32 protein-coding genes and 1 pseudogene (2 of these 33 running past the window's edge) are annotated in these 57,671 nt (G+C 69.1%); 20 read left to right on the top strand and 13 right to left on the bottom strand.

Annotated elements, in window-relative coordinates; translation table 11 throughout:
• The 3 genes in view from KRR26_RS15200 to fabD are tightly spaced (at most 4 nt apart) and all read left to right on the top strand, a layout consistent with a single transcriptional unit that may run on beyond the window.
• Nucleotides 1–4,134, top strand: partial view of a non-ribosomal peptide synthetase gene (locus KRR26_RS15200; protein ID WP_217080172.1) — the 3' end only. It extends 18,930 nt beyond the left edge of the window; 4,134 of the gene's 23,064 nt are visible here — the last part of the coding sequence; its start codon lies beyond the left edge, outside the window; the stop codon is at nt 4,132–4,134.
• On the top strand, nt 4,131–15,779 hold the full coding sequence (locus tag KRR26_RS15195) for an SDR family NAD(P)-dependent oxidoreductase (protein WP_217080171.1): 11,649 nt from the start codon (nt 4,131–4,133) through the stop codon (nt 15,777–15,779). The genes KRR26_RS15200 and KRR26_RS15195 overlap by 4 nt, the downstream gene beginning before the upstream one ends.
• Before the next feature lie 4 nt (nt 15,780–15,783).
• Nucleotides 15,784–16,644, top strand: coding sequence for an ACP S-malonyltransferase (fabD, locus tag KRR26_RS15190; protein WP_217080170.1), 861 nt, complete (start codon nt 15,784–15,786; stop codon nt 16,642–16,644).
• A 12-nt stretch (nt 16,645–16,656) separates the two neighbouring features.
• Here the strand turns inward: fabD and KRR26_RS15185 are convergent, their stop codons facing one another.
• Entirely contained in the window at nt 16,657–17,640 is a 984-nt protein-coding gene (locus tag KRR26_RS15185; RefSeq protein WP_158611502.1) for an acyltransferase domain-containing protein, read from the bottom strand.
• Nucleotides 17,637–19,451: an ABC1 kinase family protein gene (locus tag KRR26_RS15180; RefSeq protein WP_120207057.1), complete on the bottom strand. Its 1,815-nt coding sequence runs from the start codon at nt 19,449–19,451 to the stop codon at nt 17,637–17,639. Before KRR26_RS15180 ends, KRR26_RS15185 begins: the two co-directional genes overlap by 4 nt.
• A gap of 169 nt (nt 19,452–19,620) precedes the next feature.
• On the opposite strand from KRR26_RS15180, the gene KRR26_RS15175 reads away from it, so the two are divergent.
• Complete coding sequence (locus tag KRR26_RS15175; protein ID WP_217080169.1) at nt 19,621–20,286, top strand: cyclase family protein; 666 nt, start codon at nt 19,621–19,623, stop codon at nt 20,284–20,286.
• A 25-nt stretch (nt 20,287–20,311) separates the two neighbouring features.
• On the opposite strand, the gene KRR26_RS15170 is transcribed toward KRR26_RS15175, so the two are convergent.
• Nucleotides 20,312–21,013: a phospholipase D-like domain-containing protein gene (locus KRR26_RS15170; protein ID WP_217080168.1), complete on the bottom strand. Its 702-nt coding sequence runs from the start codon at nt 21,011–21,013 to the stop codon at nt 20,312–20,314.
• Between the two features lie 263 nt (nt 21,014–21,276).
• Here KRR26_RS15170 and agmC point away from each other — a divergent pair.
• From agmC to KRR26_RS15160, 3 genes and pseudogenes are all read left to right on the top strand, one after another.
• Nucleotides 21,277–22,548: pseudogene (agmC, locus tag KRR26_RS37835) on the top strand (adventurous gliding motility protein AgmC); the annotation flags it as partial.
• 129 nt (nt 22,549–22,677) lie between these two features.
• Nucleotides 22,678–25,800, top strand: coding sequence for an Ig-like domain-containing protein (locus KRR26_RS15165; protein WP_217080167.1), 3,123 nt, complete (start codon nt 22,678–22,680; stop codon nt 25,798–25,800).
• A gap of 157 nt (nt 25,801–25,957) precedes the next feature.
• The gene (locus tag KRR26_RS15160; RefSeq protein ID WP_217080166.1) at nt 25,958–27,406 is read left to right on the top strand and encodes a hypothetical protein; all 1,449 of its coding nucleotides are present in this window, start codon (nt 25,958–25,960) and stop codon (nt 27,404–27,406) included.
• A gap of 82 nt (nt 27,407–27,488) precedes the next feature.
• Here KRR26_RS15160 and KRR26_RS15155 read toward each other — a convergent pair whose 3' ends face one another.
• Nucleotides 27,489–27,773 carry a hypothetical protein gene (locus tag KRR26_RS15155; RefSeq protein ID WP_120207046.1) on the bottom strand — a complete coding sequence of 95 codons (285 nt, stop codon included), beginning with the start codon at nt 27,771–27,773 and terminating at the stop codon, nt 27,489–27,491.
• Nucleotides 27,774–28,000: 227 nt separating this feature from the next.
• Here KRR26_RS15155 and KRR26_RS15150 point away from each other — a divergent pair, with 227 nt between their 5' ends.
• Nucleotides 28,001–29,194: a hypothetical protein gene (locus KRR26_RS15150; RefSeq protein ID WP_217080165.1), complete on the top strand. Its 1,194-nt coding sequence runs from the start codon at nt 28,001–28,003 to the stop codon at nt 29,192–29,194.
• On the opposite strand, the gene KRR26_RS15145 is transcribed toward KRR26_RS15150, so the two are convergent.
• The 3 genes from KRR26_RS15145 to KRR26_RS15135 all read right to left on the bottom strand — a co-directional run bounded on the left by KRR26_RS15145 (nt 29,148) and on the right by KRR26_RS15135 (nt 33,231).
• Nucleotides 29,148–31,007 (bottom strand): serine hydrolase domain-containing protein, encoded by a 1,860-nt coding sequence (locus KRR26_RS15145; protein ID WP_217080164.1) that lies wholly within the window; start codon nt 31,005–31,007, stop codon nt 29,148–29,150. The two genes, KRR26_RS15150 and KRR26_RS15145, sit on opposite strands and share 47 nt — an antisense overlap.
• Before the next feature lie 90 nt (nt 31,008–31,097).
• Entirely contained in the window at nt 31,098–32,507 is a 1,410-nt protein-coding gene (locus tag KRR26_RS15140) for an ATP-binding protein (protein ID WP_217080163.1), read from the bottom strand.
• Between the two features lie 7 nt (nt 32,508–32,514).
• Nucleotides 32,515–33,231 carry a response regulator transcription factor gene (locus KRR26_RS15135; RefSeq protein ID WP_120207038.1) on the bottom strand — a complete coding sequence of 239 codons (717 nt, stop codon included), beginning with the start codon at nt 33,229–33,231 and terminating at the stop codon, nt 32,515–32,517.
• A 134-nt stretch (nt 33,232–33,365) separates the two neighbouring features.
• Between KRR26_RS15135 and KRR26_RS15130 the strand changes: the two genes are divergently transcribed.
• The 6 genes from KRR26_RS15130 to KRR26_RS15105 all read left to right on the top strand — a co-directional run bounded on the left by KRR26_RS15130 (nt 33,366) and on the right by KRR26_RS15105 (nt 39,507).
• On the top strand, nt 33,366–34,001 hold the full coding sequence (locus KRR26_RS15130) for an NAD(P)-dependent oxidoreductase (protein WP_120207035.1): 636 nt from the start codon (nt 33,366–33,368) through the stop codon (nt 33,999–34,001).
• 206 nt (nt 34,002–34,207) lie between these two features.
• Entirely contained in the window at nt 34,208–34,807 is a 600-nt protein-coding gene (locus KRR26_RS15125) for a TetR/AcrR family transcriptional regulator (protein ID WP_120207033.1), read from the top strand.
• Between the two features lie 15 nt (nt 34,808–34,822).
• Nucleotides 34,823–36,058: an acetyl-CoA C-acetyltransferase gene (locus KRR26_RS15120; RefSeq protein WP_217080162.1), complete on the top strand. Its 1,236-nt coding sequence runs from the start codon at nt 34,823–34,825 to the stop codon at nt 36,056–36,058.
• Between the two features lie 135 nt (nt 36,059–36,193).
• A complete protein-coding gene (locus KRR26_RS15115) occupies nt 36,194–38,080 on the top strand; it encodes an OPT family oligopeptide transporter (protein ID WP_217080161.1) in 1,887 nt (628 codons plus the stop codon).
• 80 nt (nt 38,081–38,160) lie between these two features.
• A complete protein-coding gene (locus KRR26_RS15110) occupies nt 38,161–39,072 on the top strand; it encodes a pirin family protein (RefSeq protein ID WP_120207027.1) in 912 nt (303 codons plus the stop codon).
• A gap of 12 nt (nt 39,073–39,084) precedes the next feature.
• Nucleotides 39,085–39,507 (top strand): OsmC family protein, encoded by a 423-nt coding sequence (locus tag KRR26_RS15105; protein ID WP_120207025.1) that lies wholly within the window; start codon nt 39,085–39,087, stop codon nt 39,505–39,507.
• An 18-nt stretch (nt 39,508–39,525) separates the two neighbouring features.
• On the opposite strand, the gene KRR26_RS15100 is transcribed toward KRR26_RS15105, so the two are convergent.
• A complete protein-coding gene (locus KRR26_RS15100) occupies nt 39,526–40,680 on the bottom strand; it encodes a hypothetical protein (protein WP_217080160.1) in 1,155 nt (384 codons plus the stop codon).
• A 108-nt stretch (nt 40,681–40,788) separates the two neighbouring features.
• Between KRR26_RS15100 and KRR26_RS15095 the strand changes: the two genes are divergently transcribed.
• Nucleotides 40,789–41,529 (top strand): hypothetical protein, encoded by a 741-nt coding sequence (locus KRR26_RS15095; RefSeq protein ID WP_217080159.1) that lies wholly within the window; start codon nt 40,789–40,791, stop codon nt 41,527–41,529.
• 12 nt (nt 41,530–41,541) lie between these two features.
• Here KRR26_RS15095 and KRR26_RS15090 read toward each other — a convergent pair whose 3' ends face one another.
• Entirely contained in the window at nt 41,542–42,888 is a 1,347-nt protein-coding gene (locus tag KRR26_RS15090) for an RING finger protein (protein ID WP_217080158.1), read from the bottom strand.
• A 120-nt stretch (nt 42,889–43,008) separates the two neighbouring features.
• Between KRR26_RS15090 and KRR26_RS15085 the strand changes: the two genes are divergently transcribed.
• On the top strand, nt 43,009–44,337 hold the full coding sequence (locus KRR26_RS15085; protein WP_120207016.1) for a hypothetical protein: 1,329 nt from the start codon (nt 43,009–43,011) through the stop codon (nt 44,335–44,337).
• A 104-nt stretch (nt 44,338–44,441) separates the two neighbouring features.
• Nucleotides 44,442–47,522 (top strand): alpha-amylase family glycosyl hydrolase, encoded by a 3,081-nt coding sequence (locus tag KRR26_RS15080; protein WP_217080157.1) that lies wholly within the window; start codon nt 44,442–44,444, stop codon nt 47,520–47,522.
• A 3-nt stretch (nt 47,523–47,525) separates the two neighbouring features.
• Here the strand turns inward: KRR26_RS15080 and KRR26_RS15075 are convergent, their stop codons facing one another.
• Both KRR26_RS15075 and KRR26_RS15070 read right to left on the bottom strand, forming a co-directional pair.
• The gene (locus KRR26_RS15075) at nt 47,526–48,950 is read right to left on the bottom strand and encodes a sugar porter family MFS transporter (protein WP_120207012.1); all 1,425 of its coding nucleotides are present in this window, start codon (nt 48,948–48,950) and stop codon (nt 47,526–47,528) included.
• A gap of 171 nt (nt 48,951–49,121) precedes the next feature.
• Nucleotides 49,122–50,126, bottom strand: coding sequence for a fatty acid desaturase family protein (locus KRR26_RS15070; protein ID WP_217080156.1), 1,005 nt, complete (start codon nt 50,124–50,126; stop codon nt 49,122–49,124).
• A gap of 524 nt (nt 50,127–50,650) precedes the next feature.
• Between KRR26_RS15070 and KRR26_RS15065 the strand changes: the two genes are divergently transcribed.
• Together KRR26_RS15065 and KRR26_RS15060 are read left to right on the top strand one after the other, a co-directional pair.
• Complete coding sequence (locus KRR26_RS15065; protein WP_217080155.1) at nt 50,651–50,929, top strand: hypothetical protein; 279 nt, start codon at nt 50,651–50,653, stop codon at nt 50,927–50,929.
• 122 nt (nt 50,930–51,051) lie between these two features.
• Nucleotides 51,052–52,779, top strand: coding sequence for a hypothetical protein (locus tag KRR26_RS15060; protein WP_217080154.1), 1,728 nt, complete (start codon nt 51,052–51,054; stop codon nt 52,777–52,779).
• Between the two features lie 33 nt (nt 52,780–52,812).
• Here the strand turns inward: KRR26_RS15060 and KRR26_RS15055 are convergent, their stop codons facing one another.
• Entirely contained in the window at nt 52,813–54,177 is a 1,365-nt protein-coding gene (locus tag KRR26_RS15055; protein WP_217080153.1) for a glutathionylspermidine synthase family protein, read from the bottom strand.
• A gap of 70 nt (nt 54,178–54,247) precedes the next feature.
• Nucleotides 54,248–57,196 (bottom strand): DEAD/DEAH box helicase, encoded by a 2,949-nt coding sequence (locus KRR26_RS15050; RefSeq protein WP_120207002.1) that lies wholly within the window; start codon nt 57,194–57,196, stop codon nt 54,248–54,250.
• Nucleotides 57,197–57,411: 215 nt separating this feature from the next.
• Between KRR26_RS15050 and KRR26_RS15045 the strand changes: the two genes are divergently transcribed.
• Nucleotides 57,412–57,671: the start of a putative Ig domain-containing protein gene (locus KRR26_RS15045; RefSeq protein ID WP_217080152.1), read on the top strand. It continues 2,554 nt past the right edge of the window; only the first 260 of its 2,814 coding nucleotides appear in the window; its start codon is at nt 57,412–57,414; its stop codon lies off the right edge, out of view.

The following is a 57,671-nucleotide window of genomic DNA, read 5'->3' as shown; positions in this document are numbered from 1 at the left end:
GTCTCTGCGATTCGTGCGCGGCTCGGCGCATCCCTGCGGGGCAGTGAACTCTACGCCCGCTATCGCGACGCGGGGATCGACTATGGCCCACCGTTCCAGGTGATTCACGCGCTCTGGAGTGGCCCTGGCGAAGCGTTGGCCCAACTCATCGCCACGACAGACGACACTGGAGGTCCGCCCGCGGTTCTTGATGGGGCCTTCCAGGCGGTGCTCGGCATCTTCCTCTCCGCACCCGAGAGCGCGGGCGGCCCGGCGGTTCCCTTTGCCATCGGCGACGTCGAGTTCATGGGTCCGTTGCCGTCCCGTGGGTGGGCGCACGTGCGCTACGCGCCCCACGCAGACGGAGCGAATCCGCTGCATGCATTCGACCTCTGCGTCTCCGATGACTCGGGCCGAGTCCTGGTGCGCGTGTCAAAGCTGGTGAGCCGACCCATGGCCACCGCGCAGCAGGGGACTTTCTACTTCCGTCCTGAGTGGCGAGCGGTTGCGCAGACCTCCAGCTCCCACGCGTCGCCTCGGCGGGCGACCTTGTTGTTCGACACCGTCGAGGACCTCCGCTCCGCCTGGCCTCATCCGGACCGCGTCGTGCTGGTTCGCCCCGGCACTGGCTTCCGAAAGATTGATCGTCACCACTACGAACTCGAGCCCGGTTCCGAGTCCGATGCCTCGCGACTCTTGGACGCGCTGGATGCCGATGCCCTGGCGCCGGAGTGCATGCTCCACCTCTGGCCCTATCGGGCGAAGCTGGAGGCAGGCGACCTCGACAGCGCGCTGAGCCTGGGGTTCCGGGCGTCGTTCTCCCTGCTGCGTGCCTGGACGCGACGGCGCGACAAGCGGGCGGTGCGCTGGCTCAGTGTGTGCCAGGAGGCGGCGAGCCCGGTGTTCGCCGGTCTGAGCGCGTTCCTGCGCGCGATCGCGCTCGAAGACACCGCGTTGCACGGCGGACTGCTGAGCGTGCGCCGTGCGCCGGAGGCCTCGGCCGCGGACCTCGTGCGACTCCTGCTCGCCGAGACAAACGCACCTGAACCAGATGTCCTCATCGACAACGACGTCCGGAAGGTGTTGCGCCTCGCGCCGGTTCCGAGGTCCGAGTCATCCAGCACACTGCCGCTGCGCAACCGAGGCCGCTACCTCGTCGCGGGGGGACTGGGGGGGCTCGGGGGGATTGTGGCCACGTTCCTGGCGCGGCAGTTCAAGGCACGGCTGCTGCTCTGTGGTCGGAGCCCGCTCGATGCGAAGGGGGAAGAATCACTTCGCCGGCTGCGCGCGGTGGGCGCGGAGGTTCATCACGTCACGGTGGACCTCGGTGTCGCCGAGGACTGTGTGCGGCTGGCCTCCGAGGCCCAGCGGCTGCTCGGTGGCCTCGATGGCATCTTCCAGAGTGCCGGGGTCCAGCGTGATGGCCTGCTGCGGACCCAGTCGCTCGAGCAGGCGGAGGCGGTGCTCCGGCCCAAGGTCCATGGCACCGTGAACCTCGACGCGGCGTTCGCGCGAGTGCCGCTGGAGTTCTTTGTCCTGTTCTCGTCCGTGGCGGGGGTGATGGGGAACGCGGGGCAGGGCGCCTATTCCTTCGCGAACGGTGTCCTCGATGGCTTCGCCAGTTGGCGTGAAGCCCTGCGTTCACGAGGCGAGCGAAGCGGTCGGACCGTGTCGATCAACTGGCCCCTCTGGGATGCCGGCGGGATGCGGTTGGCCGATGAGGAGCGCCACTGGTTGAAGGAGCGGCTCGGGCTGACGCCATTGTCGTCGTCGGACGGACTGGTCGCGCTCGCGGAGGCCTTGCGGTTGATGCACCCGCGCGTGCTGGTGCTGTCGGGCGATCGCGCTCGGGTGAATGCCCTGCTGGGCGTGGACCGGGATGCGGGCTCGGCCGTGGCCTCTGCACCTGCCGCGGAGCCTGCGCCGTGGCGCGCGGCCACGGAGGCTCCAGCGGCGACGTGGGTCGCGCGTATCGAACAGTGGCTCGGAGCGCTGTTGCGCACGGAGCTTCAGCTCGGAGCGCGCCCGTTGCGAGGGGAGGTCCCCTTCGAGGAGTACGGGCTCGACTCCGTGCGCGCCTTGCGGCTGACGCGCGCGCTGGAAGCGGAGTTGGGAGAGCTGACGAAGACGCTGTTCTACGAGTACCCGAGCCTGCGTGCTCTCGCGGCCCACCTCGCGGAGCATCATCGGGAGCGAATGGCGCGGAAGCTCGCCGGACAGGAGGCCGCGCGTGCGCCGTCACCTCGGCACCGCGAGCCTCCTCGCGACGTGCCCACGCCCCCGGCTCAATCCGGCGGGGAGCGCGGAGTCGGTGAGATCGCCATCATTGGTGTGGCGGGGCGCTATCCGGGCGCGAGTGACCTGGAGACGTTCTGGACGAACCTGCGCGAAGGGAAGGACTCCATCACGGAGGTCCCGGCGAAGCGCTGGCCTCGCTCCGAGTCGGGGCCGCTCGAATGGGGAGGGTTCCTCGACGGCGTCGATGAGTTCGACCCGCTCTTGTTCAACATCTCGCCGCGCGAAGCGGAGTGGATGGACCCTCAGGAGCGCCTCTTCCTCCAGACCGCGTGGCACGTCATTGAAAGCGCGGGGTACACGCGGGCCCGGTTGGGGCGCGACGTGGGCGTCTACGTCGGAGTCATGAACTCCGAGTACCAACTCCACGGCGTCGGGCGGGATGGGGCGGGGCGAGGTCGGGCGATCAGCGGCTCCTACGCGGCGATCGCGAATCGGGTTTCGTACTTCTTTGATTTCGCGGGGCCGAGCATCGCGCTCGACACGATGTGCTCGTCCTCGTTGGTCGCGCTTCATCTGGCCTGCGAGGCCCTTCGGTCTGGTGACATCGCGTTGGCCATCGCGGGCGGCGTCAACGTCTCGGTCCATCCGCAGAAGTACGTCAACCTCGGCTCGGGGCAATTCCTCTCCAGCGATGGCCGTTGCCGCAGCTTCGGCGCGGGTGGAGACGGCTACGTCCCCGGCGAGGGCGTGGGCGCGGTCCTGCTCAAGCCGCTCGCGCACGCGATGCGGGACGGTGACCCCATCCTCGGAGTCATCCAAGGCAGTGCCATCAACCATGGGGGGCGCGTGAATGGCTACACCGTGCCGAACCCCCAGGCGCAGGCGGACGTCATCACCCGGGCCCTGGCTCGGGCCGGAGTCTCGGCCGTGGACATTGGCTACCTCGAGGCGCACGGCACGGGCACTTCGCTGGGTGACCCCATCGAGATCGCCGGCCTGGACAAGGTCTTCCGTCAGGCCGGTGCGATGCCAGGGAGCTGCGCGATCGGCTCGGTGAAGTCGAACATCGGTCACCTGGAAGCCGCGGCCGGCATCGCGGGGCTCACCAAGCTGCTCCTGCAACTGCGTCACCGAGAGCTGGTCCCCTCCCTCCATGCCCGATCCCTGAACCCGAACATCCGCTTCGAGTCGTCGACGTTCTCGGTCCAGCGGACCCTGGCTCCGTGGGCGCTGCGGGCGCACCAATCCCGGAGGTTGGCGGGCCTCAGCGCGTTCGGCGCGGGGGGCGTCAATGCCCACGTCGTCATCGCGGAGCATGTGGCTCCGGAGCGAGCGCCGCTGGCGCTGTCGGGGCCGGTGCCCGTGGTGTTCTCCGCTCGGAGCGCGGCGAGCCTCCAGGGGGCCGTGAAGGACCTGCTGCGCTTCCTGCGCGCCACGCCCGTGCCGCTCGTGGACCTGGCGCTGACGCTCGGTCGTGGACGTGAGGCCATGGAGCACCGCCTCGTCGTGCTGGCGTCGGACCTTGTGGAGCTGCTTCCTCGCTTGGAGCAGGCCGCGGCAGGGAGTCAGGGACAGGGGATTCATCGAGGCCGCGTGCCGCTCGAGCGCGAGACGCGGGCACGTGGAGACGGCCTCTCCCTGGACGAGCTCGCGCGTCTCTGGACCACCGAAATGGACTTCGATTGGAGCACGCTGCCCCAGTTCGACGGTGGGCGTGTTGTGCCACTGCCTGGCTATCACTTCGACACGCGTCGCTACTGGGTCTCCGCCGCTGCGGCCGAGCCGCGTGTCTCGGTTGTTTCCCCGCCGCGCGAACCTGACGACGAAGAGGCCCTGGCGCTGCTGCGCAAGCTCAGCCTGGGGGCGCTCACCGTCGATGAGGTGGACGCGAGACTGAACGCGGAGCCGAAGCGATGACGGAGAGACGGACGGAGATCCTGCAAGCCGTGCGGTCCGGCGCGTTGACTCCCGAGGAGGCCCTGCGGCGCCTGCGGGATGTCGAACCTCCGCGCCCAGCGGCCGACGTGCCCCTCACGGCGTGGCGTCCGCAGTGGCGCGTCACCGGCCCTCTTCCCTCGGTGGGGACTCGGGGCGCGTTGTCGGACGTGCTCATCCTCGACCGCGACGAGCGATTCCGCGCGCTCTGCGCCGACTTGCCGGGCGCGGACCGGACATCGCCGCCTGTGCTCTGCATGCAAGGCGAGGGCTTCACGCGGCTGGACGCTCGCACGTATCGCATCGACCCAAGGCGGGCCGAGGACTTCCCTCGCCTCGTCGAGGCGCTTCAGCAGGACGGTCACCATCCCTCGCGAATCGTCTCGCTCTGGGGGGCCTCGGCTTCGTCGCGACCCTCGCTCGACTCCGCGCTGGAAGAGGGGTTCGACACCGTCGTCCACCTGCTGCAAGCGCTGCACCTCCGGCGCATGGGAGACGTTGTCCGATTCCTCTGTGTCCATCCCGAGGACGGTGGCGCGAGCGTCGCGGCCCATGCGGCCCTCGCGGGCCTGGGTCATTCGCTCTGGTTGGAGAACCCGCTGCGCACGGTGCGCACCGTCGAGTGTTCTGGCGCGATGGACGCGTGGTGCTCCCCTGCGTTCGCCAGCGCGCTCCTGGCCGAGCCGGCCGGGCCGCCGGGCCGGGTTCTCTATGCCGAGGGCCAGCGATGGATCCGAGGCTGGGACGAAGGTCAGCGGGTGGAGCGAGGCCGCGCCTCGGCCCCTGCTCGCTGGCGCGACCGGGGCGTGTATCTCATCACGGGGGGGCTCGGCGGTCTGGGGCGCATCCTCGCGGAGCACCTGGCGAGGACCTGCCGCGCGCGGCTCCTCATCACGGGCCGCCGAGCGCCTTCCGCCGCGGAGGAGGCGTCTCTCGACGCGCTGCGGAGGTACGGCGCGGAGGCGCTGTATGTCTCGGCGGATGTCACGCGGGCGGAGAGCCTCGCGGAGCTGATCGCGACGGGTCGGCGGCGATTCGGTCCCTTGAACGGTGTCTTCCATGGGGCGGGCGTGGCGCCTCGGACCGGCATTCTCCTGGAGAAGTCGCTGTCGTCGATGCGGAGCGTGCTGGCGCCCAAGGTCCATGGCGCGGCGCTGCTCGACGATGCAACCCGAAGTGAGCCGCTCGATTTCTTCGTGCTGTTGTCCTCCTTGTCGAGCCAGGGCCTGGGTGAAGGCGTGGGGGAGTATGCCTTCGCCAATCGGTTCCTCGACGAACTGGCGGAGCAGCGCAACGCGCGTGTGCGACGGGGGGAAGGGGGCTCGGGAGACACGGTGTCCGTGGGCTGGCCTTACTGGCGCGAAGGCGGAATGCGCCAGCGTGAGGCCACGGTCGAGGACATGCGCGAACAGGCCGGCGTGGAGCCTTTGTCGACCGAGGACGGCCTGACGCTGCTCGACTGGGCGCTGGAGAATGCTCCCGGTGGATGTCTGCCCATCGCTGGGGACCGCACCCGGTTCGCGGAGTATCTCGCGCGCTTCGATTCGCCGCGCGCACCGACTGATTCCCCATCGCCAGACCCGCATCCCGAGCCACGCGCACAGTGGCGCGAGCGCATCGAGGCCCTGCTCCTCCAGGTCGCGGCGGAGCTGACGGGGCTGCCTCGTGACGAGTTGGAGCTGGAGCGGCGACTGCCGGAGTACGGACTCAACTCGATCGCGCTCACGACCTTCGTCAAGCGGTTGTCCGAGACGCTGGGAGCGCTGCCGCGCAACCTGCTGCTCGAATACCAGACGCTGGCCGCGCTGCGAGACCACTTGCTGGAGCACCACGCCGGGGCGCTGACCCAGGCCTTCGCTCCCTCGCGCGATGTGTCGGCGCGAGCCGTCGCTCGGGAACCCGTGGTGACAGTTCCGATGCCCCCGGTGCTCCCCGCGCCTCTTCGCGCGGTGGCGGTCGTGGGCGTGAGCGGGCGCTACGCGGGCGCGCGGGACGTGCGCGAGCTGCTCGCCAACCTGAGAGCGGGGCGTCGAGGAATCTCGGCGGTGCCACCCGAGCGGGGAGATTGGAGCCGGTGGTTCGACGCCAACCCGGCGCGCGCAGGGGAGGGGCGCATCTACCGGCGCACGGGAGGGTTCATCTCGGGCGTCGAGCTGTTTGATCCGCTCGCGTTCCAGATGACCCCCGCCGAGGCGAAGGGGCTTCACCCCGAGGAGCGGCTGTTGTTGCAGTCCGCCTGGGAGGCCATCGAGGACGCAGGCCACGCGCACACCTCCGTGGCCGGGACGCGGATGGGTGTCTTCATTGGGGTCAATGGACTGAGCTATCCCTTGCTGGGATTGGAGCGGTGGGCCGAGCGCGGGGATGTGCTGCTCGACCAGAGCTACTTCGGGCTGCCCAATCGCATCTCGCACTTCCTGGACCTGCGCGGCCCCAGTGTCCCCTTCGACACAGGGTGCTCGTCCGCGCTGGTCGCGCTCGACGCGGCCTGCCGCGCCATGGCGCAAGGTGAGTGCGACGGCGCGTTGGTCGGCGGCGTCAACCTCTACTTGCACGTCTCGCGCTTCGCCACGCTCTGTCAGGCCCGACTCGCCTCGACGCGCGAGGCGCCCGGCCTGTTCGAGCGAGGGAATGATGGCTTCGTTCCGGGCGAGGGCGTCGGGGTGGTGTGGCTCAAGCCGCTCGACGTGGCGCTGCGAGACGGGGACCCCATCTATGGCGTGATTCGCTCCACGGTGGTGGGCCACAAGGGGCGGAGTGCCTCCTTCCTCCTGCCATCGCCGCCCGCGCAGCGCGAGCTGATGGAGCGCGCGCTGAAGGCAGCCCAGGTCTCGCCCGAGGAGATTGGTTACGTCGAGCTGCAAGCCGTGGGCGCCGAGCTGACCGACCTCTCGGAATGGCGCTCCGTGACGGAGGTGCTGGGCCGCGCGAGTGATGACACTCGCTGTGCGCTCGGCTCGGTGAAGCCGCTGCTCGGACATTTGGAGGCCGCGTCGGGAATGGCGCAGCTCACCCGGGTGCTGCTCCAGCTCGATCGCGCCGAGTGGTTCCCCACTCCGAGGGCGACGGAGCTCCATGACGGAATCTCCGTGGATCCGGCGCGCTTCCACATCCCGACGCGCCTCGAACCGTGGCCCACGGGACGGCCACGCAGGGCCCTGCTCGGCTCCGCGGCAGCGGGCGGCACCCAGGCCTTCGTGGTGGTGGAGTCCTCAGCGCGGACGCCGCCGCCCAGGCTGGCGCCTCGCGACGAACTCCTCGTGCTGTCAGGGCGCAGCTCCGAGCAGCTCCAGCGCACGGCTGCGGCCTTGAGGACGCATGTGTTGTCGGAGGACGGGGGCGCGGTCCGACTCGCGGACCTCGCGTACGTGCTCCAGGTGGGACGAGAGCCAGGTGCCCATCGCTTCGCCGCGCGAATCACGGACCGCGAGCAACTGCTCTCGCTGTTGGACGGGGTCGCTCGGCTGGGTATGTCGGCCCCGGGGGGTGTGGGTGGGGTCGTGGACTCCAAGCGCTCGCGGGCCCAGCTCTCGGAGTCCGCGGCGGTCGCCACCTATGGCGAGCGTGAGCTGTCGGTCGCCGCGCGACAGTGGGTGGAAGGCGCGCAGATCGAGTGGCGGCGCGTGCCAGGCGCGGACCTGTGCCGTCGCATCTCGCTCCCGACGCATGCCTTCGAGCAGCGGCGCTGTTGGAGAGACGAGTCGGGGGCGCGCGTCGAGGAGCCGCCCTCCGGTGTGGTCTCCGGCTACTACAACCGCTTCGCCGCGGAGGTAGACCCCAAGGAGGAGATCTACCTCATCTTCCCCTACTTCCCAGAGAAGCTCCCAGGCTTCTCGTGGTTGATGACGTTCGTCGAGCCGCACCGTCGCCCCGAGCATGCGCGGTACATGTTGGAGCGCCAGAAGGACATGAAGGCGGTGCTGTATCGCCACGTGGACTTCTCACGGGTCCGCACGGTGATGGATATTGGTTGCGGCCTCGCGACGGACCTCATCCAGCTCGCGCTGCGGCATGCGCACCTCACGGCGGATGGGTTCACCATCGCGAAGAAGCAGGTGGACGCCGCGAGCGCGCGGATCTCCAAAGCAGGGCTCGCGGACCGATTGCGCATCGAGTGCAAGGACAGCTCGCGGGATGCATTCCCGCGCCGCTACGACTTGATCCTCGGCTTCGAGGTCATCTTCCACATCGAGAACAAGGACGGAGTCTTCGCCAACATCACCGAGCATCTCAACGAAGGCGGATGGGTGGTGCTGGCCGACGGCGTCGCCAACACCGTGACGGAGATCAACCTCCCTCACCTGGGGCAGTTCACCAGCACGGCGCCCCAGCTCGCGGAGCTCCTCGGCCGACACGGGCTCCGAGTGGTCAGCTGTGTCGACACGAGCCCCGGCGTCAGTCGCTTCCTCGATGACGAACACTTGGAGGAGAACCTCGCGCGTCTGCGGACCGAGCAGGGGGCCACGGCGCCCGAGGAGGCCCAGCACCGAGGTTGGGCCAACTTCGGCAAGGCCCTGGGCGCTGGGCTCATCCGCTATCTCCTCTTCACCCTCCAGAAGGCTCCCGCGAGCGAGGACCGCGCGGAACGGGTTCGGCTCAACCTGGAGCGCATCGTTCAGGCGCACCCCTTCACGACCGCGCTGGGCTCGCTGCCTTCACCGGCGCAGGCCGCCTCCCGCGTGGTGCCCGCGCGCGAGGAGGGGATCGAACAGCAGCTGCTCCAGGTGGCGTCCGACATCTTCGAGATGGCGAGCACCGAGCTGGATGCCACCGCCTCCTTCAAGGACTACGGCATCGGCTCGTTGACAGGGCTGCGGTTCATCGACGCAGTGAACCGGCGCCTCCAACTGCGCTTGAAGATGGAGCACTTCTTCCAGTGTCCGGACCTGCGGGCTCTGGCCGCGTTCATCCAGACCCATGACGCGTTGAGGGGAACACCCGAGCTGGCTCCATCCCTGCCGCCCGTCGAAGCGCGGGCAACCGTCCGGCATGAGTCTCCTGGACGCGTCGAAGTTCGTGACGAGCCCATCGCGGTGATTGGCATGGCGGGTCGCTTCCCTGGCGCCGAGGACGTCGCGCGCTTGTGGGAGAACCTTCGGGACGGCGTCGATTCCGTCACCGAATTCCCAGTCGCGCGCCTCGTCTCCGAGGGATGGGATGCGGACGCGGCGCGTGCTCAGGCGCGTGGCTGCTGGGGGGGCTTTATCGACGGCATCGAGGACTTCGAGCCGACGTTCTTTGGCATCTCGCCCGCTGAGGCGGAGATGATGGATCCTCAGCAGCGGCTGTTCCTGGAACAGTGCTGGGTGACACTGGAGGGCGCGGGATACGCGGGAAAGAACCTCTGGGGCTCTCGCTGCGGCGTGATCGCGGGCCTGTCGAGCAATGAGTATCAGGACAAGGTCCACGGGGAGCTGTCGCCGGACCAGCTCGGCCACGCGATGCTGGGGAACTTCGCGTCGTTGACCGCCTCGCGCATCGCCTACTTCCTGAACCTCCGCGGACCCACTGTCACCGTGGACACGGCGTGCTCGTCTTCACTGGTCGCGGTGCACCTGGCGTGTCGGAGCCTCCTCGATGGCGAGGCGGACCTGATGCTGGCTGGGGGTGTGTCGCTCTACCTCTCGCCGAAGCCACTGGGCGTCATGCGGCACGTGGGGATGCTCTCGCCGTCGGGGCGCTGTCGGGCGTTCTCGGACGACGCGGATGGCATCGCGATTGGCGAGGGGGTGGGCGTTGTTCTGCTCAAGCGGCTCTCCCGCGCGCTGGCGGATGGTGATGTCATTCACGGCGTCATTCGCGGCTCGGGCACGAACCAGGATGGGCGGACCAATGGCATCACGGCGCCGAGCCTCGATGCCCAGAAGCAGCTGGAGATCGACGTCTACGAGCGGAGCGGCGTGAACCCGGAGACCCTCGGGTACGTGGAGTGTCACGGCACGGGGACGAAGCTCGGGGATCCCATTGAGATCGCCGCGCTCTCCGAGGCGTTCCGGCACTTCACTCGGGCACGACAGTCCTGTGCGGTCGGCTCGGTGAAGAGCAACCTGGGACATACGACCGCCGCCGCGGGCATGGCTGGGCTCATCAAGCTGCTCTTGTCGCTCGAACATCGACAGCTCCCGCCGACGCTGCATGTCCAGAAAGAGAACCGCCACATCGCCTTCAAGAACACGCCGTTCTACGTGAACACGGCGCTGAAGGACTGGGACCCACGCGCCGGACAGCCGCGTCGCGCGGCCGTCAGTGCGTTCGGTTTCAGTGGGGCGAACTGTCACGTGGTGGTGGAAGAGGCCCCTGTGCGGCCGCCCGAGGCCGCTTCCGCGAGCACTTCGTGGGTGGTGCCTGTCTCCGCTCCGACACCGGAGCGTCTGCGCGAGCACGTTGCGCGGTTGCAGGGGGCGCTGTCTTCGAGTGATGCCCCCACGCGGGCCATCGGCGATCTGGCCTTCACCCTTCAAGTGGGGCGGCGTGAGTTTCCCCACCGCGTCGCGGTCGTGGCCGCTTCGCTCGAAGAGGTGCTGGCGGCGTGGTCGTCCTTCCTCGCGGGGCGGACGCATTCGGGACTGCATGTCGCGGAGGCTCGCCCCGGAGCGCCCCCTCTTGGGCGGGAGGCGGTTTCATCCCAGGCGCTCGCCGAGGCCTGGGTGGGGGGCGCGGACGTGACGTGGGCGGTTCCTCGTGGCGCGCGCAGGGTGCGGCTGCCAGGGATGCCCTTCGTGCGACGGCGGTGCTGGGTGGCCCGTCCCCCGCCGGACCAAGGGCCGCGCGTGTCGGGTTCTCACCTGCCCTCGGACGTCGCGGTCGGAGCCCGGCCCGTGCGGTATCGCCCGACATGGGTGAGCGTGGCTCCGCGCCTCCGCCCCGAGTCGGGGCGCGCCTCGGTGTTGCTCTTCGAAGTGGAAGGGGCGCTGCGAGACCGATTCATCGAGGCCTGGCACGCGAGAGGGCACACCGGCGCGGTCATCGCGGTCTCCCGGAGCGAGGTCTTCACCTCCATCCGGTCCGGAGGTGACCTGCGGTGCGGACTCGATGCCACCCGTCCTCAACACTTGGAGTCGTACGCACGCCTCGTGGAAGAAGAGGGGCTGTGGCCTGAAGGGGTGGTGTTGGGAGATGAGGGGCGCGAGCCGAGCGCCCTGGTTCCCGTGCTCCAGTGGCTGTTGCGCGCGGGCGCGAAGCACCCAAGGCGGGTGGTGCTCGTATCCTCGAGAGGGCAGGGCACTCAGCCGTTGTGGGAGGCCCGCGCGGGGTTCGCTCCATCGCTGCGCCACGTGGTCTCCGAGACCCACGTTACGACGCTCACGCTACCCGTGGACTGCGTGATGGATGTCGCGGCCGGCGCACTGCTCGACGAGGTGACGGGGCAGGACTCGCGGGCCCACGAGGTTCGGCTCCTCGGGCGTGAGCGACAGGTTCGGACCTTTCTGCCCTGCGAGACGGTGCGCCGCGCGGAGACCCCGGTGCGTCGCGGTGGCATCTACCTCATCACGGGGGGAAGTGGCGCCCTCGGTCGCCTCGTCGCGCGGCACTGGGCGGAGCACCAAGGCGTGTCGCTCGTCCTCGTGGGGCGGCGGCGCCCCGATGCGGCCTTCGAGGCCGAGCTGCTCAGGCTCCGGAAGTTCGGCGGGAGGGTTCGCTACGTCCAGGCCGATGTCTGCGATTCCAAGGCCCTGCGCCACGTCGTCGAGGAGACCGAAGCATCCTGGGGACGACTGAACGGAGTGGTGCACGCGGCGGGCGCCATCGATGCGGCGCCCTTCCTGGCCAGGGACGCGGCCTCGTTCACCGAGGGCTTGAAGCCCAAGATCGAGGGCGTTCAAGCACTGGATGCGGCCACGCGTGGCTGTGCGCTCGACTTCTTCGTCCTCTTCTCCTCGGTGTCCTCCATCCTCGGGGACTGGGGTGGATGCGATTACGCCGTGGCGAATCGCTACCTGGATGCGTTCGCCCAGCAGCGAGAGGAGCAGCGCGCGCGGGGGGAGCGGGCTGGCCGCACGGTTTCGATCAACTGGCCACTGTGGCGGCACGGCGGCATGCACCTGGCCCCGGATGTGGAGGCGCTGTACCTGCGCACATCGGGCTTGAGCTATCTGGAGGACGCGCCGGGCCTGGAGGCGCTGGAGCTGGCGCTGCGCGGCGAGGACCCCCAGGTGGTGGTGCTCGCGGGGCAGCCGGAGCGACTCGATCGATTGATGTCCTTCGTGGAGGCGCCACCCGAGCAGCCCCGCGTCGCGGCACCGGTGAAGCTGAATCGGCCTGTCGCTTCGCTTCGTGACGAACTCCGGCGCGAGGCCGCGGCGATCCTCGGGCTGCGCCCCGACGAGTTGACCTTCGAGGGACAGCTGGGGGACTTCGGCTTCGACTCCATCAGCCTCCGAGCCCTGGCGGGTCGGCTCGCGGCTCGCTTCGGAGTCTCGGTCGCGACGGCCGCCTTCTATGCCCATCCGACCTTGGACGCGCTCGCGGTCCATCTGACGCCCCAGTGCTCCGTGCCTGCCGCGCCCGTGGCCCCCGTCGAAGCGCGGCAGGGGTCCTCCCTGGAGCCCATCGCCGTGGTGGGCATGAGCGGAAGCTTTCCCGGGGCCGAGGATGTGGAGACCTTCTGGCAGAGCCTCTCGAGGGGCGAAGCGAAGCTCACCCGAGCGCGACTGGATCGCTACGACGCCGAGGCCGGTGGGGCCGAGTCGGCCGTGGAGCATTGGGGTGGCTTCCTGGACGGCGTGGACCAATTCGACGCGGACTTCTTCCGAGTCTCGCCGCGCGAGGCGGAGTTGATGGATCCACAGCAGCGCCTGTTGTTGCAGACGCTGTGGAACACCTTCGAGGACGCGGGCATCACGCCCGAGCGTCTGCGGCGAGGACGGACGGGTGTCTTCGTCGGAGTGGACAAGTTCGACTACGCGGAGCGGTGGCAGCAGTCGCGCGAGCCCATTGATCCGCACTCCGCCGCGGGCATCCATCCGGCGATGATCGCCAATCGCATCTCGTTCGTCTTCGACCTGCAGGGGCCGAGCGAAGTCGTCAACACGGGCTGCTCCAGCGCGGCGGTGGCGCTGCATCGTGCGATGGGCGCCATCCGCCAGGGAGAGTGCGATTCCGCCGTGGTAGGGGGCGTCAACGTCATGCTCAGCCCCTCGGGATTCCTGGCGGCGCAGTCATTGGGCGGCACGAGTCCCGGTGGACAGCCCCGCCCCTTCGACGCGAACGCGGACGGCTCGGTGCGAGGCGAGGCCGTGGGCGCGGTGCTCCTGAAGCGCCTGTCCCAAGCCAACGCGGATGGAGATCGCATCCACGGAGTCCTCCTGGGCAGCGCCGCCGCGCATGGAGGGCGGGGGCACTCGCTCACGTCGCCCAACGTGTTGGCTCAGGCGGACGTCGTCGCCCAGGCCTATCGACAAGCGGGCGTGGGGGCCGAGACGGTCCGGTATATCGAGGCTCAAGGCGCCGCGAATGAGCTGGGGGACGCGGTCGAGCTCGCGGCGTTCAAGACCGCGTTCCAACGGATGTCGCCGAACAGCGCGGAGGGCACCTGCGCCATTGGGTGTCTCAAAGGCAGCGTGGGACATGCCGAGGGGGCCTCGGCCGTGACCGCGCTCATCAAGGTCTTGCTGGCGTTCCGTCACGAGCTCCTTCCCGGGGTGACGGGCTTCCAGGTGCCACGCCCAGGGCTCGGGCTGGAGGGCTCGCCTTTCTTCATCAACGCGGGCAACCGGAGCTGGGCCGCCGACCCTTCGGCGGGGCCTCGTCGGGCCTCACTGCACTCGTATGGCTTTGGCGGCGTGTGCGCGCACCTCGTGTTGGAAGCACCGCCTGCGACGCCGCGCGAGTCCCCTGCGCGCCCCGAGTCCCCACGCCTCATCGTGCTCTCGGCCCGAGACGCGGAGCGCCTCGACGTCCGCCTGCGCGAATTGGTCACGTTCCTCGAGCGCGAGCCCACGGAGGGGCGCCCCTCGTTGACTGAGGTGTCCTTCACGCTGCTCGACGGCCGGACCCCGCTGGAGGCGCGGGTCGCGGTGGTCGCGGCGTCGGTGGAGGAGCTGACGGCACAGCTGCGTCAGGTGCTCGGAGGCGGGAGTCCGCCCGGGGTCTTCCGAGGTCGAGCAAGCCACCAGGACGGCGCTCTCGCGGGGCTCTTTGACGGCGAGTCGGGCGCGGAGATGGTGCGGATGCTCATGCGCGCGGGCGACTTGTCGAAGCTGGCGCGCGCCTGGGTCGAAGGTGCGTCGCTGGACGCGCGGGTGCTCTTCGCAGGCGAGCGGCCTCGTCGCGTGGGGTTGCCCACGTATCCGTTCCGGCGAGCGCGACACTGGCTGCGCACTCACCCGGTGGAACCCGCGCGCTCCGTGGAGGCCCGTCCCGCTCCCAAGCCCACGCACGAGTCAGCGCTGGCGGCGACCTCGGTCATCGCGCAACTCCAGCGGATGCTCTCCGAGCTCCTCAAGAGAGACTCACTCGACGTCGACAGGCCCATGGTGGAATACGGCCTCGACTCCTTCCTTAGCACGACGTTCATGCGGGCGGTGCAGCGGCACTACGGCGCCGCCGTCGCGCTGACGGCGCCCCTGGCGCATCCCACGCTGCGCGCCCTGGCGACCCATCTCTCCGCGCTGGTCGGGAGTGCTCCCGCTCCATCGCTCGCGCTCCCTCCCATTCGTCCCGCGCCCGAGGCGAGCCGCGCCTCGGGGCGTTCGCCGTGCCCGGAGCTGCTCCCCGTCAACCCTCGTGGTGCGGCGACGCCCTCATTCTGGTTCCACGGCGCGCCAGGACTCGCCCAGCTGTACTACCGGCTGTCCGAGTCACTTGGGCCGGACTACCCGTTCTATGCCTTGCAGGCGCGCGGCGTGGATGGTCGGAGCGCGCCCATTACGACGCTCCCGGGGATGATCTCCCACTACCTCGACGCGATTCGCGAAGTGCAGCCTCACGGGCCCTATGTCCTGGGCGGCTATTCGTTCGGAGGGCTGCTCGCGTTCGAGGCGGCGCAACAACTCAAGGCACGAGGCCACGAGGTCCGGCACCTGGTGATGTTCGACACCTATCCTCCGGAGATGCTCGACGTCATCGAGCGCGGAGGCGGGGCGACGAGCGGGAGTGTCCGCGAGATGCAACGGCTCCTCAACGCGATGATGTTCTTCTCCGCGGAGTTGGACACGCCCGTCTGGGACTTCATCTCCCTGGAGGAGCTGAAGGCGATCCCGCCCGGGGCGCAGCTCGCGCACCTCGCGGGGTTGATCAAACAGCGGGTGCGCACCGCCCTGACCCTGGATGAAGTCTATTCCTTCCTCTCCGGCGTGGACTCCGTGGTCGGCATCTCGGAGAGCATCACGCGAAGTTATCGGCTCGCCGCCTACGACGCGTCAGACGTCCTCTATTTCAAGACCGCGCGCTTCCTCGCGCCCGACAGTGAGTTCGTCATTCCCAACGTCGTGCCGGAGGATGTGGGCGTGTCACCCGACACGCTCCGCGCGCTGGAAGCGCACGACTACACGGCGGCGTGGCGGGGGGTGACGCAGCGGTCGTTCAAGCTCGTGAACTTCGACTGCGACCACATGAGCCTGTTTCTCAAACCCACCCTTGATGATGTCTGCGGGCACCTTCGGACCGTGCTCGCGCCAGGAGCCTGAGGCCATGACTCGAATCGTCGTCTTCCCAGGACAGGGCTCGCAGACGGTGGGCATGGGCGCCGAACTCTTCCGCGCATTCCCACAGGAAGTGGCGTTCGCCGACGCCATCCTCGGCTACTCCCTCGAGGAGCTGTGCCTGAAGGATCCGCAGCAGCGGCTGCACAAGACGGAGTTCACCCAGCCGGCCCTGTTCGTGGTCAACGCACTGGCCTACCTCCAGGCGGTCGAGCGTGAGGGCTCGCGCCCGGACTTCGCGCTCGGGCACAGCCTGGGGGAGTACAACGCGCTGTTCGCGGCCGGAGCGTTCGACTTCATCACGGGCCTGCGATTGGTGCAGCGCCGCGGCCAGCTCATGGGGCGCGCCGACGGTGGCACCATGGCCGCCGTGGTGGGGCTCTCGCCCGCGCGCATCGAGGACTGCCTGCGCGAAGTGGCTCCGGGCGAGGTGGACATCGCCAGCTTCAACTCGCCTGAGCAGACCGTCATCTCGGGCGCGGCGGGGGCCTTCGAGCGACTGGAGTCGGCCTTGGAGTCCGCCGGAGCACGGCAAGTGGTGCGACTTCGCGTGAGCGCGGCCTTCCATTCGCGCTACATGCGCGCGGCTGAGAGCGAGTTCGCGACGTTCCTGTCCCAGTTCGAGTTCTCACCGCTCGACTTCCCCGTGGTCTCCAACGTCCATGCCATGCCCTATGCGGAGCAAGGGCTCCACGAGTGCCTGGCGGGGCAGATCAGCCGCCCCGTGCGATGGACGGAGTCCATCCAATGGCTCGCGCGTCAGCCCATGCCGGTGTTCGAGGAGCTGGGCGCGAGCAAGTTCCTCACGCCCCTCATCCAGAGCACGCTGCGCCGCTCCGCGGACGCCTGAGGGCCCCGCCCCTCAAGCGGCGCGAAGCTTGTCGAGCACCCGGTCCAACGCGGCGGCCTCGCGGCCGAAGGGCGAGCCAATGGCCTGAACGCTGGACGCGGAGCCGCGCACGTTCGCGTTGACGAGGTTGGCGATCGTCCCAGAGGGCGTGACGTCCACGTACCGGAACGGTCCCCGCGATTCGAGCCGAAGGACGGTGTCGCGCAAGCGCATGGGGTCGAGCGCCGCGCGCAGCAGGTGCGTGGCGGTGGGCTGCTCGACCGGGCCCGCGGTCCTGCTCGAGTACACCGGGACTTGGGGCGGCATGAAGCGCAGCGGCGCGAGCGCGGCCTCCACGCCCGGAGGGAGTGGCTCCACCCAGCTCGAATGGAACGGCTGGCGGACGGGGAGCCGGCTGTAGAGCAGGTCCTGCGCGCGCAGATGCGCCTCGACGTCCGCCATCCACGTGTCGGGCACCGCGATGACGTAGTGCGTGGGCCCGAGCACGCCCGCCAACGTGGCGCGGCGGCCCAGCACGGGCGAGTCGGTGAAGGTCTTGGGGTCCGCGATGACGGCGAACATGCCGCCCGCACGGCACCCGCGGTTCAGCGCGATGGCCTGCCGCCCCAGCGCGAGGACGAGGTCGTCGAACGCGAGCACGCCCGCGACGGCACAGGCCGCCGCCTCACCCAAGCTCACCCCCAGCACCGCCGCGGGGCGCACGCCCGCTTCGATGAGCGCGGAGGCCAGCGCGTACTCATAGAGGAAGATGATGGGGTGGGTGAGCTCCAGGTCATCGAAGTTCTCGCTGACGCGGTGCTCGGCCTCGTACATCTCGTGGAGGATGGAGCGCCCGGTGATGGGGCGCAGCAGCGCGTCGCCTCGCTCCATCCAGTGGCGGAACGTGGCGTTGCGCTGGAAGAGCTCCTCGCCCATTCGGTAGTGCTGGGAGCCCTGTCCTCCGAAGAGGAAGACGATCCCCCGTGGGTCGGTGTTCTGGCGTGCGTCTTCAGTCATCTCGCGGTCTCGTGGATGCGGGCGGCGACCCGGCCCGTGCTGCGGAAGGCCTGGGTGGTCAGCGCGAGCGCCAGCAGTCCTTCCCACCATGCGAAGCGTGGCAGGGCCCGAATGGAATCATCCAGGTGGTTGCCATGCAACCACTCAGGTCCCGGCTCCAGAGGCAGATGCCGCCCGAGCCACATCCCCACGAGCATCAGCCCCAACGCCACGGCGCCTGCTTGCACCAACCGCATCACCGACAGGAGCAAGAACTCCATCTTGGTGAGCGAGGCCTTGTACCGGAGCGTCTCGAGCTGCTGCATGCGGCGCCGGTTCGTGGCTTGCGCGAACGCGAGGCTCGCCTCCTCGCTCTGGCGGAGGAACGCGCCGTGGCGGATGAGCGCGAGGGTCGAGGGACGGACGTTCCATGCCCGCTTCCGCGCGCGCTTTCGCGCCCCCTTCTGGTAGCGCTTCATCTCCGACGGATGGTCGAGCATGGGGAGGAGCTTCTGGATGGTGATGTCCAGCGTGCCAAAGGCTCGGTTCATCCGCAGGAAGGACCAATTCATGCTCATGCGGTAGCGCTGGAGGACGGGCTGCATGTAGTCCCCCAGGGCTTGCACGGACTTCTCTCGGTGTGGCAGGTCCGCGACCAGCGTCTTGCGATGCCACGTGCGGAACGCATTGAGCAACTCCGCCTGGAGCGAGTCGATGCCCACGTTGGGCAGGTTCGAGGACGTGGACAGCATGTTCAGGATGGCGTTCTCGAAGTCGCGCTCGGCGAGCGCCTTCATGTAGCCGTGGAACGAGTCGAGGAAGTCGATGTCCAGTCTGCCAATGGAGCCAAAGTCAATCAGGCACACCTGATTGTCGCGCAGCAGGATGATGTTCCCGGGGTGCAGGTCGCCGTGGAACAGGTGCTCCTCGAACATCTGCCGGTAGAGCGATTGGAGCAGGGTGCGGCCCACTTCCTCCAACTCGACATGGTTCTCGTGTTGCCAGCGCAAGACCTTGTCGGGGTCGGTCTCCTTCGTGTGCAGCAGCTCGCTCATGAAGACGCCCGGGATGTACTCCATGACAATCACGTTGGGCGTGCACCACTGCGAGAAGACCTGGGGAACGTAGATGTTGCGATGCTTGCGCAGCTTCTTGCGGAAGGTCGTGAGCGCGGCGGCCTCGTAGCGGTAGTCCAGCTCCTCCGTCACGATGTCCTTCAGCTCCCACAGCGCGTCCTCCCAGTTGAACAGCTCGGAGGAGGGCAACAGGGCCAGGGGTTTGAGCAGGGAGCCAAACAGCGCGATGTCACGCCAGAACATCGCGGGGGCGTCCGGCCGCTGAATCTTCACCGCCACGCGGTGCCCGCCCTGTCGCAGTCGCGCGATGTGGCACTGGCCGATGGACGCCGCGGCCACGGGCACGGCTTCGAACTCGGAGAAGATGTCCTCTATTGGACGTCCGAGCGCCTCCTCCACGCAGCGCCGCGCGACGCTGGGGGGAAACGCCGTGGCGCGGTCATGCAGGCCCGCCAGCGCGAGGCAGAACTCAGTGGGGAACAGGTCGTTGCGCAGCGCCAGCAACTGCCCGAGCTTGACGAACACGCCGCCCAACTCGTCCAAGGTGCCGCGGACAATGGCCCCGCGCTCCGCGGGCGAGGTGAGCACCGGGTTGGACAGCCGGGCCCACATGGACATGAGGGCCTTCACCACCACGCGACGACGGCGCTCGGCGTCCGCCGTCAGCTCGGCGATCTCCACGGGATGCGGCAACCGCTCGCGCAGCGGCGTGGGGACCAATTCCGGGTCGAGGAGTTTGGGCCGCGACACGCTCATGGGACAGACAGTATAGGCCAGCTTCTCGGACAGAACAGGAACCCAGCCGTGAGCGCCCTGCCATGGCGGGGTGCGCCGAGGTCGAGGGCGACCGAGCCGTGGCCTCCTGTCCGAGCGAGGGAGCGGCGCTTCACGCAGCGGGCCGTGAGGATGCGCAGCATGGAGTCTCATGGAGACCGCTGCCATCACGGACACGCGCGCCGGCGAGCAGGAGTGGAAGGACATCTCCGTGCCCTTGCGCGATGGGATGTTGCATTGGCCGGACAACCCGGAGGTGAAGGTCACCCGGACGTTGTCCCTGTCACGAGGGGATGACGCCAACGTGTCCAAGATCTCGCTGGGGGTGCACACGGGGACGCACGTGGATGCGCCGGTCCACTTCATCCCGGGTGCGGCGGGTGTGGACTCTCTCCCGCTGACGAGCACGGTGGGGGTGGCGCGGGTGCTGGAGATTCTGGATCCGCGCGCCATTCGAGTGGAGGAGCTGCGCCGTCACGACATCCAGGCGGGGGAGCGCATCTTGTTCCGCACGGCGAACTCCTCGCGGGACTGGCCGCGCGCGGAGTTCCAGCCGGACTTCGTGTATCTGTCATTGGAAGGCGCGCGCTACCTCGCCGGGCTGCGCGTGCGCACGGTGGGCATCGACTATCTGTCCATTGGCAGCGCGGAGGAGGGCGAGCCCACGCACCGGGCGCTGCTCGATGCGGGGGTGTGCATCATCGAGGGCCTGGTGCTCTCCCACGTGTCGGCGGGCACTTATGACCTGGTGTGTCTGCCATTGCGGCTCGAAGGCGGCGACGGAGCCCCAGCGCGCGCCATCCTGCGGCGGCGATAGGGCGGAAGAGCTCGGCACCTCCTGCTCAGGCCTGAGCGCGATAGCAGTCTCGGCAGAGCGGCTTGTTCATGCTGGATGGGTGGTCGACGCCACAGGAATGGCAGAAGGCGTCCAGGTAGTCAGGGTTGCCCCAGTCCGCCCACTCGTCATAGCAGTCTCTGCAGTAGGGCTTGTCTGCCTTCAGGGCGATCTCCTCCGCGCATCGGATGCAGTGGCCCGTCGTTCGGGTTCGCCACGCAGTCGCAGGGGGCGAACTCCTGGGAGGCTTCTTCGCTCGCTCCGAGGACTGGCGCGCATGAGGGAGGATTTCGCGCTGGATGAAGGCTTCCGCCTGCTTCACCGCCTCTTTCTCGTCCGAGCACAATCCCACCTCAATCGTGTTGAGGAAGGAGGAGGCGAGCAGGTTGAGCGACGTCACGAGCGCCGTCGACTCCGAGAGGTACAGTTTGGCGTGCAGCCCCGGCACCCCATAGAGTTTGAGTCCTGCCTTCAGAAGAGGCTGGAGTGCTTCGAGCCAGTCTTTGCGAGGTTGGGTTTGGTCATCCTCGCGAACAAAGAGCATCACCTTCACCTTGCGGGCGAGCGCCTCGCTCAGGGCCCGTCCAACCCGGTCCTCCGCCGCCAGGGTTGTATAGGGGCTCACCAGCACCACGCGATCGCGCGCATCGCGGATGAGGGAGAGCAGCCGGCTGATGGTGTCCTCGGTGTTGATGAGTCGGAAGTCCAAGGGGTCCTCGAATTGCGAGATGCCGCATGGTGCCAGTTCGTTGAGTGAAAATGGAGGAAGATGCGTGGCCGGGAGGCCGCGCCGCCCCATGGACCACGGACCGCTCGCTTGAGGGCATACGTCCCGAACCGGCGGTCCGTGAGGACCCCGCTCCATGCGCAAGGCGTTCGAACCCCAGGGCGAGGCGCAGACAATAGCCTTGCCTGAAGTGTTGGAGGTCGAACGTCTGTTCTGTGGGGCACGTCGTCGCGACAGGCATTCCGATGCGATGGTCTCTCTCATCGGGAGATGCCATGCGTACACCTGTCCTGGCGGTACTGGCCGCCGTCACCACCCTTCTCCTTTCGAACGAGGGTTCCGGCGAGGCGGATGGATTCTTCTTGGGGGACGGGCACAGCGGCGACTGTGTCGCGACCGGACCTGAGGATGTCATTAACTCCTATGCGGCGATTCTGAAGGACAGCGCGGCGGGGAGTCTGGTCATCCAACCCGAGTCGGTCCGCGAGTTCGCCTCGGGTGATTTGGTGATGGTGCATCAAACCGCTGGCGAGCAGCCTTTCGCCGTGAGCGGTGGGGCGGGCCCCCTTCCCCTCACGGACGACGCCATGGGGCGCTGGGAGTTCGCTCGGGTCGGCTCCATCGACGCGGAGGGGCAGCGCCTGTTGCTGAGGCGGCCCTTGTCATTTGCCTATTCCGCTGGAGCGGCGCAAGTCATCCGAGTCCCAGAGTGCAGGACTGTCCGTGTTGACGAGGGAATGGGACTGTCCGCGCGGCCCTGGAATGGAAAGACAGGCGGAATCCTGGCTCTGTTCGCGACGGGTCCCATTCTCAATGATGGTCGGATTGACGCGAGTGCGAAGGGCTTTCGGGGCGGGACGTTCGTGCCCCAGGTCGCGATTGCGCCTGCGGGTGACCCAGCGCGATGGTTGGCGCCTGGCTCCGGCGCGATGAAGGGAGAAGGAGGCGATCGTCTCGGGTTTCCTTCGGCGAGTGGGCGAGAGAATGCCGGGCCAGGTGGGGGAGGAGGGGGCAGTCTGGGCGCGGGCGGCGGCGGCGGCGGAAATGCTGGCAGAGGAGGGATGGGCGGCACGCCTCTCGTGGTCGACACGAGGTCACTGCATGGCACAGGCGGAGCCGGTGGCAGCTCGCTCGCCTATTCGCTGTGGGAACGATTGGTTTTGGGCGGCGGCGGTGGAAGCGGGCACGGACGTGGGAGCCACTCCGCTCCCAATGGAGGCGCTGGCGGGGGTGGGATCTACATTCGAGCCGCTGAACTGCTGGGCGATGGCGTCATCGCCGCGAATGGCGGCGCGGGTGGAGATGGCATTGGCAATGGGGCCGGCGGAGGCGGCGCGGGAGGGGTTGTCTCCGTGCGTCTGGCTGGCGTCGCGGAATGCGGTGCGGTCGAGGCATCCGGTGGACCTGGGGGCAGCGCGCTTGGGGGCGAAGAGTCGACCCCAGGAGGTGGGGGTGGAGGCGGAAGGGTTCTCCTTCAAGCGGCCTCGGCCTGGACCTGCCCCGTCGCTGCGAATGCGAGTCGGGCGGGTGGGGCGCCGGGGGGCACGGACTTTGGTGCCACGCCGACCTTGGAGTCGGCTGAGGACTCTCGTGGGGACGTCGCGCTTCTGACGGGGGAGCACGTCGCGCTGGCTGCGCCTGTTCTGTTGAAGCCCACCGAGGGCGCGCGGTTGAACACCCCGAACGTCACTTTCGCAGGCAATGCGACGCCTGGGGCCTATGTCAACATCGTCTGGGAGGATGGGGGCATCTTCAAAGGAGCCCTGCCGACCGAAGCGGATGGCGGCTTCTCCTTGGTGATCACCCCCGGATTGTCTGAAGGGCAGTACAGGGTGCATGCGCAAAGCACGCCGAGCGGCGGTGGAGCCCCCGGCGCATCGAGTTCACTTCTGACCTTCTTTGTCGATCTCACGCCGCCGGATACCGTCTTGGACGAGGGCTGTGAGGACCCGTCGCGGAATCGGTATGCCATCTTCAAGTTCAGCTCCTCAGGGGGTGGCATAGGCTTTCAGTGCGAGCTGAATGATGCGGGGCCGAACCCCTGTGCGAGTCCGATGGTGTTCGCGGATTTGAAAGAGGGTCCGAACTTGTTCCGTGTCGCCGCATTCGATGAGGCTGGCAACGTCGATAGAACCCCTGCGCGTTGTTCTTGGGATGTGGATACCGTCCCTCCGGGCGTGCCAGTCATTGAGAGCCCCGCACCGGCTCAGACATTCGACGGAGGTCTGATGAAGTATGGTGGAACGGTCGACGGAGGGGCTGTCCGGATTGCGCTGGTGGTTGATAACAGCCCTCCGCTTTGGGCCACTCTCCAGGAGAGTGAGTTGACGTGGGGCATTACGTCGCTCTCCATGCTGGGCGAGGGGCCGCACTGGGTGTCCGCGACGAGCGTGGATCGGGCGGAGAATCGAAGCCCTCCATCCCCAAGCGTCATGTTCTTCGTGGACTCCATTCGGCCTGAGGCGCCTCTGATTTCAACCCCAACGCAGGGCGCTTGGTTGAATACGCCTGTGCCTGAGTTCCGAGGTTCAGCTGAAGCCTTCAGCTCGGTGGACATCTCAGTCCGGATGGGAGGCGATGTGATCCTCTCCGGTACCGGGGCTGTGGCGTCGAACGGGCTCTGGACTTATCAGGTCCCCCCAACCCCCGCGTTGCGCGACGGTGTCTATTCTCTTGTTGCGACCGCGAGGGATCTGGCAGGCAATGTCAGCGTCGCTTCGCGGGAGGTTGAGTTTGGGGTCGACACCCTGGCTCCTGACCTGCCCACGGTGAGCGAGCCGGTGGACGGCGATTCGCTGGCCTCGGGGCGAGTCCGCGTCGCGGGCAGCGCGGATCCCTCGACGAGAGTGGAACTCAAGCTGCAAGAACGGAGCGCATTGGTTCAGCAGGTGCTGTCCAATCCCGACGGGACATGGGCGGTGCTGCTTCCCGAGGAGCTGGGCGAGGGCGTGTATCATCTCTCCGCGACGGCGATCGACAACGCCGGAAATCTGAGCGGTCAGGCCTTGGTTCAGTTCTCGGTGGATACGACGGTCCCGGAGACTGTGCTCGGTGATAGACCTGATGCGGATGATCGGCGGAATACGGCGCTGTTCAGCTTTGGCAGCACGACGGATAAGGCGAGATTCCAATGCAGGCTGGATGAATCGGACTTCGTCTGGTGTGGCGCGGACAGCGGGAATACTCAGCGATACAATGACCTGACGGAAGGTCGCCACACGTTCTTTGTTCGCGCGGTCAACGTTGCTGGCAATGCCGATCCGACTCCCGCGAGTTTTACCTGGATGGTTGACTTGACGCCTCCTGCCGTCCGGATCGTGGAACATCCGGACCGATTGACGTCTTCGCGGAATGCTGGTTTCGCTTTTGCTTCAGACGAATCCAACGTGACCTATGAGTGCAGTTTGAACCGAAGTGATGGCGTGTTCTCTCCCTGTGCGAATCCTGTCGGCTTCGTGATTGATCCGCCGGAAGGAGGTTCCGTGGACTGTGTCCTGCGCGTCCGCGCGCTGGATGCCGCGAAGAATGCCACCCCGGACGCGAAGGTGGCCGTTTGGGAGTGGCGCGTGGATCTCAACCTCCCCTCGACGGAGCTCACGGGGTGCCCACCGGAACACTCGAATGCGACCGCTGTCTCATTCCTGTTCAGCTCGACGACCGCCGGAGTGGTGTTCGAATGCTCGCTCGAGGCCACGCCGACGACGTGGGTCCCCTGCAGTGCTCCCTACTCGATTACCGTCTCGGATGGTCCGCATCGATTCTCCGTGCGTTCAAAGAAGGGGACCGGAACCGTCGACCCAAATCCGAAGCAATGCACATGGGAGGTGGATACCCAGCGCCCCGAGAGCAAGTTCAGCTCGACGCCGAAGGCGCTCTCTTCGGAGCGGATCGCGCGCTTTGAGTTCGTGTCGGAGCCCGATGCTCGCTTCGAGTGCCGTCAAGACGGCGCGACCTATGAGCCGTGCACGAGCCCCTTCTCGTTTGCCGCGTCGGATGGCACCCACACCTTCTTCGTCCGGGCGAAGGATCTCGCCGACAATGTGGATGCGACGCCGGAGTCCTACACTTGGGTGGTGGATACCGTGGCGCCGTCCGCGCCCGTGATGTCGGTGCCTGCCCCCGGGGCGGAGTTGCAGACGCCACGTCCCGCCCTGAGTGGGAAGGCGGAGCCTGGGAGCAGGGTCCTCATTGCCCTCGATGGGGCGGAGGTTGGGTCGGCGCTGGTGGGCGACACGGGCGAGTGGGGCTTCACGGTGGCGAATGCCGTGCAGGATGGACGGCACTCCTTGGAAGTCCGTGCGATGGATGGGGCGGGGAACGTCGGTGTGAACTCCGCGCCCCGCGAGTTCGCGGTGGACACCCAGGCTCCGGATACGCGCATCCTCGCGGGCCCCGAGGGCCGCATCCTGACCACGGAGGCCGCGTTCAAGTTCGCGTCCTCCGAAGCGGGGGCCTCGTTCGAGTGCAAGCTCCTGGGCGATGACTTCGCTCCGTGTGGAGAGGAGACAACGTTCGGGGACTTGACGGAGGGGACCTACACGCTTCGGGTTCGCGCCAGGGATCGCGCGGGAAATGCGGATGCGGAGCCAGCGCTCAGAACGTGGCGTGTCTACCTGGGCGGCGACATGCGCGCGAAGGGCGGAGGTATCAGTTGCGCTGCGGGGCCGGGCCCCGCGGACACCCTTCCGACCGCAGCGCTCATCGGCTGGGGGATGTGGGCGTTGCGGCGACGGCGCTCGTCGTCCGCGACGCCTCCTCGCGGCTCCTGACCCCTGGGGAGCGTTCGAGTCCAAGACGCGGTTGCTCCCGCTGACGTGTGTTCCGATTCGACGGTGACGTGCGACCCAGGCACAGCTGTGCACGGGGTGGGGCATCGGGAAACCTCGCGCCGACCGGGAGGCTCGGTCCTTGGCGCGAGGGTTCATCATGCGAGTGGCTCTCTTCCTCCTCGGGGGCGTCGTGCTGGGTGTGGGCTGTGGGCCGTTGGTGCAGCCGCCCCTCGAACCGGACGCCTTGCCCCCCACCACCACGGCGACCGGCACCGAGCATCATGAGGAGCTGACCTGGGTTCGACGGTCCGTGGGGACCCCGTTCCATGACATGTATGGCTCCGACGTCGTCCTGGATGCGGCGGGGTGCAGCATCCTCGTCGGCACCTACGAGGGGGCTCCGGACCTCGGTGGCGGCCCGCTGCCCGCCGTTGTCTCCGAGAACGGCACCAATGCCTTCATCGCGAAGTACAGCCGTGACGGCCACCTGCTGTGGGCCCGAGGTTTTGGCTCCGCGCCGGGAACCTTGTTCCCGGAGACGTACCTGGAGGTCGTCGTCGCGGACCGCCACCGGAACCTCACGGTGCGAGGCTTCTCGTCGGATCCCATCGTGTTGGGCGGCCACTCGCTCCAGGGGTTCTTCCTCGCTCAGTTTTCTTCAGAGGGCGCGGTGCGCTGGGTCCGACAACTGCGCGGCGACTTCGATGGTTCTCCCGGGCTCGTCGTCGACTCCCACGACGACCTCATCCTCGCGGGAGGCGTGGATGGGCCGGCGGACTTCGGCGGGGGACCTCGCGAGGCCTCTCCCGTCGAGGGGTTCATCGTGAAGTACTCCCGCAACGGCACGTGGCGATGGGACCGTGTCTTCGATACGCAAGACAGCAGCACCTTCGGAGGCGTGGCCGTCGATGCGCTCGACTCCCTCTACGTGGTGGGCTCCTTCGATGGCGACGCGGACTTCGGCGGCGGCGTGCTTCACCCTGTCTGGCCTGGAAGAGAGACCGCCGTCGTCGCGCGATTCACCCCGATGGGCGCGCATGTCTGGTCTCGCACGCTGGCGTCGATGACCGACCTGACCCGCTTCGACACGGTGGACGTGGTGGGGCGCAGGGTGGTGATGGGCGGACGGTTCGCGGGCCAGTTCCAGTTCGCGGGTCGGCCATTCACCGCGCGCCCCGATGGCGCCTCGGGGGTGGTGCTCGCGATGACGCGAGAGGGCGCCGATGTCTGGGGCCAGACCTTGGGCACCTGGCTGTGGCAGGTGCGAGGAGACGCGACGGGCGCCGTGACCCTGCTTGGGCCGGCTGCCCCTGGAGACGACGTGGGCACGGGGCCCTTGCCCTCCACGGCGTCGCTCTATCTCTTCGTCAGTGAACTCCAGACTCCGAGCGGGGCGCGCGTCTGGGTTCACACCTTCCCCGGTGGAAATCTGTCCTTCACGAGCCTGGCGCGCGAGCCCGCTGGCGCCCTCGTGCTCGCCGGAGAGTTCAACGGCCCGGTGGCGCTCGGCACCGAGTCGTTCGTGCCCACCACGCCGGGCTTCTATGACGCGCTCCTGTGGCGGACGTTCGAGCGCTCCCGGCGCGTGAAGCTGCCAGGGCAATGAACCCACGCGGCTCCGCTCATGGGCACGCGACGCAGGAAGGGACATCCACGATGGGGCGTGTGGATGTCCCGCTCGGTTCAGCTCAGCAGCCGCAGATGCGGAGGCGCTGGGTGGTGCAGGCGCCAGCCGCCGTACAACACGTGTGGGTGTAGATCTGGAAGTGGTCGTTGGGGCCCAGCTCGCACTGGCCGACTCGACACTCGCCGTAGGTATCCGTGCACGTCACGGCGGACTGCGACACGTCACCGGCAGGCGCCTCGGTCTGACTGGCCTCTCCGGTGGTCTCGGGCTCCATCTCCATGGCGGCGCCACCGCACCCGACGACCGCGAACACCGACATGCACAGCGCCCAGCGCAAGGTCTTCATCCTGTCTGCCTCCTGAACCCCCGCTCCAATGCGGGTTATCAGGTAGTACGGGCAGTCCGATGTTTATTGCAACTGGAGTGGATAGGTGATGCTGGCGGAGGAGGGGGGTGGATTCTACGCCAGGGGCCGGGTCGGGGGGGCTTGTGCGACCGCGCGTTGGAACTCACCGGGGGCGCCTCTATGCTCCGCCGGGACCCGTACATCGCCCCTTGTCTCCCTGAGGACCCATGGCCCCCACGAACGTCACCAAGAAGCCGTCCGTCCTCACTTCCCCGCGAACGACGCAGACATCGCAGTCCACGTCGACCAAGGCGGCCGAGACGCTGGTGACTCCGAAGGCCCAGGAGACGAAGCCGGCCGCGACCACGACCCCGGCGAAGAAGGACGACTACGCGGGCAAGAAGGACCCCGCTGTTCAATCAGGCAAGCCGCACATGGCGTCCACCCTCGAGCACCCCACCGTGGGCTTGAACAAGACGGCCCAGAAGCCCGCGGTCCTCCAGCGCCGCAACAGCGCGGACCTGACGAAGCTTCAGCAGGGCGCCGAGGAGATGCGCCGCACCCTGAATCCTCAAACGCGCATTGAGCCTTCGCCTCAGATCAAGAAGATCTGCGACTCCATCAACCAGCAGGTCCCCAGCGCGAAGGTCCTCCACTACATCGATCAGAGCCAGAACCCCATCATGTCCGACCCCAAGGTGAAAGCGTCCTTCGCCGAGGGCGCCGAGGGGGTTTGCAGCTACATGACGACGCAGTGGATTCGGATGAACGAGGCCGCCCCGAGTTCGGCCAAGGGCGTGGAGGAGTTCTCCCAACTGGTGGAGTACAAGTTCGGCAACCTCATCATCGGTCAGCACCAAGAGGCGGAGATGATCTCCAACCTCAAGAGCGAGCTGGCGTCCAACATCAAGACCGAGGTGGGGGAGGCCAGGAAGTTGAAGGGGGAGTTGGAGACCGCGCTCAAGACCCACGGCGATGAGTCGCCCGAGGTGAAGACCCTCGTGGGCAAGCTCAATGCCAGCTATGACAAGCTGGACAACTACGAGAAGGAGCTCGACGCCGTGAGCAACCACATGCGCCGCGGCGAGCTGGTGCACAAGGGAACCATCAGCGAACTCCCCACCAAGCTGGCGTCCATGCCGCTGGAGAATGGTTACTACCGCCTGAGCATGACGCCGAAGAAGGACTTCAAGTGGGACGGCGACGAGTCCGGTCACGTGGTGGGAATGCATAAGACAGACACCACGTGCCGGTTCATGGATGCGAACACCGCGGAGTGGGAGGTCCCCAACCCATCCGACTTGAACAAGATCGCCAACGAGCACGTGAAGAAGATGTACACGGCCAGCTTCTTCAGCCCCTCGGGGAGTGGCTTCAACGCCGGGGACTATGAGTTGCGCCGCGTCTCCTCGACGCCGTAGTCGCTGACGTGAGCGCACATGGGGCGTCTGGCCGCCGGGGCAACCGGATGCCTTTGACGTACAGGGCCTCGCCTCCAGGCTCTTGCTGGACGCGGATGACTTCGTTCATGCCGCGTCCGAGTCCCACGGCCACGGCATGCGCCGCGTCCTCGGTCCGGAGCACTCCGAGGAGGTTCGTGTCACCGAGCGCGGGCCCGGAGAGCTCCGCGAACAGGAACCCTTGCTCCTCGCGCAGGACCACCTGCTCGAGGGCCTCGTGCTTCGCGCCGGGTGGGACTCCGAAGCGCCCCAGGCGGGCGCGCCACGCGGGATGAAGCGCCGTGGGCTGGATTCGCTCGCCCCAGAGCAGCCGGCCAAAGGGGACGCCGTGGACGAGCATCACGTCATGTCCGTCGATGCGCTGGAAGGACAGCCAGAGGGACGCGTCTCCGGTTCGGGCGCGGAAGTAGCCTTGCGCGTAGGGCACCAGTTCCACGTCGGCGTCTCCCAACCGCAGGGTGAGCTTGCCGCCGTCGAAGCGCACCGCCATGGGGCCATTCCCCGTCGAATAGAGCCCTTCGAGCGCTCGGAGCTCCGCGTCTGGCCTTGAGCTGGGCTGGACCTGTGGCTCGGCGGGCGGCTCCTGGACTGTCACGCCACGCTTTGCCTTCAGCGCGAGCACCAGCACCTGCCTCGCGAGCGCCTCGACGAGCGGCCCCGCGTTCTCCGTGTTGGACAACACCACCACGCCGAGTCCCTCGTCGGGCAGCAGCGCGAGGTCGGATTGGAAGTGAAAGGTGCTGCCGGAGTGATCCACCCAGCGCACGGACTCTCCGTGGGTGAGCGGCAGGTCCACGAGCGTCCACGGCAGCCCGATGCGCAGGTCGAGATCCAGCGGCGTCTGCGCGCCCTGGGGACTCCACTGCGCGGCGATGGAGTCCGGCCGGAGGAGGGTCACCCCGTCGAGTGTCCCTCCCGCGAGGAGCATGCGCAGAAAGCGCGTCTGGTCCATCACCGTGCTGCGCAGACTTCCGGCGGGCGCTTCGCTCTCCAGCCAGGTGGGGGGCAGCTCGGAGGCAGGCGTGACGCCGTATCCCTTGGCGAGCCTCGGCACGAGGTCTGGGTCCAATCTGAAAGACGAACTCGTCATGCCGAGTGGGGCGAGGACGGAGTGGCGCAAGGCGTCGCTGAACGCTTCGCCCGTGGCCACTTCCACCGCGCGGCCCACCACGACGAAGCCCAGGTTGGAGTACGCGGAGACCGTGCCGGGAGGGTAGGCCGGAGACTCGTCACGAAGCGCCTCGACGCGGGCCTCGGGAGAGAGGGGCTCATCGGCGTAGTAGCCCGCGAGCAGTTGGGGGATGCCCGCCCGGTGGGTCATCAAGTGTCGGAGGGTGATGGGCTTCGCGTTGGGAAAGCGAGGCTGGAGCGAGAAGCCCGGGACACTTCGCGCGATGGGGGCGTCGAGGTCGAGCGTGCCCCGCTCCGCTTGTTGGAAGACGGCGGTCGCGGTGAACACCTTGGCCACCGAGCCGACCTCGTACACGGTGTCCGCGGTGGCGGGGGTTCCCGCGGCCTCGTCCGCGACGCCGAAGCCCTCGGCCCAGACGACCTCGTCTCCGTCCACCAGGGCGAGACTGAGCCCACGGATGTGTTGCTCGGCCATCGCCTCGGTGATTCGCGGGCGCAGCAGCGCCTTCAGCGGGCCGTAGTCCGGGCGTGGTGGCGCGGGCGGAGGGGAATCACCGCACGCGGTGACGAAGGCGGCGGGCCCGGAGAGCAGCCCCGCGAGGAGGAAGGCCAGCCCGCGAGCGCGGTGGCGATGAGTCGTCATGACGTGGCTCCTTGCCCGAGGACAGTTCGGGCAAGGCGCAAGGTGGCAGCGAGGGCGCCGCGGGACTGTCGGGGTCGTGTCGTGCGAGCGTCACCGATTGTCAGCGCGTGTCACCTCGAGCCTCGGCCATGAGAGGGTGAGCCGAGCGCCGCCCATTGGAGCAACCGAGGCCTGCGCGCGACCTTGGTGCGCCCGCATGACGCGGTGGACGATGGCCAGCCCCAGCCCATGGCCCCCGGTCCTGCGCTGCCGGCTGTCGTCCAGGCGCGTGAAGGGGAGGAAGACCCGCTCGCGCTCGGGAAGTGGAATCCCTGGCCCGTCGTCATCGACATGCAGCAGGCACTGGCCATCCTGAAGGGCCCACTCCACGCGGATCTCCTCTCGGGCGTAGCGCTGGGCATTGCGGACGAGGTTGCTCAGCGCGCGGCGCAGGTATCGCGGGCTGCCCTCGCACGACATGGGCCCGAGGGGCGCGGGGAGGATCCTCAGGTGGGGCGTGAGCGGCGCGAGTGAGGTGACGACGTCATGGACGAGGTCGGTCAGGTCGATGCCCTCTCGCTCCAGGGGTGGGGCCTCGGAGTGCAGGCGGGTGAAGGTGAGCAACTCCGCGACCAGTGCGTCGAGCTCGTCGATGTCTCGGTCCATGGCCCCCAGGCGCGTCGGGAGCGCCGCGGGCTCCGAGGTGTCTCGGGCCAGTTCGATGGCGAAGCGCAGGCGGGCGATGGGCGTCCGCAGCTCGTGCGAGATGGCTTGCAGGCTCGCTTGTTGCTCCTCGGTCATGCGTTGGATCCGCTCCGCCATCGTGTTGAAGGCGCGCGCCAGGTGCCCCAGGGGCTCGGGGAGCCGGGGCTCCGCGCGGGCACGGAGGTTCCCCGCGCCCAGGTCCGCCGCGGTGGCCGCGAGCCGCTGGATGTGTCGGTAGAGGGGGACGGTCAGCGCGAGCACCGCCACGCCCAGCACGAGCAGCAGGGTGGCGATCTCCGGCATGAGGAAGAGGACCACCTTGTCCGGCGCAGGGCCGATGTGCAGCGTCTGCACGAGGACCTGCCGCGAGTCGCTCAAGGGCTGGAACACCTCCACGGTGTCCCCGAGTGCGCCTTGGGCGCGGTACCAGGCCGCGGCCTGTCCCGTGCCCAACTGCTCTCGGGTGAGCGCGGGGAGGGGAAGGGCGAGGACCTCGTCCCGGGTGCGAAGAGTCAGCGGATAGCGGAAGTGTGGCTGCCATTCGCGCAGCAGGGCCGCGCGCTCCTGCTCGGGGTGGGCGCGGAGCTGTTCGGCCATGAGCCAGCGCAGCCCCTCGGTGAGCCGCTCCACCTCGGCGGCGCTCTCGCGGGACTGCGCGGCGAGGTGCGTGTCCGGGGGCTCCGCGGAGGTCAGCCGCGTCGACGCCGAGACCGTCATCAGGAGGAACGCGAGGAGGCTGGCGGCGAAGACGCCCGCGTAGACGCGCGCGAACATGCCTCGCAAAGGCCAGAGGGTGGCGGCGGTGAGCGTGCTCATGAGGGGCCTACTCCGGGGCGAGGAAGTAGCCCCGTCCACGCACAGTCCGGATGAGTCGGTGGGGAGGCACGTCGTCGCCGAGCTTGCGGCGCAGCTTGGAGATGCGCATGTCGATGGAGCGGTCGAGCCCGTCGTGCTCGATGCCTCGCAACTCGGCGAGGAGGTCGTCGCGCGAGAGGACCGCGGGCGCTCGGCGCGCGAGCATCCACAGCAGGTCGAACTCCGCGTCGGTCAGCTCCACGGGCACACCCGCGCGCGTCACCGTGCGCAGCACCCCGTTGATCCGCAGGGCACCGGAGGTTCGCTCCCGCGGTGAATCGGCAGGGGTGGCGCGCGAGGGCTCGGGGACTCCGCGCACGGCGCGGCGGAGCAGGGCCCGCAGGCGGGACAGCAGCACTTGGGGGCGCACGGGCTTGGTGAGGTAGTCATCGGCGCCCAGGTCCAGGGCGACCACCTCCTGGATGTCTTCATCCTGGGCGGTGAGCATCAGGATGAAGCCCGTGAAGGCTTCGCGGGCGCGACGACACACCTCCAGCCCATCCAGGCCCGGCAGGAGCACGTCGAGGATGACGCAGGCGGGTGGGGTCTCGCAGAGCGCACGCAGGGCGCTCGGCCCGTCGGCCACCCACTGGACCTCGAAGCCGTGGCCTTGGAGGAAGGTCTGGATCAACCCCGCCAGACGTTCATCGTCTTCGACCAGCAGCAGGTGGGGATGGGGCTCCATGCTCGGACCGGGCTCCTTGGCGGAGGAAACACCGCGACGGCCTCTGCGTGTCACCTGCCCACGCGCGCGCGGGTTGCGAGGGGTGGGGCAGGGCGCTACGGTCCGCCGGATTCTCGACACGGCAAAGAGGCCACATGCGAGTCCTGGTCATCGGTGCGTCGCAGGGAACGGGCGCGTTGGCGGTGAGAGAGGCGCTGGCGCGAGGGCATGACGTCACCGCGTTCGCGCGCAGTCCCCAGAAGCTGGAGCTGGCGCATCCCAAGCTCACGCGCGTGGCGGGGGACTTCCACCAGAAGGACTCCGTCAGCGCTGCGGTGAAGGGTCACGACGCGGTCATCGTCACGGCGTCTGCCACGTCGCTCAAGGGCTTCAAGGAGAACCCCCACTACTTCTCGCAGGGCACGGCGCTCACCATCGAGGCCATGAAGGCGCACGGCGTCCGTCGCCTCGTGGTGCTCAGCGCGATTGGTACGGGAGAGAGTCAGCAGCTCCTCAACGTCGTCGTGCGCAAGCTGCTGGTGGGCTTCATCCTCAAGCTCCCCTTTCAGGACCATGAGCGCCAGGAGCAGCTCGTGCGCGACAGTGGGCTGGACTGGGTCATCGTGCGACCGGGCCGCCTCACGGGAGGCCCCGCGCGCAAGCGCTACGTGAAGAAGACGGCGCTCGAGCCCGTGCCTGGTTCCATCTCGCGCGCCGACGTGGCGGACTTCCTCGTGGCTGCCGCGGAAGTGGGCACCTGGGTCGGGCACGCGGTCCAAGTGGGCGGCTGAACGTTTCGTGAAGGCTCGGCGCCATCCCGGGCGCCGAGCACGGGCCCCCAAGTCCCTCCGAGGTCGAGCGACAGCTCCCCTGAGGGAAGGGCCATTTCCTCCGTGCGCCGTCGGACTCTCCGAGGCGCGCTCCAGGCGCCCGGGGTCCATCGCTCCTTGACGGATGATTGTCGTAATATTATCTGTGTCATGCGTGAGGTGAGGACATGAGCGCGAAGGCGGAGCAGAAGGAACGGACCCATCGGGACATCCTCGCGTCGGCGGGGCGCCTGCTGCGCTCGCGCGGCATCTCCGGGACGAGCGTCGGCGAGGTGATGAAGGGCGCGGGCCTCACGGTCGGCGGCTTCTATGCGCACTTCGACTCCAAGGAGCACCTGGTGCGCGAGGCCTTCCGTGCCACGTTCCGGGGCATGTGGGCGCAGGCCGTGGCGGCGACGGAGGGGGCGGGCGATCGCGCCGCGCAATACCTGGGGCGCTATCTGTCCCGCGCTCATCGAGATCATCCGGAGCAGGGATGTCCGCTGCCCGCGGTGGCGGGCGAGTTGGGGAAGGGCGACACGGAGTTCGTGGGCACGCTGGACGAGGAGCTGCGCGCGTTCGCCGAGGCGCTCGCGCCCTTGCACGAGTCCAGTCCCGAGGCGCCTCGGGGCCAGCGCGCGCTGGCGATGATTGCCCTCATGTATGGCGGCCTGAGCCTGGCTCGCGCCGTTCAGGGCACCCCGCTGTCGGACGAAATCCTGAAGGCCTGCCGCGCCTATGGCCGGGCCGCCACGAGAGGCTTCTCGCTCCCAAGCACGGAGCGCTGAGGAGGACGCATCGTCATGGGGCACGCATACATCATTGACGCCATTCGTACGCCCCGAGGTCGGGGCAAGCAGGGCAAGGGCGCGCTGTCGGACGTCCATCCGCAGGAGCTGGTGGCGCAGCTCCTGGTCGCCGCGGCGAAGCGGCAAGGGTGGCGGCCCGAGGACGTGGATGACCTCGTTCTGGGCTGTGTGTCGCAGGTGGGAGACCAGGGCGCGAACCTCGCGCGCAACGCGGTGCTGTCCGCCGGGTGGCCCCAGGAGGTGACGGGCACCACGCTCAATCGCTTCTGTGGCTCGGGCCTCCAGGCCGTGAACTTCGGCGCCATGGGGGTGATGTCGGGAGCCCAACAGCTCGTGGTCGCGGGCGGGGTGGAGAGCATGTCCCGCGTCCCCATGGGCTCGGATGGGGGCGGCCAGGACGGCGGCAACACCCACCTTCGCGCGCGTCACTTCCAGGTCCCCCAGGGCATCAGCGCGGACCTCATCGCCACGCTCGAGGGCTTCGGCCGCGAGGACATCGACGCCATCGCGCTGCGCTCCCAGCAGCGCGCGGAGGTCGCCGTCGCGGAAGGTCGCTTCGCTCGGAGCCTCGTGCCCGTCGTGCACCCGGAGACGGGGCGCGTGCTGCTGGCCGCGGACGAGACGCCGCGCGCGGGGACGACCGCGGCGGCGCTGGCTCGGCTGGAGCCTTCGTTCGTGGGGTTGGGCGCCGCGGAGGCTGGGGCGGCGGGAGAGACGCTCGATGCGCTCGCCCTGGCGCGCCATCCCCAGGCGGGCGCCATCCGGCACATGCACACGGCGGGCAACTCCAGCGGCCTCGCGGATGGCGCGGGCCTGGTCATCCTCGCCTCCGAAGACCATGTTCGCGCGCAGGGCCTCAAGCCGCGCGCTCGCATCCGCGCGATGGCCACGGTGGGCAGCGAGCCCGTCATCATGCTGACGGCGCCCGCGGCGGCGTCCCGGAAGGCGCTGCGCATGGCGGGGATGGACGTGCGCGACATCGACCTGTGGGAGATCAACGAGGCCTTCGCGGCCGTCGTCCTCCAGACGCAGAACGCGCTGGGGCTGCCCTCCGAGCGGGTCAACGTCAATGGCGGCTCCATCGCGCTGGGCCATCCGCTCGGCGCGACGGGGGCGATCCTGCTGGGGACGGTGCTGGACGAGTTGGAGCGCAGGGGCCTGTCCACCGGGCTGGTCACCTTGTGCATCAGCGGCGGACAGGGCATCGCCACCATCATCGAGCGGCTCTAGGCCCCTCTGCGCTCGCCCTGGCGCGCCGCGCCGCGCGCCCGGGGTGTCGGTGGGCGGCCGACCCGGCGTTAAATCGCAGGAGGGGCGGGACTCGCTTCGTCCTGACAGAGGGGTTGCATTATCGTCGCGCCCCCCATGACTCAGCCTTCCCCGTCGCCGAGCCAGCCTCACGCCTCCGCCGCACCGTCCACGCCGCCCAATCCTGGCGAGGCGGCGCAGGACCCGGAGCGCTACTGGCTGGAGCACGTGTACCGCGGCGGCGCGCGCCAGCTCACCGTGCGCGCGGTCATCGCGGGCATGCTGATTGGCGCGGTGATGTGCCTGTCCAACCTGTACGTCATCCTCAAGACGGGCTGGAGCCTGGGCGTCACCATCACCGCGTGCATCCTGGCCTTCGTGGTGTTCGGGACGCTGCGAGAACTGCGGGTGCTGCGCGCCGAGTTCACCGACCTGGAGAACAACGCCATGGGCTCGGTGGCTTCGGCCGCGGGCTACATGACGGGCGGCGGCAACATGCACGCGGTCCCCGCGCTGCTCATGCTCACCGGCACGTTGCCGTCCTCGGGGTGGCTGGTGCTCTGGTTCGTCGTCGTCTCCGCGCTCGGCGTCTTCGCGGCCATCCCCATCAAGCGGCAGCTCATCAACATCGAGGCCCTGCCATTCCCCACCGGCACCGCCACCGCCGAGACCATCCGCACGCTGCACGGCCATGACGCGGAGGCCAAGCGCAAGGCTCGCCTGCTGACCCTCGCGGGCGTGGTGGGCGCGGTGCTGGTGACGCTGCGCGAGGCGCGCTTCCGCTGGCTGCGCAACATCCCGGACAAGGTGAGCCTCCCGTTCGAGATCCTCGGGCGCAAGGCGAGTGACTGGTCGCTGTCGTTCGACTTCAGCCTGCTGCTCATTGGCGCCGGCGCGCTGGTGAGCTTCAAGACGGGCTGGTCCATGCTGCTGGGCGCCCTGCTGACGTACGGCTTCCTCGCGCCCGAGATGGTGACCCAGGGCGTCATCCCCACGGTGACGTTCAAGGCCATCAACAGCTGGGCGCTGTGGACGGGCTCGGGGCTGCTGGTGTCCTCGGGGCTCTTGTCCTTCGCGTTCCAGTGGCGCAGCGTGGCGCGCTCGTTCTCGGCCCTCACGGGGATGCTGCGTCGCAAGGGGGTGGTCTCGGCGGAGGTGGATCCGCTGGCGGACGTGGAGTGCCCGCCCTCCTGGTTCCCGCTGGGCTTCCTCGTGCTGGGGCCGATCGCCGTGGTGCTGATGGCCTACCTGTTCCAGATTCCGTGGTGGGCTGGGGTGCTCGCGCTGCCGTTGTCCGTGGTGATGGGCATCATCGCGTCGCGCGTGACGGGCGAGACGGACACCACGCCCACCAAGGCGCTGGGGCCCGTGACGCAGTTGATGTTCGGGGCGCTGGCTCCCGGCAACATCGCCGCCAACGTGATGAGCGCCAATGCCACGGGCGGCGTGGGGCTGCACGCGGCGGACCTTCTGACGGACCTCAAGTCCGGCTGGCTGCTGGGGGCCAACCCTCGCCAGCAGTTCTATGCGCAGCTCTTCGGCCTGATGGCGGGCGCGGTGGTGGTGGTGCCCGCGTTCCACCTCCTGGTGCCTACCGCGGAGGTGCTGGGCACCGAGCAGTTCCCGGCGCCCGCCGCCATGGTGTGGGCGAGCGTGTCCAAGCTGCTCGCCACGGGCGTGTCCGCGCTGCACCCCACGGCCCGCATCGGCGCGCTGTGCGGGTCGGCGCTGGGCATCTCGCTGGTGCTGTTGGAGCGCTGGGCGCCGGCGGCCCTGAAGCCGTACATCCCGTCCGCTTCGGGCTTCGGCCTCGCCATCGTCCTGCCGGGCTCCAGCTCCATCGCCCTCTTCACGGGCGCGACCATCGCCGAGGTGCTGCGGCGCACCCGGCCCACGCTGGCCGAGGCCACGCTGCTCCCGGTGAGCGCGGGCGCCATCGCGGGGGAGAGCTTGTTGGGCATCGCACTGGCCATGGCCAAGGCGCTGGGCGTGATGCCCAAGTGATGCAGACGCGGCTCTAGTGTGTGGACCTCCCGGCCCTGGCTGGGAAACTCGCGCGGTCGCGAGAGGAAAGGCGGGATGTCATGGGGCTGGATGAGACGGGGCCGTTCGAGACGGTGATTGTTCCCAGGACGCGAGACCTGGGCGATGGCTTCACCGTCCGGCGCGCGTTGCCCGCGGCGCAGCGGCAGATGGTGGGGCCGTTCATCTTCTTCGATCAGATGGGCCCCGCCGTGCTCGACAGTGGGCATGGGCTGGATGTCCGGCCGCATCCGCACATCGGCCTGGCGACGGTGACGTACCTCTTCGAGGGCGCCATCCTGCACCGGGACAGCCTGGGCAGCGTGCAGCGCATCGAGCCGGGCGCGGTGAACTGGATGACCGCGGGGCGCGGCATCGTCCATTCGGAGCGCTCGCCCGCGCAGGAGCGCACGGGCGGCAAGCCGCTCTCCGGCATTCAAATCTGGGTCGCGCTGCCCAAGGCGCAGGAGGAGCGCGAGCCCTCGTTCGCGCACTTCCCCGCGACGTCGCTCCCCGTCGTGCAGGAGGACGGCGTCCAGCTTCGGCTCATCGCGGGGACGCATCACGGCCTGCGCTCGCCGGTGCCCACGCTGTCCGAGCTGTTCTACGTGGACGTGGTACTCGCGGCCGGGGCGGAGGTGGTGCTCAAGGCGGACCATGACGAGCGCGCGGCCTACGTCATGAGCGGTCGCGTGGAGGTGGGCTCCGCGGCCCTGGAGGCGGGCTCGATGCCGGTCTTCGCGCGCAAGGGCGAGGTGCGCCTGCGGGCCACCGAGCCCAGTCGGGTGCTGCTGTTCGGCGGCGAGCCCATGGATGGCCCGCGGCACATCGTGTGGAACTTCGTGTCCAGCTCGGCGGCGCGCCTCGCGCAGGCCAAGGAGGACTGGAAGGCGCGGCGCTTCCCGGCCGTGGCCACCGAAACCGAATTCATCCCGCTGCCCGACAACCTGCCTTCCCCGGTCGACTACCCCTGAGGACGACACACCATGGCGCATGACCCGGACAGTGTGCTGCTCGCCGCCGCGACGGTGGAGAGCGGCGAGGGCTTCACCCAATCCATTCGCACGGGCGTCCACGCGTTCGTCGCGGACGAGCCGCCCTCGCACGGCGGCGCGGACCGAGGCCCCGCGCCCTATCAGCTCCTCCTGGGCTCGCTGGGGGCGTGCACCGCCATCACCCTGAAGATGTACGCGGCGAAGAAGCAGTGGGACCTGGGCACGCTCACCGTCCGGTTGAAGCTGGTGCGCGAGCCCACCGGTGAGCGCGTGGAGCGCGTCTTGCGCTGCGCGGACACCGTGACGGCCGAGCAGCGCGAGCGGCTGCTGGAGATCTCCGGCAAGACGCCCGTCACCGTCACGCTGCTGCGGTCCATGCGAATCGAGACGCGGTTCGCCGCGAGCGCGGACTGACGGCGCCGGCCGCGTCCCTCACACGCGTTGGCGCGCGGCCGGGGTCGGTATCTGCGCGGCCTCATGACGGTGCGCCTCGGGCGGCGTCGCGAGCGCCCGGCGCAGCATGCCCTCGGTCCATTCCAGGCTCGCGCGCGGCAGCCCCATTCCCAGGGCGAGCTCGCCGCCGTCGTGGTCGACGATGATGCCCAGCTCCCGCTCGCCTCGGGCCCCGTCTGATGACTGGCGCAGATCGATGTCGTGGATCCGCGTGGCGGGGATGCGTACGGGCTCGCGGCGGGCCCAGCGCCCCAGCCGCACCACCTCAAGGCCGCGCGAGGAGGCCGCGATGTGCCAGCCGCTGGTGGCTTCGCGCGCCACGCGCCAGAACAGATATCCCCCCGCGAGGACGAGGAACCCGACGGTGGTCGCGGGGATCCAGGCCGTCTCCTGTGCCATGCCCACGCGCGAGGCCCAGAGCCCGAGGAACGCGGGAGGACTCACGAGGCCAATGAGGCCCGCGATGGCGGCCTGCACCAGCCGTCGCGGACGCCAGCCCGTGGCGGGGAGCCAGAGCCCCAGCCCTTGGGGCGCCCGCGAGGCGCGGATGTGGCTGCCAGGGGGGGGCTCGGGCGGGAGGTGTCGCAGCGGCGCGGCCGACAAGCGCTCATCCACGCCGCGAACCGGGCCGCCCTTGATGCTCAGCCCGCCGCCGAGCACGCGCGTGACGGCCTCGGCCAGGGCCCGCGTTTCGTCCTCGTCGTGACTGCCCGCGAGGATGAGCGTGTGCTCGGGTCCCTTCAGGACGACCCGGTACAGGACCGAGGACACGAGCCCCGCGTCCGCGATGGGCCCGCGTTCCCGCAGCTCCACATGGGTGAACTGACTGAGCGCGTAGCGCTCGACCGTGCTCCGGCCGAAGGCGCGGGACCCGCGCTCGACGGTGTCCGTGGCGCGGTCGAGCCGCCACTGCGTGCCGCCCGAGAAGAGCCGGGAGAGGGCGCCGAGTCCTCCCACCAGCGCGGCCCAGAACTCAAAGGGCGGAGGCCGCCAGCCATGGCGCAGGAAGTAGGGGAGCAGCGCGAGGGAAGTGACTCCTCCCGCCGCGCAGAGGCCGCGCTCCACGGGCCCCGCGCGGTTGCGCGCGCTCAACGTCCCGTCACTGGTGGCCCACTCCGTGTCTCCGCAGCGCATGGGCGCGCAGGTTAGGCCGCGGTGAAGGGGCGCTGGAAGCCATGTTCATGCGATGGTGTCGCGCTTCTCCGGGATGCACCGGACTCAACAGACCCGAGGAACGTTTCGATGACGCGACTGGCGTGGGTGCTGGGGGGAGTGCTGCTCCTCGGTGGATGTGCCTCGCCGCAACCGGTGGCGCGCCCAGCGCCCCCCGAGACGTCGGCGGTGACCCTGGCGCCTCTCCAGACGGCCTCCGTGGTGAAAGAGGTGCCGCCGCAGTGCCCGGAGGACATCGTGAACGAGCCCGGGCTGGAGTTGGACCTCTCGCCCGAGATGCAAGCACGTGCCTGGGTCGCCTCCCTGGCGCCCGTGGACCTGGGCTTCAATCCGGATGGGCACGTGGAGCGACTCTTCCAGCGCAGCCTACCGCTCGCCGTGGGACCGGTGGAGGTGGTGGGGCTGGGGGAACCCGCGCGGCGACAGGGGTGGAGCAGGCTCCTCATCGCGAGACCCCATGCTCAGGGGTACTGCATGGTGAACGGCTGGACCACGGTCCTCCCTGGCGCGACGACGCTGTCGCTGGCGGGGACGTGGATCTCGCCTGATTCGCGCGTCGCCCTCCTCCTGCTCAAGGTGCTCCTGGTCGGGGAGAATCAACGGCCCGAGGTGCGATGGGTGACGTTGGGCACGGATGGGCACCGCGCGTGGATTGCCCTGGGCACACCGCCCGAGCATCAGCTGCTCGTCCCGTCGGTGACGTTCTCCCCGAATGGGAAGGACCTGTATCTGGACATCCACCAGCGCTACGTCACGCGGCTGCGGCTCGGGAGTGACGGGCGCTTCATCGTCCCGCCCCCCGTGAAGTGAGGCCGGCGGGCCTCAGCCCGACTTCGCCAGGCTCCCCGCGCGCAGGAGTTGCAAGAAGGAGATGGCCGCCACCGCGAGGATGGCGGTGCCATCGATGAAGTCCCTGCTGGAGAGCATGATCATCCCGAAGAGGGCGTCGATGACGAAGAGGCCCCAGCCAAGAATCGGCCTCCGCACCAGTGCCAGGAGGCCCGAGAGTCCGCCGTAGACCAGGACGATGATGGCGCCCCCGATGCCCACATCGAGCATCTGCTTCGCGTCTCCGAGGTTGGAGACCACGGAGATGAGCACCGTGACGAGCATGAACGCGGTCAGGCCGCCATGGAGCTTGGCCATGTCCCGCATGAGCGCGCGGCGCAGCTGCACCGGATCCTTCTCCGTGTCTCGCTCCACGCAGGCGGGGCAGACCGTGCGCTCGGCCTCCAGCGCATCGGGAAGGCACAGCGCGCAGTAGAAGGCGCCACAGCGCGGACAGGTGCGCGTCTCCTCGACCTGCGGGTGCCGTGGACACCGAGGCCCCAGGTCCTCCTCGGGGGTGGCGGGCGGAGCGGGCTCGAAAGCCACGGGAGCGAATGCCATCGGGGCCTCCACCACGCTCTCGGCCGGGACCGCGCCCGCGAGCGAGCCGAGACACTGAGGACAGAACTCCGCGTCGCGCGGGACGGTGGCGCCACACTCGCACCGCACCTGCCGCGAGCCCGGCGAGGACGTCTCCTGCCAGCGCGTGGGGTCGAACTTCTGGCCGGGCTCCCAGACGACCTCGGAGACAGGGGCCTCCACGGACGGTGGCGCCCCCTCGATGATCTCCGCGACGAACCCATCCGGCAGGGCATGCGCGGCGTGTCGCTTGAGGCGCAGCTCCTCCACGAGGTGGGGCTGCCTGGGCCCAAGGAGGACTTGGGTGGCGAGGCTACCGAACGCGATGGTCGACCCCAGGCGCACCAGATCGGCGGAGGGCGAGGCGGCGAGCCTGGCCTCCGAGGTCATCTCCAGGGTATCGAACAGCCTCCAGGGAGGCCGCACCCGTTGGGCGTGCTCGGGCACGGGCGCCTCGGGTTGAAAGAGCAAGGCGCGTGCGCTCGCGGCGAGGGTCAGCGGCAGCGTCCAGCGCAGCACGCGCCCCCGCTCCATCGCGGGGAGCGGAACGCACAGCAGCTCCTCCCGCGTCTCCGCGTCGATGACCCGCAAGGTGGCCGCGGGCGTCATGGGCTCGAACGCGCCCTGCAACCAGATGCGCGCCGTGGCCTGGGTGCCTTCGGCGGCGCGGAGCACCGGCTCGACGTGCAGGTGCACCGTGCCGAACTCGCGAGGCTGTCGGCCGGCCCGCTCGAGGATGTCTGGATAGAAAGGCTCGTCCATCCCCGTACGCAACCCCAATCCGCGCCCAATCACAAACACATCCTGTTAGTGTGCCGCGCCCATCCCGCCGCAAGGAGCCGCCTCCTGGACGCGTCGTCGCCTTCCTCCTCCAAGCCGCGCTTGACGAAGCTCGCCCTCTTCGTGCTGTTCGCGGGCGTCTTCGCGGCGTACAGCGCCAGCCAGGTGCGGATCCAGACGGACTCCCTCTGGTCCATCCCCACCGCGGCCAGCCTCCTGCACGAAGGCAACGCCAACCTCGACGAGTTCCGCCCGACGCTGACGACCTATACGGACCACGGCACGTGCGAGGTGGCGGGGCACACGTACTACGAATATCCGCTCGGCGCCGTGCTCGGGGCGCTCCCGTTCCTCGCGGCCACCGAGGGGGCGCTCTCGCTCACGCGCTCCCAGCTCCCACATTGGGGCCAGCGCGGCGCGGACCTGGAACAGTGGCTGACCACGTTCCGCGGCACCGGCTCGGTGGACCTCGGCTTCTACAACCGCACCGAGCAGCTCATCGCGTCCTTCTACGTGTGCGCGGCCGTGGTGGTGCTCTTCCTCGCGCTGCGTCGGCAGGTGTCGGACGGAGCCGCGCTCGCCTCCGTGCTGCTGTTCGCGTTTGGCACCACTGCCTATTCCACCGCCAGCCGCGTGCTCTGGCAGCACGCGCCCTCGCTGCTGGCCGTCGCGTGCATCGTGCTGCTGCTCGCGCGCCCGGCGCAGACGGTGCGCACCGCCTTGCTGACGGGGCTCGTCGTCGCGTGCGCGTACGTCTGCCGGCCCACCAACGCGCTCTCGGTCCTCGTCGTCACGGCCTTCTTCGCGCTGCGCTGGACGCGGCTCCTGCCCGCGTTCTTCGCCGGTGCCTCCGTGGTGGCGCTGCCGTTCTGCGCCTACAACCTGGCCACGTATGGCGCGCTGCTCTCCCCCTACTACGCCAAGGGGTTGGATCCGGGCGGCGCGCGCTTCTTCCAGGCGCTCGCGGCGAACCTCATCAGCCCCTCGCGCGGGCTCCTCATCTACTCGCCCTTCCTCTTCCTCAGCGGGGTGGGCGTGTATCAGCGGCTGCGCCGAGGCGAGCTCCAGGCCTACGACAGGGCCTTCCTGGCCATCCTGGTGCTCCATTGGTTGGCCATCTCCGCGTTCCCGGTCTGGTGGGCGGGGCACTCGGTGGGGCCGCGCTTCTTCACGGACGTGTTGCCCTACTGCGTCTACTTCCTGGCCTCGCCGCTGCAATCGCTCCTGGAGGCGCCGCGCCAGCACCGGGCCCTCACCGCCGCGGTGCTGCTCACGGCGGGCTTCAGCGTCGCCTTCCATTGGCGCGCCTCGACCTCGTTCGCCGTCCATGCGTGGAACTCCACGCCCACCAACGTGGATGAGCGGCCCGAGCGTGCCTGGGACTGGAAGGACCCCCAGTTCCTGCGGGCCATCCCCGGCCGGCGAGGGTGAGAGAAAGTTTCTCTTCCGGACAGACCGGAGAGACACAACTTTCGGCGGGCTCGATGCGACAAGCTGTCGATTCTCCGCGTCGTGCGCCTTCTCGAGACCGCCCCATGAGTGATTCGAAGATTCGCCGTCCGCCCGCGACCCCTCCGGCCCCGGTGCCGTCCTCTGCCCAGGAAAACCGGAAAGCCACGGCGACCGGCGGGGGGAAGGCGAGCCCCGTCCCGGGGGCTCGGCTGGAGCGTTCGCGCTTCGAGTCCACGCCGGCCCCGTTGTCTCGCGGCGGCGATGCCTTCGAGAAGTCGGGTGGGGCGGGCGGGTTGGCGGCGGCGCGTCCCACCGCGTCCGTGCAGTCCGGCGCCACGGTGGACAAGCCCCAGCCGCGCACCATCACTTTTGTCTACGACGCGGGGCCGCACGGCTCGCTCACGAACCCGCAGCTCAAGGGGAGCTGGGACGCGGACGGTCGCTACAACGCGCAGTGGTCCGCGGGCACCGTGCCCATGCGCTCGCTGGGCCATGGCAAGTACGCGGCCACGGTGACGCTCGCGGATGACGGCCTGCCGCGCAACTGGGAGTGGGGCGTGACGGTGGATGGGCCCTCGGGCAAGGGCCAGTGGGCGGTGATGGGGGAGGGCAACCTCAAGTTGGATCTCTCCAAGCCCACCGCGTCCTACGCGCCGACGACGTACCACGAGATGGGCGTGCAGCGCTCGGGCAAGGACGCGTCCTTCAAGCTCTGGGCACCGGACGCGCGCGACGTGCGCGTGAAGGTGACGGACACGCAGGGCCGCGAGCAGCGCTTCCCCATGACGCGCGACGAGGGCGGCAACTGGAGCGCGCAGGTGAAGGGCGGCTGGGCCTCGCTGGAGGGCAAGTCCTACGTCTACGAGGTGGTGGACTCCACCGGCGCGGCGAGCGACCGGCCGGATCCATACGCGCGCGAGATGATGGGCGAGCAGCGTGGCTTGGACAGGCTCTACCTGGACCCGGTGCGCGGCAAGGAAGTGGACCGCTACGCGCAAGGCGCCGTGGGCCTGATGCGCTTCGACGTGGACGACGCGGAGACCGCGCACAGCGCCTACCTGGTGCTGAAGGACCCCAGCGGAAAGCCGCTGGGCAAGCAGGCGTTGCTCGAGCGCCTGGGGGGCTTCGACGCGGGCGCCATCGACAAGCTCCGGGGCGGAAAGTTCAACGACCTCTGGTCGAAGAACATCGAGGCGGACGGGCGCATCCGCATGACGAACGAGGGCGGGGCGTGGACCACCCTCGTGAATGATCCGGACAAGCTCGCGGGGCTCCGCTACGAGTTCCAGGTGTTCGACCAGGACGCGAGCGGCAAGCTCCAGCTCCGGGGCGACAAGAACCGCGACGGCAAGCTGAGCAGCACCGAGCGCTCCGCCTCCAAGGTGAACGACCCCTGGAGCGACGTGCTCACGAAGAGCAGCGGCGTGTCCTTCCGTGGCTCGCTCGTCGTGGACCCCACGCGCTTCAGCTTCCAGCATGACGCGGCGCCTCGGGAGAAGGATCCGGCGAAGTGGGTGGTGTACCAGCTCCACGTGGGCAGCTTCCTGGGCGAGGCGGGCAACTCGGATCGCTCCACCATGGAGGACCTGCTCGGCAAGCTCGACTACTTCAAGGAGCTGGGCGTCAACACGCTGGAGCTTCTGCCCGTCAATGAGGTGGAGGGCAGCCGCAACTGGGGCTACCTGGGCGTCAACAGCCTCGCGGTGGAGAGCTCGTTCGGGTTCGAGGACAAGGACGGCCGCTGGGTCGAGGGGCGCGAGGCGCTCCAGCGCTTCATTGACGCGGCCCACGAGCGCGGCCTCAACGTGGTGTCCGACGTCGTCTACAACCACGTCTTCGGCGACTACAACGGCCTGTGGAACATGGGCGGGCCGAGCAACCCGTACTTCAACTGGTCCAAGGAGCCGGGGAAGTTCGAGCAGCGCGACACGCCCTGGGGCTCGGTGCCCGCGTATGACAACCCGAAGGTGAAGCAGCTCTTCGTGGACCACGCGGTGTCGCAGGTGGAGGAGCTGCACTTCGACGGGCTGCGCTTCGACTTCACCGAGCCCATCAAGGGCGTGGGCGGCAAGGCCGGCTGGGACATGCTCCGGGAGATCAACCGGCAGGTGCACTTCGTCAACCCGAACGCGTGGACCGTGGCCGAGCAGTTCGACTACGACCCGACGCTCACGCGGCCCGCCAAGGCGGACGGCACCGGCGGCGGCTTCGACGCGCAGTGGTACACCGAGTTCCAGCATCGGCTGGTGAACGACAACGCGAAGCCCGGGCTCGTGCAGGCGGCGGCGCGCGGCCAGACGACGGACATGGAAGCCTTCATGTCCATGATGACGGCGCCGCGCGGCCTGGATGACTGGAAGCACGCGCTGTCCATCATCTCCAACCATGACGAGGTCGGAAACGGCCAGCGCACGATGAACACCGCCGAGGGCGCCAATCCCACGGACTTCCCGGACGAGTGGTCGCGGGGCGCGGCGCGCTTCGCGGCGGGCATTGGCCTGGCGGGGCCGGGCGTCCCCATGTTCTTCCAGGGCGACGAGTTCGGCGCGCAGAACGACTTCCGCTGGGGCAACCCGTCCACCTGGGACAGCGATTGGAGCTGGCAGTCGGTGGGCCAGGGCGTGGACTTCAGCCGCGTGCGCTTCGACGACGCGCGCAAGGCGACCTACGAGCGCCTCTTCGCGCAGCCGCCCGAGGCTCGCGCGAAGGACGCCGAGTTCCAGGCGTTCTCCGCCGACGACAAGAAGCTCTTCACGGAGATCGCCGCCCTGCCCGCGAGCGAGCGCACGGGCGCGATGCTCAACGTGACGCGCCGGCAGAGCTTCGGCTTCTACAAGGACGCCATCGCGCTGCGCTCCAGCAGCCCCGCCTTCCGCTCGGACGCGGAGGTCAAGCGCGTGTACACGCACAACCAGGACGCGGTGATGGCCTTCACGCGCAAGTCCGGGGACGACGAGTACCTCGTGGTGGGCAGCCTCAACCGCAAGAACCTGGAGGGCTACGCGCTGCCGCTGCCTCCCGGGAACTGGAAGGAAGTGCTCAACAGCGACGCCGCGGTGTACGGCGGGAGCAACTTCGGCAACTACGGCGCCACGCTCTCGGGCAGCGCCGACACGAAGGTGAACATCCCCGCCGCCGGCTACGTGGTGTTCAAGAAGGCATAGCCGCTACATCGTCTCCAGCTCCCGGCCCTTCGTCTCGGGGATGTGGCGAAGGGTGAAGTAGAACGAGAACACGGCGGCCGCCGTGTAGAGGCCATAAGCCCAGCCCAGCCCCACGTTCGCCAGCACGGGGAAGGTCACCGACACGATGAAGTTGGCGATCCACTGGGCCATGGCCGCCAGCGACAGGGCGAGCGCGCGGATGCGATTGGGGAACATCTCTCCCAAGAGCACCCACATCACCGGGCCCCACGAGAACCCGAAGCTGACGACGTAGAGGTTCGCGGCCACCAGCGCCGTGGTTCCGGCCGCGCCATGCAACACGGGGTTGCCGTGCGCGTCCAGCGGCGCGGTGCCGAAGAGATAGGCCAAGAGCCCCAGCGTGAGCGCCATGCCCACCGAGCCCGCGAGCAACAGCGGCCTGCGGCCGATCTTGTCCACGCACGCGATGGCCACCAGCGTGGTGACGATGTTGGTGACGCTGGTGATGACGGTGATGAGCAGCGAGTCCTGCTCGGAGAAGCCCACCGCCTGCCACAGCACGCTGGAGTAATAGAAGATGACGTTGATGCCCACGAACTGCTGGAGCACGGCGAGGACGATGCCGACCCAGACGATGGGCTGAAGCCCCAGACGAGCGCCCCGCAGGTCCGCCATGCGAGCGGGCCGGTCCGCGCGCAGCGACTTGCGGATCTCCACCACCTTGGACGGCGCGGTGTCTCCGATGATGTCGCGCAGCACGCCGAGCGCCTCCTGCTCGCGCCCCTTGGCCACCAGGTAGCGCGGCGACTCGGGGATGAAGAGCGAGCCCACGCCGTAGAGCAGCGCGGGCGGCAGGCCGCTCCAGAACATCCAGCGCCACGCGGTGATGCCGAACCACAGCGGGTTGGACGCGGAGCCCGCGCTGCGCGCGATGGCGAAGTCCCCCAACAGCGCCATGAAGATGCCCACCACGATGGCGAGCTGCTGGAGCGAGCCCAATCGGCCCCGCAGGTGGGCCGGGGCGATCTCCGCGATGTAGGCCGGCACGACGACGCTGGCGATGCCGACCGACAGTCCGCCGATGAGTCGCCAGATGCTCAAGTCCCACAGCGCGAACGCGAGCCCCGAGCCCAGCGCGCTGAGGATGAACAGGCCCGAGGCGATGGCCATGACGCGCGTGCGCCCGAAGTGATCCGCCAGCCGCCCGGCGAAGAACGCGCCCACCGCCGAGCCGACGAGGGCCGACGAGACACACAGGCCCAGGGCCCACGCGCTCGCCCGGAACTCGGTGGCCAGCGCGCCCACGGTGCCGTTGATGACGGCCGTGTCGAAGCCGAAGAGGAACCCCCCGAGCGCCGCCACCGCGGAGATGAGGACGATCCGCGCCGTGGATGTGTGCGGTCGGACCGTGGGCTGCCGACCTGCTGGGACCTCCAGGACCTCCGCCATGCGCCCCCCCCGCGGGACGAGCCGACCCGCCGTGCCTGAACAGGTAGGCCTCGCACCGGTCCTGGCGGCACTTACGACGGGGTGGGCCCCTGCCTCCTCGGCGCCTCGGCCCCCAGGCGACAGGGGCGGGCGCGGGCGGGCAGCGGAGCGCTCGGGCGGCGTCCTCGAGGCTCAGGACGCCGCGGCGGCGTCGCGGTAGCGGACCATGCGCTGCTGGACGGGATCCCACAGGTCCAACCGCAGGCACGTCGCGATGTCGCGCGGGTGCAGGGTCGTGACGTGCGGCGTGCTCAACTCGGGGATGGCGGCCATCGCCTCGGGCAGCCGGTAGAAGGGGATGCGCGGGTTGAGGTGGTGGACGTGGTGGTAGCCGATGTTGCCCGTGAACCACGCCATGATGGGACCGCACTTCAGATAGCTGGAGGCTTCGAGCGCGCCCTCGACATGCGTCCACTGCTCCTCGGGGAGCAGCTTCACGTCATCGAAGTTGTGCTGCGCGTAGAACAGATACGCGCCCATCGCGTAGCCGAGGAACAGCGGGCCCACGAAGGCCGTGAAGTAGACGCCGGGCCCGAGCAGCTTCCACACCGCGATGGACAGCGCGACGTGGACGACGAGCGCCACGCCCGAGGCCCAGTACCGCCGAGGCGCGCGCAGGAAGGGCCGCAGGCACAGGTTGAGGAGGAACGCGGTGATGTAGCCGAACAGGAGCGTCAGCGGATGGCGCTCCACCCGGTAGCCCAGGCGCTCCAGCGGGGAGGCCTTGCGCCAGGTCTCGGTGGTCCACGTGATGAAGGTGCCGGCCGCGTCGGCGGACAGGCGCGCCGTGTTGGCGTGATGGTGGTTGTGCGTGTCATTCCAGATGCGCGCGGGCGTGAGCATCAGGATGCCCTGGAGATGGAACAGCACCTGCGTCAGTTTCGACGCGCCCGGCACCAGGGCTCCATGCATGAAGTCATGGTAGAGGATGAACGCGCGCACCAGGACGAGCGCCTCCAGCACGCCGCCCAGGATTCGCAGCGGCAGCCAAGGCGCGGCAGCGGCCATCACCATGGCGCCCGCGAGCGCGAGCACGGTCGAGGCGATGTTCCACCTCGCCCGTGCCCCGTCGGACTGGGCGAAGGGGCGCGTCCGGGTGATGAGGTCCTTGCTCGCGCTGTGCGCTGTACGTTCCATGGATGGGGAGCTCCGAGGAGTCGCCGCGGCATCCGGCCACGGGAAAGCTTGCCCCAGCGTTCTGGCATTCCCATGTCATGGGGAAGTCAGCCCGTGATTTGACGCGGCATGCCACGATTCAGCGGCGAGCGGCTGCTCAGCAGGCCGCCGGAAGGTGTCTGGAATCGACCTCCGCATGGGCGGAGGCGGTTCGCGTTGCTCCTCGCGTTTCCAGTGCCTCGTGGCACATTGCTTCCGGATGAGAGCTCAGCTCACCACGCTCATGGCCCCCGAGGATGAGGCCGCCTTTCTGCGGTTCGTGTTTGAGCGGCCCACCGCCTATCTGATCCCGGGCGTTCGGCACCCAGCCCGAGGTCGGCAGTCGCGAGCATGGGGTCTGGGCCGGCCCCCACGCCATCGAGCGCTCACGACGCGGATGGAAGCTCAAGCAGAACGGCCCGCCCGAGTTCTCACTGCACGCCTTCGAGCCCATCGATGAGGACCGGGTCCTGGCGCGCTACCGAGCGCCCAAGAACCTCCTCCTCGTGGGGCGCGTGACCCATGCGGGCGAGATGGTGGATCCGATGCTGCGCAAGCAGGTCTTTCGCGTCGAGTGGGAGCCCCGCGGACCGCTTTCGAGTTTTGAGGGGCCGTTCATGGCTTCCAGCCCTGAACCCAAGCTCGGCGATGAGGTCGCCTGTGTGTTCAACGAGAACATCTTGGGCAGACACCCGGAGCCGTGGGAGCCGCGTGAGATCAAGAAGCTCACCCCGAAGAACCGCGAGCGGACTCTTCAATCGCTTCGCAAGACGTGGCGCCTTTGAGCTGCCTGCCCTGGCATGACGGGACGCGGGGTTGCCAGTGATGCGCCAGGCCGTCTACGTTCGCGAAGCTTTCTGCATCCAGGCAGCCGGCGTCGCCCCCCGGTCCCAACGCGGCGTCTCCCGTGTCGTTGATCTCCAGCGTCGATGACTCGTTCCATCCCAGGATGGAGTGGACCTCGCGCGAGCACATCCTCGCGCAGCTTGTCTCCTTGCTGGAGGTGGTTCCCCTGCGTGACAGGGGCGCACGCAGGCTCATCGTCGAGCTCATCGCCCGCTTCGACCCGGACGGCGGACGCGACGCCTGTCTGCTTGGTGTGTTCCTCGACGCGCACGAGAGCCTTGACGTGAGGGAGGCCGCGGTGCTCTCCACGCTGGGGCGCGAGCGTCGGATGAAGATGTCCCGCGAGGCGCTGGCCCGGCTCGCGAGCGGAGCGACCGACGAGACGACCTCCCTGTCGATCCTCGTGGACCTGGCGCTCTCGGCGCTCGTGCTCGACGCGGATGCCGAGCCACTCGCGTGGGAGCTCCTGCTCCAGGAGTCACCCGCGGAACGTGCCTCCCTCCTCACCCGGCTGCGGCCGAATGGGCCGAACCCCACGCTTGCCGAGCGCTTGTTCCGGCAGTGGTGGAGCTGGGACCGCCCTGTAATCGAAGCCACGCACAACGAGCGGGTGGAGAAGAACGGAGGCGTCGCGCTCACGTGGCGGCGGCCGGAGACGCTGGACCTCCTGGTGCGTTGGGCGCTGACGCTCGAACCATGGCTGCTGCGCATGTGGGTCCTCCGGGAGCTCTCTCCGGCCGAGCAGCGAGGGCTGTTCCTCGCATCCCCTGAGCTGCACCAACGGGCGGTCGCCGCGCTCCTATTGCCCGTCGAGGACATGGTCGATGCGCTTGGGGCGCAAGGCTTGCTGGCGTCGTTGAAGAAAACGCTGCATGAGGACAGTCGGGCATGGCATCTGACCCCGCTCGGCGTCGCTCATCCCAAACATCTGGACGATGCCGCGAGGCTGCTGGCGACCTGGAGGGAGGCCCGGCCCCTCTTCCACAAGATGCTTTGTGCCCTCGACCTGGCGACACCGACGCGTCGCGCCCTGGTACGGGCCTTGTTCAATCACGACCGCGCCCTGGCTCCGCGCTGGGCGCGGGAGGCGGAGCGCTATCCCGACAACGCACCGCTCGTTCGCGAGGTGCTCCGCCTCGTGGCTCAAGCGCCCATCGAGTCCGACCGTGCCTTCTTGTGGCATTGGCTCCGGTCGGAGGCCGCGTGGGCGATGGCCTGGGCGCTGGAGGGGCTGTTGGTCCTGGGAGAGTCCGGGGCGGAGTGGCGTGCGCGTCTGCTGGACCTGCGTCGCTCGAACGACATCTACGTCCGGCTTCGCGCCGCCGCGGGGCTGGTCCGGGAGGAGGGGCACGCGGACGCGCTCATGGAACTGCGCGGGTGTGCCCGTGACGCGACCCTGCCCGTCATCCGCGCGGAGGCCATTCGCTGGCTGGGGGCGGTGGATGCCGAGGCCAGTCGCCCGTTCCTGTATCAAGCCGTCGAGGCCGCTCCCATGTCGCGTCGTCTCGCGACGAGGGGGGACTTGGACGAGCAATTGGACGACAGCGGACAGGTGGCGGCTCCGGTGCCGGAAGCGGAGGAGGCGGCCGCGGCGCTCGACCGGCTCGGCACGCCGGAGGACCTCGCCCGCCTCCTCGACTCGCGGTTGCGCTACCGGTGCAGCCCGGAGTTCGCCGACGCGCTGGCCCGGCACCTGTCCCGACAGGAGGGACGCGAGTCCGAGCCCTCACCCACGTCGTGTGTCATGCAGCGGTGGTGGATCCGGCAGGACGCGGCCGACGCGGAGTGACACGCGGGCCGGCGGCCACGGTGTGCGACCGCCCTAGCGCTCGCGAATGACGACGAGGGGCGTCAAGGAGCCACCCTTGGCCACGTTGACCACCGCCGCGGTGGACAGCCGCACGAGGCAGGACTCCTGCCTCGCGTCGTTCCACACGAACGGGTTGAGATCCGAGTAGAGCGATTCGAAGTGGAGCTGGCCGTCCTCGAAGTAGGGGAAGCGCTCGCGCGGCGTGATGACGCGCTCCTGGACGACCCACGTCTCCTCGCGCGCTTGTTGGAGCGTCGTGCGCCAGGGCTCCGCGTCGGTCTCCCAGCCCAACGTGACGCTGGCGCCGCCGTAGTCCGTGGTGGGCTTGAGGACGAACTGTTCGCGGTGCTCCAGGATGAAGGGCACCAGGTCCACGTCCTCGCCGCGGTAGCGCGTGGTGCCATCGCGCACCAGCCGCGTCCACGGGACGTGCCGCGCCACCGCCGCGCGCGACTCCGCGTCGAACAGCTCGGTCTCCGCGTGGGCGCTGAGGATGGCGAAGAGGGCCTTGCTGCGCAGCACGCAGGTGCGGAACAGCCCGTTCATGAACCACGCGGAGCCCGCGCGCAGGGCCTCCATGACCGGGTGCTCGGGGCCGCAGCCGATGACGAGTCCGCCAAAGCCAATCGCGGAGATGAACGTGACGGCGTCGATGCGCAGGTCGCGCAGGAAGAGCTGCCCGTCGCGGTGCGACCACTCATCCTCGGACGTGACGATCTCCAGGAGGATGCCCTGCGCCTGGAAGTACTCCTGGAGGACATCCTCCTCCTCGGAGTCGTCCGGGCCCGCCGGTCCGAAGAAGGCCATGCGCAGCGGTCCGGTGCGCCCCGTGCGCGCGTGGTTCTCTCGCAGCGCCTCGATGTAGTGGGGGGCGTAGCGGGGCGCGTCCACCGCGTAGCGCCGGGAGAACGACTCCATGATGGGCGTGGTGTGGAAGGCCTCGGCCAGGTCATGCGTGCGGAAGAGTCCACCCGGCGCGGTGTTGTACTCGATGAAGCGCAGCACGCCGGACGCGTCCATCAAGCCATCCATGCGCCCGATGACACTGGGCAGGGGCGAGTGCGCGTCCGCCGTGGCCAGGAGGTCCACCCACTCCGGCAAGGCCAGCTCGCGGCGAAAGGGCTCGTCCCGGCACGCGCGCTGGAACACCACCTCCAAGGCGCGATTCACCGCGAGGGTCGCGCGCTGAATCTCCTGTTGCTGCGCGGCCGTGATGAAGCGCGGGCGCAAGGCGCGGTACAGCGAGCGGCCCTGGCGTCGCAGCGAGGTGCGGGAGGCGACCGCTCGAACCAACTGCTCATGGGTGCGGTGCAGGACATCGCCCTGGAGCAGGTGCTCATAGTGGGCGACAGCTTCGGCAATCACGTTGCGGGACATGCGAGCGCTCCGGAGGTGGATGCCATGCGAGGAGGAGAGGTTCTTCCGCCTCCCCGCATGGATTCAAGCCTCAGGAGAACAGCTCGAGCAGGTCCTGGCGGGTGATGGAGGTCGCGGCCGACGCCTCACTGAGGGCGGCCTCGAAGAGCGCGCGCTTCTTCTCCTGGAGCCCGAGGATGCGCTCCTCCACGGTGCCCTGCGACACCAGTCGGTACACCATGACGGGTCGCTCCTGCCCGATGCGGTGCGCGCGGTCCGCGGCCTGGGCCTCGGCGGCGGGGTTCCACCAGGGGTCCATGAGGAACACGTGGTCAGCCGCGGTGAGGTTGAGGCCCGTGCCGCCCGCCTTGAGCGACATGAGGAGCACCGGAGCGCCGTCCGCGCCCTGGAAGCGCGCGGTGACGTCGCCTCGGTTGGCGGTGGTGCCGTCGAGCCGGTCGAACGCGATGCCCGCGGCCTTCAGGTGTGGCTCGACGAGGTCCAACAGCGACGTCCACTGTGAGAACACGAGCGCCTTGTGGCCCTCGGACACCGCGGTGGTGAGCGCCTCCACCAGCGTCTGGACCTTGGAGGACGTCGCGGCGTGCTGCCCGGGCACGAGGGCCGGGTGGCACGCGGCCTGGCGAAGCCGGAGCAGGGCCTCCAGCGCCTTGAGGACGCTGCCGCCTTCGTTGAGCAGGGCGACCACCTCGGCGCGCGTCGCCGCCATCACCGCGTCGTAGACGGAGCGCTCGCGCTCATCCAGCGACACGTGCATGACGGAGTCGGTGCGCGGCGGCAGCTCGGGGGCGACGTCGCGCTTGAGGCGCCGCAGGATGAACGGGCGGATCCGCTTGCGAAGCTGCTCCGCCGCGCCGGGGCGTCCCTCCGAGATGGGCTGCGCCACCTTCTCGTCGAACTGGCGCCGTCCGCCGAGCAGGCCGGGGTTGGCGAAGTGCATGAGGCTCCACAGCTCCTCCAGCCGGTTCTCCAGCGGCGTGCCGCTGAGCGCCAGTCGGAGGTTCGCCTTGAGGCCGAAGGCGGCGCGGGCCACCTGACTCTCGGGGTTCTTGATGGCCTGGGCCTCGTCCAGCACCACCGCGTTCCAGGCGCGGCCCGCCAGCACGGCCGCATCCAGGCGCAGGATGGCATACGTGGTGAGCGTGACGTCCGCGCCCTCATCCAGCGCGCGGCCGGGGCCGTGGTACGTGCTGACCTTGAGCGAGGGACGGAAGCGCTGAAGCTCCGCGGCCCAGTTGGGCAGCACGCTGGTGGGGCAGACGATGAGCGAGCGAGGCCCCAGCACGCACAAGGTCTGGAGCGTCTTGCCCAAGCCCATGTCGTCCGCGAGGATCCCGCCGAGCCCCGCGTCGCGCAGGAAGGCGAGCCAGCTGACGCCCTGCTGCTGATAGTGGCGCAGCGTGGCGGTGAGGTCGGCGGGGAGGGTGGGGGCCGGGAGCTTCTCGAAGCCCTCGACCAGTGGCGCCAGCCGGTCGAGCCCTGGAGGCGGGGGCTGCTCCAGCGTCTCGCACAGCGCGGTCAGCTCGGGCAGCGCGTGGTTGGACACGCGACCATCCGCCTGACGCGCGGCGAGCAGGTCCGCCACGCGCTGGCCATTCTTGTCGAGCCACGCGCGCGGCAAGGGCGCCCAACCGCCTCCGTCGAGCGGCACGAGACCCAGTCCCTCGGTCCAGGCGCGGAGCACGGCCGCGGCCTCCACGGTCTGCGTGCCGCCCTTGCCGCCCTCCACCTGGAACTCGAGGGTGAAGCGGACATCGGGGACGCCCGACTCGGAGGCCCCGCCCTCGACGCGCAGCGACGGCAGGAGGCGGACGTTGGGGCTGACCACGCCCGCCGCGTCACCGGTGAGGTCGCCGCGCCAGCGCCGCAGCTTGTCCGCGAAGCGCACCATCTCCTGCCCCTGCACGGTGAGCCGGCGCCCGGGGACGAGGTTCAGCTCCTCGCGGAGTTGATGCAGGAGGCGCTGCTCGGCGGCCTCGTCGCGCAGGGGGACGGCGCCGCGCAGGTAGACCATGCGGCCCGCGTCCACGCGCACCGTGGGCGGCGCGCCGTAGACGAGCGTGGGCAGCACGGACAGGCCAGAGTCGAGCTGGTTCAGCTCCATGAGGATGCGCGGCTTGAGGTCGCGGTCGATGGGCGGCAGGCGCTTGCTACGCACCTCGACGGGGATGCGGCGGCCCAGCTCGGGCAGGACCTTGGAGGTGATTTCTCCAAGCTGCTCGGGCGCATAGTTCCGGACGATGGGCAGGTGCTGGAGCCACGGGCCCGTCATGGCCGTCTCGCCCAGTCGCGCGATGGCATCACCACACAGCGCGACGCCGGGGCTGAGGATCTCCTCGACGCGCGCGTCCTTCATGACGCTCACCACGAGCTGACCGCCGCGGTCCTCGACGACGGCATGCGGAAGCACGGCCTCGCCGGCGATGGCGACGGGACGACCATCCAGGAGCACGTTGCGCGAGGGCTCCAGGACGCGCAGCAGCGCCTCCAGGGACTCGGGCGAGATGGCGCCTCGCGTGCGGCGCTCGAGGAGTCGATCCGCGAGCAGGTCGGACTGCTCGACCTGGAGCGTGGCGGCCTGCGCGGGCCGGGCGAGGATGGCGGCGATGCTGCCGTCGAGCGGCTCCTCGGAGCCGTCCGCGTGCGCGAGGGCGCGATGCAGTTGGAGGCCGCCGTCCACACGGGTGAAGCGGTACACGATGCGCGACCACTTGCTCGCGGCGGGAGCCAGCGGTGTCTCCTGCTTCTCGGCCTGCTGGATGGAGATGGCCGCGGCGACGACGTGCTCGCAGGGATCCACGCGGCTGGGGCAATCGCACTCCCACGCCTCGTCGTTCGGGTAGAGCGCGACGGTGAGGGCCACGGGCCGGCCCGGTGAGCGGACGCGAAGTTCTATCTCGGACGCCGTCTGGGACTGGAGGACCACGGCGCCCGCGCGCGCGAGGTTGACCCCGTTGGACCAGATGCCGGGGCGGGCGGCCTTACGGACGGCTTCGAGCAGTTGAGCGGTCGCGGACATGGGAGGGGCGACTCCCTACGCTCAGCGGGCGCGGGGCGCAACGGCCATGCGGCGCGGGCCCCCCGTTCGTTGCTGGATGCCACACGAAGCGGCCTCCCGCGCCGCGTCTCCGAGGGAACCGGGAGGAGGGTGGGGCGGTGGGTACTCGGCTCGTCGGTCCGCTGAACTAGAGTGTCGCCTCTTCCCGATTGAGGGTCCTCGCCCGGAGTCCTCGCATGTCTCCCCGCCGCGTCCTGGGTTTGCTTCTCGTCGTGTGGGTCAGCGCCTGTTCGGAGCCCGAGCCGCCCAAGCCTCCCGATGGGCCAGGCCAGACGGATGCAGGGCATCCCCCCGTCGTAGACGCCGGAAGTGACGGCGGCGCGCGGGACGACGCGGGCACCCCGGTGGATGCAGGCCCGGATGATGCCGGCTCCCCGGTGGATGCGGGCACCTCCGATGCAGGACCGGATGGTGGATCCACGGTCGATGCGGGCAC

It is taken from the genome of Citreicoccus inhibens (assembly GCF_019039035.1).
Lineage (GTDB): Bacteria > Myxococcota > Myxococcia > Myxococcales > Myxococcaceae > Citreicoccus > Citreicoccus inhibens.
Note: the sequence above shows the minus strand (reverse complement) of the source record. Positions and strands in the feature narration are given on the sequence as shown.

Bases quoted from the DNA above. Each gene is read 5' to 3' on its own strand.
- KRR26_RS15140 (WP_217080163.1), bottom strand. From the start codon at position 32,507: ATGAGCACGCTCACCGCCGCCACCCTCTGGCCTTTGCGAGGCATGTTC.
- KRR26_RS15090 (WP_217080158.1), bottom strand. From the start codon at position 42,888: ATGGACGAGCCTTTCTATCCAGACATCCTCGAGCGGGCCGGCCGACAG.
- KRR26_RS15180 (WP_120207057.1), bottom strand. From the start codon at position 19,451: ATGAGCGTGTCGCGGCCCAAACTCCTCGACCCGGAATTGGTCCCCACG.
- KRR26_RS15145 (WP_217080164.1), bottom strand. From the start codon at position 31,007: ATGACGACTCATCGCCACCGCGCTCGCGGGCTGGCCTTCCTCCTCGCG.
- KRR26_RS15160 (WP_217080166.1), top strand. From the start codon at position 25,958: ATGCGAGTGGCTCTCTTCCTCCTCGGGGGCGTCGTGCTGGGTGTGGGC.
- KRR26_RS15050 (WP_120207002.1), bottom strand. From the start codon at position 57,196: ATGTCCGCGACCGCTCAACTGCTCGAAGCCGTCCGTAAGGCCGCCCGC.
- KRR26_RS15080 (WP_217080157.1), top strand. From the start codon at position 44,442: ATGAGTGATTCGAAGATTCGCCGTCCGCCCGCGACCCCTCCGGCCCCG.
- fabD (WP_217080170.1), top strand. From the start codon at position 15,784: ATGACTCGAATCGTCGTCTTCCCAGGACAGGGCTCGCAGACGGTGGGC.
- KRR26_RS15105 (WP_120207025.1), top strand. From the start codon at position 39,085: ATGGCGCATGACCCGGACAGTGTGCTGCTCGCCGCCGCGACGGTGGAG.
- KRR26_RS15125 (WP_120207033.1), top strand. From the start codon at position 34,208: ATGAGCGCGAAGGCGGAGCAGAAGGAACGGACCCATCGGGACATCCTC.
- KRR26_RS15185 (WP_158611502.1), bottom strand. From the start codon at position 17,640: ATGACTGAAGACGCACGCCAGAACACCGACCCACGGGGGATCGTCTTC.
- KRR26_RS15150 (WP_217080165.1), top strand. From the start codon at position 28,001: ATGGCCCCCACGAACGTCACCAAGAAGCCGTCCGTCCTCACTTCCCCG.
- KRR26_RS15175 (WP_217080169.1), top strand. From the start codon at position 19,621: ATGGAGACCGCTGCCATCACGGACACGCGCGCCGGCGAGCAGGAGTGG.
- KRR26_RS15135 (WP_120207038.1), bottom strand. From the start codon at position 33,231: ATGGAGCCCCATCCCCACCTGCTGCTGGTCGAAGACGATGAACGTCTG.
- KRR26_RS15195 (WP_217080171.1), top strand. From the start codon at position 4,131: ATGACGGAGAGACGGACGGAGATCCTGCAAGCCGTGCGGTCCGGCGCG.
- KRR26_RS15075 (WP_120207012.1), bottom strand. From the start codon at position 48,950: ATGGCGGAGGTCCTGGAGGTCCCAGCAGGTCGGCAGCCCACGGTCCGA.
- KRR26_RS15130 (WP_120207035.1), top strand. From the start codon at position 33,366: ATGCGAGTCCTGGTCATCGGTGCGTCGCAGGGAACGGGCGCGTTGGCG.
- KRR26_RS15055 (WP_217080153.1), bottom strand. From the start codon at position 54,177: ATGTCCCGCAACGTGATTGCCGAAGCTGTCGCCCACTATGAGCACCTG.
- KRR26_RS15095 (WP_217080159.1), top strand. From the start codon at position 40,789: ATGACGCGACTGGCGTGGGTGCTGGGGGGAGTGCTGCTCCTCGGTGGA.
- KRR26_RS15070 (WP_217080156.1), bottom strand. From the start codon at position 50,126: ATGGAACGTACAGCGCACAGCGCGAGCAAGGACCTCATCACCCGGACG.
- KRR26_RS15120 (WP_217080162.1), top strand. From the start codon at position 34,823: ATGGGGCACGCATACATCATTGACGCCATTCGTACGCCCCGAGGTCGG.
- KRR26_RS15155 (WP_120207046.1), bottom strand. From the start codon at position 27,773: ATGAAGACCTTGCGCTGGGCGCTGTGCATGTCGGTGTTCGCGGTCGTC.
- KRR26_RS15110 (WP_120207027.1), top strand. From the start codon at position 38,161: ATGGGGCTGGATGAGACGGGGCCGTTCGAGACGGTGATTGTTCCCAGG.
- KRR26_RS15100 (WP_217080160.1), bottom strand. From the start codon at position 40,680: ATGCGCTGCGGAGACACGGAGTGGGCCACCAGTGACGGGACGTTGAGC.
- KRR26_RS15115 (WP_217080161.1), top strand. From the start codon at position 36,194: ATGACTCAGCCTTCCCCGTCGCCGAGCCAGCCTCACGCCTCCGCCGCA.